General features: G+C 58.3%; 52 protein-coding genes and 1 riboswitch (2 of these 53 only partly in view). Of the genes, 12 read left to right on the forward strand and 40 right to left on the reverse strand.

The genetic code is table 11. The annotated features are described in order from the left end of the window. The 5 genes from AC13CN_RS16415 to AC13CN_RS16435 form a co-directional block, all read right to left on the reverse strand. A protein-coding gene (locus AC13CN_RS16415) for a DJ-1/PfpI family protein (protein ID WP_054645225.1) crosses the window boundary here: on the reverse strand, positions 1–389 show its 5' portion. 181 nt of this gene lie to the left of the window's left edge; 389 of the gene's 570 nt are visible here — the first part of the coding sequence; the start codon lies at positions 387–389; its stop codon lies beyond the left edge, outside the window. A gap of 185 nt (positions 390–574) precedes the next feature. Further along, complete coding sequence (locus tag AC13CN_RS16420) at positions 575–1201, reverse strand: SDR family oxidoreductase (protein WP_054645268.1); 627 nt, start codon at positions 1199–1201, stop codon at positions 575–577. A gap of 130 nt (positions 1202–1331) precedes the next feature. Continuing rightward, the gene (locus AC13CN_RS16425; protein ID WP_054641545.1) at positions 1332–3443 is read right to left on the reverse strand and encodes a methyl-accepting chemotaxis protein; all 2112 of its coding nucleotides are present in this window, start codon (positions 3441–3443) and stop codon (positions 1332–1334) included. Positions 3444–3494: 51 nt separating this feature from the next. After that, positions 3495–4652 carry an ABC transporter substrate-binding protein gene (locus tag AC13CN_RS16430; protein ID WP_062360184.1) on the reverse strand — a complete coding sequence of 386 codons (1158 nt, stop codon included), beginning with the start codon at positions 4650–4652 and terminating at the stop codon, positions 3495–3497. A gap of 101 nt (positions 4653–4753) precedes the next feature. Continuing rightward, a complete protein-coding gene (locus tag AC13CN_RS16435) occupies positions 4754–5365 on the reverse strand; it encodes a flavin reductase family protein (protein WP_089675146.1) in 612 nt (203 codons plus the stop codon). A gap of 109 nt (positions 5366–5474) precedes the next feature. On the opposite strand from AC13CN_RS16435, the gene arfB reads away from it, so the two are divergent. Then, a complete protein-coding gene (arfB, locus tag AC13CN_RS16440) occupies positions 5475–5891 on the forward strand; it encodes an alternative ribosome rescue aminoacyl-tRNA hydrolase ArfB (RefSeq protein WP_062360180.1) in 417 nt (138 codons plus the stop codon). A gap of 48 nt (positions 5892–5939) precedes the next feature. Beyond that, positions 5940–6152: a DUF1289 domain-containing protein gene (locus AC13CN_RS16445; RefSeq protein WP_054641552.1), complete on the forward strand. Its 213-nt coding sequence runs from the start codon at positions 5940–5942 to the stop codon at positions 6150–6152. A gap of 13 nt (positions 6153–6165) precedes the next feature. Here the strand turns inward: AC13CN_RS16445 and AC13CN_RS16450 are convergent, their stop codons facing one another. The 3 genes from AC13CN_RS16450 to AC13CN_RS16460 all read right to left on the reverse strand — a co-directional run bounded on the left by AC13CN_RS16450 (position 6166) and on the right by AC13CN_RS16460 (position 9041). Continuing rightward, complete coding sequence (locus tag AC13CN_RS16450) at positions 6166–7215, reverse strand: proline racemase family protein (RefSeq protein WP_062360178.1); 1050 nt, start codon at positions 7213–7215, stop codon at positions 6166–6168. 11 nt (positions 7216–7226) lie between these two features. Then, complete coding sequence (locus AC13CN_RS16455; RefSeq protein ID WP_228219322.1) at positions 7227–8399, reverse strand: alcohol dehydrogenase catalytic domain-containing protein; 1173 nt, start codon at positions 8397–8399, stop codon at positions 7227–7229. 63 nt (positions 8400–8462) lie between these two features. Then, positions 8463–9041, reverse strand: coding sequence for an NnrU family protein (locus AC13CN_RS16460; RefSeq protein WP_253556940.1), 579 nt, complete (start codon positions 9039–9041; stop codon positions 8463–8465). A 164-nt stretch (positions 9042–9205) separates the two neighbouring features. Between AC13CN_RS16460 and AC13CN_RS16465 the strand changes: the two genes are divergently transcribed. Then, on the forward strand, positions 9206–10384 hold the full coding sequence (locus AC13CN_RS16465) for an MFS transporter (RefSeq protein WP_062360165.1): 1179 nt from the start codon (positions 9206–9208) through the stop codon (positions 10382–10384). Here the strand turns inward: AC13CN_RS16465 and corA are convergent. The 4 genes from corA to AC13CN_RS16485 form a co-directional block, all read right to left on the reverse strand. Continuing rightward, complete coding sequence (corA, locus tag AC13CN_RS16470; RefSeq protein ID WP_062360163.1) at positions 10381–11349, reverse strand: magnesium/cobalt transporter CorA; 969 nt, start codon at positions 11347–11349, stop codon at positions 10381–10383. The two genes, AC13CN_RS16465 and corA, sit on opposite strands and share 4 nt — an antisense overlap. Positions 11350–11366: 17 nt before the next feature. Further along, positions 11367–12797, reverse strand: a complete 1431-nt coding sequence (locus AC13CN_RS16475; protein WP_089675143.1) for a sensor domain-containing diguanylate cyclase — start codon at positions 12795–12797, stop codon at positions 11367–11369. Positions 12798–12872: 75 nt separating this feature from the next. After that, on the reverse strand, positions 12873–14252 hold the full coding sequence (locus AC13CN_RS16480) for a sodium:solute symporter family transporter (protein WP_062360162.1): 1380 nt from the start codon (positions 14250–14252) through the stop codon (positions 12873–12875). Next, a riboswitch (TPP riboswitch) is annotated at positions 14242–14345 on the reverse strand. It overlaps the preceding gene by 11 nt. A 44-nt stretch (positions 14346–14389) precedes the next feature. After that, positions 14390–14659 (reverse strand): carboxymuconolactone decarboxylase family protein, encoded by a 270-nt coding sequence (locus tag AC13CN_RS16485; protein ID WP_054645264.1) that lies wholly within the window; start codon positions 14657–14659, stop codon positions 14390–14392. A gap of 174 nt (positions 14660–14833) precedes the next feature. Between AC13CN_RS16485 and AC13CN_RS16490 the strand changes: the two genes are divergently transcribed. Next, positions 14834–15523 (forward strand): hypothetical protein, encoded by a 690-nt coding sequence (locus AC13CN_RS16490; protein WP_062360161.1) that lies wholly within the window; start codon positions 14834–14836, stop codon positions 15521–15523. Positions 15524–15587: 64 nt separating this feature from the next. Here AC13CN_RS16490 and AC13CN_RS16495 read toward each other — a convergent pair whose 3' ends face one another. After that, positions 15588–17084, reverse strand: a complete 1497-nt coding sequence (locus AC13CN_RS16495) for a CoA-acylating methylmalonate-semialdehyde dehydrogenase (protein WP_062360159.1) — start codon at positions 17082–17084, stop codon at positions 15588–15590. Between the two features lie 274 nt (positions 17085–17358). On the opposite strand from AC13CN_RS16495, the gene AC13CN_RS16500 reads away from it, so the two are divergent. After that, the gene (locus AC13CN_RS16500) at positions 17359–18420 is read left to right on the forward strand and encodes a zinc-binding metallopeptidase family protein (RefSeq protein WP_253556941.1); all 1062 of its coding nucleotides are present in this window, start codon (positions 17359–17361) and stop codon (positions 18418–18420) included. Here AC13CN_RS16500 and AC13CN_RS16505 read toward each other — a convergent pair whose 3' ends face one another. Both AC13CN_RS16505 and AC13CN_RS16510 read right to left on the reverse strand, forming a co-directional pair. Continuing rightward, positions 18421–19419 (reverse strand): alpha-E domain-containing protein, encoded by a 999-nt coding sequence (locus AC13CN_RS16505; protein WP_253556942.1) that lies wholly within the window; start codon positions 19417–19419, stop codon positions 18421–18423. Between the two features lie 4 nt (positions 19420–19423). Further along, the gene (locus AC13CN_RS16510; protein WP_253556943.1) at positions 19424–20908 is read right to left on the reverse strand and encodes a circularly permuted type 2 ATP-grasp protein; all 1485 of its coding nucleotides are present in this window, start codon (positions 20906–20908) and stop codon (positions 19424–19426) included. Positions 20909–21337: 429 nt separating this feature from the next. On the opposite strand from AC13CN_RS16510, the gene AC13CN_RS16515 reads away from it, so the two are divergent. The 3 genes from AC13CN_RS16515 to AC13CN_RS16525 all read left to right on the forward strand — a co-directional run bounded on the left by AC13CN_RS16515 (position 21338) and on the right by AC13CN_RS16525 (position 28042). Beyond that, entirely contained in the window at positions 21338–24691 is a 3354-nt protein-coding gene (locus tag AC13CN_RS16515) for a transglutaminase family protein (protein WP_253556945.1), read from the forward strand. 73 nt (positions 24692–24764) lie between these two features. Next, on the forward strand, positions 24765–27167 hold the full coding sequence (locus AC13CN_RS16520) for a circularly permuted type 2 ATP-grasp protein (RefSeq protein ID WP_253556946.1): 2403 nt from the start codon (positions 24765–24767) through the stop codon (positions 27165–27167). Continuing rightward, positions 27164–28042, forward strand: coding sequence for a transglutaminase family protein (locus AC13CN_RS16525; RefSeq protein WP_253502818.1), 879 nt, complete (start codon positions 27164–27166; stop codon positions 28040–28042). Before AC13CN_RS16520 ends, AC13CN_RS16525 begins: the two co-directional genes overlap by 4 nt. A gap of 24 nt (positions 28043–28066) precedes the next feature. Here the strand turns inward: AC13CN_RS16525 and AC13CN_RS16530 are convergent, their stop codons facing one another. The 4 genes from AC13CN_RS16530 to AC13CN_RS16545 form a co-directional block, all read right to left on the reverse strand. After that, positions 28067–29332 carry a TRAP transporter large permease gene (locus AC13CN_RS16530; protein WP_253556947.1) on the reverse strand — a complete coding sequence of 422 codons (1266 nt, stop codon included), beginning with the start codon at positions 29330–29332 and terminating at the stop codon, positions 28067–28069. Continuing rightward, positions 29329–29865: a TRAP transporter small permease gene (locus AC13CN_RS16535; protein ID WP_054645263.1), complete on the reverse strand. Its 537-nt coding sequence runs from the start codon at positions 29863–29865 to the stop codon at positions 29329–29331. The genes AC13CN_RS16530 and AC13CN_RS16535 overlap by 4 nt, the downstream gene beginning before the upstream one ends. 43 nt (positions 29866–29908) lie before the next feature. Then, on the reverse strand, positions 29909–30895 hold the full coding sequence (locus AC13CN_RS16540; protein ID WP_253556948.1) for a TRAP transporter substrate-binding protein: 987 nt from the start codon (positions 30893–30895) through the stop codon (positions 29909–29911). A 148-nt stretch (positions 30896–31043) separates the two neighbouring features. Beyond that, positions 31044–31751 (reverse strand): DUF3581 family protein, encoded by a 708-nt coding sequence (locus tag AC13CN_RS16545; protein WP_054645262.1) that lies wholly within the window; start codon positions 31749–31751, stop codon positions 31044–31046. A 107-nt stretch (positions 31752–31858) separates the two neighbouring features. Here AC13CN_RS16545 and AC13CN_RS16550 point away from each other — a divergent pair, with 107 nt between their 5' ends. Next, entirely contained in the window at positions 31859–34807 is a 2949-nt protein-coding gene (locus AC13CN_RS16550) for a translocation/assembly module TamB domain-containing protein (RefSeq protein WP_253556949.1), read from the forward strand. On the opposite strand, the gene AC13CN_RS16555 is transcribed toward AC13CN_RS16550, so the two are convergent. The 15 genes from AC13CN_RS16555 to fabV all read right to left on the reverse strand — a co-directional run bounded on the left by AC13CN_RS16555 (position 34804) and on the right by fabV (position 50490). Further along, the gene (locus AC13CN_RS16555; protein WP_253556950.1) at positions 34804–35517 is read right to left on the reverse strand and encodes a trimeric intracellular cation channel family protein; all 714 of its coding nucleotides are present in this window, start codon (positions 35515–35517) and stop codon (positions 34804–34806) included. The genes AC13CN_RS16550 and AC13CN_RS16555 overlap by 4 nt on opposite strands. A gap of 85 nt (positions 35518–35602) precedes the next feature. Then, positions 35603–35803: a CopM family metallochaperone gene (gene copM, locus AC13CN_RS16560; protein WP_074210257.1), complete on the reverse strand. Its 201-nt coding sequence runs from the start codon at positions 35801–35803 to the stop codon at positions 35603–35605. A 169-nt stretch (positions 35804–35972) separates the two neighbouring features. Then, on the reverse strand, positions 35973–37301 hold the full coding sequence (locus AC13CN_RS16565) for a DUF2252 domain-containing protein (RefSeq protein ID WP_213262537.1): 1329 nt from the start codon (positions 37299–37301) through the stop codon (positions 35973–35975). Positions 37302–37363: 62 nt separating this feature from the next. Beyond that, on the reverse strand, positions 37364–38854 hold the full coding sequence (locus AC13CN_RS16570; protein WP_253556951.1) for a sodium:solute symporter family protein: 1491 nt from the start codon (positions 38852–38854) through the stop codon (positions 37364–37366). After that, positions 38847–39146, reverse strand: a complete 300-nt coding sequence (locus AC13CN_RS16575; protein WP_228219337.1) for a hypothetical protein — start codon at positions 39144–39146, stop codon at positions 38847–38849. The genes AC13CN_RS16570 and AC13CN_RS16575 overlap by 8 nt, the downstream gene beginning before the upstream one ends. Positions 39147–39359: 213 nt before the next feature. Further along, a complete protein-coding gene (locus tag AC13CN_RS16580; protein WP_137093503.1) occupies positions 39360–40388 on the reverse strand; it encodes a methionine synthase in 1029 nt (342 codons plus the stop codon). 25 nt (positions 40389–40413) lie between these two features. Next, positions 40414–41391, reverse strand: a complete 978-nt coding sequence (locus AC13CN_RS16585; RefSeq protein WP_054641288.1) for a DUF1852 domain-containing protein — start codon at positions 41389–41391, stop codon at positions 40414–40416. Positions 41392–41602: 211 nt separating this feature from the next. Next, entirely contained in the window at positions 41603–42952 is a 1350-nt protein-coding gene (gene astB, locus AC13CN_RS16590) for an N-succinylarginine dihydrolase (protein ID WP_172514759.1), read from the reverse strand. Continuing rightward, positions 42949–44421, reverse strand: a complete 1473-nt coding sequence (gene astD, locus AC13CN_RS16595) for a succinylglutamate-semialdehyde dehydrogenase (protein ID WP_253557695.1) — start codon at positions 44419–44421, stop codon at positions 42949–42951. The genes astB and astD overlap by 4 nt, the downstream gene beginning before the upstream one ends. A gap of 81 nt (positions 44422–44502) precedes the next feature. Further along, positions 44503–45534, reverse strand: coding sequence for an arginine N-succinyltransferase (gene astA, locus AC13CN_RS16600; protein ID WP_228219340.1), 1032 nt, complete (start codon positions 45532–45534; stop codon positions 44503–44505). Beyond that, positions 45534–46598, reverse strand: a complete 1065-nt coding sequence (locus AC13CN_RS16605; protein WP_253557649.1) for an arginine N-succinyltransferase — start codon at positions 46596–46598, stop codon at positions 45534–45536. Before AC13CN_RS16605 ends, astA begins: the two co-directional genes overlap by 1 nt. Positions 46599–46633: 35 nt before the next feature. Then, a complete protein-coding gene (locus AC13CN_RS16610) occupies positions 46634–47848 on the reverse strand; it encodes an aspartate aminotransferase family protein (RefSeq protein WP_253557651.1) in 1215 nt (404 codons plus the stop codon). A 100-nt stretch (positions 47849–47948) separates the two neighbouring features. After that, positions 47949–48923 carry a GlxA family transcriptional regulator gene (locus AC13CN_RS16615; RefSeq protein WP_253557653.1) on the reverse strand — a complete coding sequence of 325 codons (975 nt, stop codon included), beginning with the start codon at positions 48921–48923 and terminating at the stop codon, positions 47949–47951. A 195-nt stretch (positions 48924–49118) separates the two neighbouring features. Beyond that, positions 49119–49259 (reverse strand): hypothetical protein, encoded by a 141-nt coding sequence (locus tag AC13CN_RS16620; RefSeq protein WP_253557661.1) that lies wholly within the window; start codon positions 49257–49259, stop codon positions 49119–49121. A 34-nt stretch (positions 49260–49293) separates the two neighbouring features. Continuing rightward, positions 49294–50490 carry an enoyl-ACP reductase FabV gene (fabV, locus tag AC13CN_RS16625; protein WP_044629258.1) on the reverse strand — a complete coding sequence of 399 codons (1197 nt, stop codon included), beginning with the start codon at positions 50488–50490 and terminating at the stop codon, positions 49294–49296. A 160-nt stretch (positions 50491–50650) separates the two neighbouring features. Here fabV and AC13CN_RS16630 point away from each other — a divergent pair, with 160 nt between their 5' ends. Next, positions 50651–51034 carry a DUF7079 family protein gene (locus AC13CN_RS16630; protein ID WP_044629259.1) on the forward strand — a complete coding sequence of 128 codons (384 nt, stop codon included), beginning with the start codon at positions 50651–50653 and terminating at the stop codon, positions 51032–51034. 12 nt (positions 51035–51046) lie between these two features. On the opposite strand, the gene AC13CN_RS16635 is transcribed toward AC13CN_RS16630, so the two are convergent. Beyond that, on the reverse strand, positions 51047–51532 hold the full coding sequence (locus tag AC13CN_RS16635; protein ID WP_044629284.1) for a glutathione peroxidase: 486 nt from the start codon (positions 51530–51532) through the stop codon (positions 51047–51049). Between the two features lie 75 nt (positions 51533–51607). Beyond that, positions 51608–52225, reverse strand: coding sequence for a LysE family translocator (locus tag AC13CN_RS16640; protein ID WP_253557675.1), 618 nt, complete (start codon positions 52223–52225; stop codon positions 51608–51610). Positions 52226–52458: 233 nt separating this feature from the next. On the opposite strand from AC13CN_RS16640, the gene AC13CN_RS16645 reads away from it, so the two are divergent. Then, complete coding sequence (locus AC13CN_RS16645) at positions 52459–53190, forward strand: YebC/PmpR family DNA-binding transcriptional regulator (protein WP_253557677.1); 732 nt, start codon at positions 52459–52461, stop codon at positions 53188–53190. Positions 53191–53464: 274 nt separating this feature from the next. On the opposite strand, the gene AC13CN_RS16650 is transcribed toward AC13CN_RS16645, so the two are convergent. Together AC13CN_RS16650 and AC13CN_RS16655 are read right to left on the reverse strand one after the other, a co-directional pair. Then, positions 53465–54292: a mechanosensitive ion channel family protein gene (locus AC13CN_RS16650; RefSeq protein ID WP_253557680.1), complete on the reverse strand. Its 828-nt coding sequence runs from the start codon at positions 54290–54292 to the stop codon at positions 53465–53467. 8 nt (positions 54293–54300) lie between these two features. Continuing rightward, a complete protein-coding gene (locus tag AC13CN_RS16655; RefSeq protein WP_253557688.1) occupies positions 54301–55449 on the reverse strand; it encodes a hypothetical protein in 1149 nt (382 codons plus the stop codon). A gap of 137 nt (positions 55450–55586) precedes the next feature. Between AC13CN_RS16655 and AC13CN_RS16660 the strand changes: the two genes are divergently transcribed. Beyond that, positions 55587–55853, forward strand: coding sequence for a hypothetical protein (locus tag AC13CN_RS16660; protein ID WP_054641284.1), 267 nt, complete (start codon positions 55587–55589; stop codon positions 55851–55853). Between the two features lie 73 nt (positions 55854–55926). On the opposite strand, the gene AC13CN_RS16665 is transcribed toward AC13CN_RS16660, so the two are convergent. Together AC13CN_RS16665 and AC13CN_RS16670 are read right to left on the reverse strand one after the other, a co-directional pair. Next, positions 55927–56934 carry a zinc-dependent alcohol dehydrogenase family protein gene (locus AC13CN_RS16665; RefSeq protein WP_253557691.1) on the reverse strand — a complete coding sequence of 336 codons (1008 nt, stop codon included), beginning with the start codon at positions 56932–56934 and terminating at the stop codon, positions 55927–55929. Between the two features lie 45 nt (positions 56935–56979). Beyond that, a protein-coding gene (locus tag AC13CN_RS16670; RefSeq protein WP_301272734.1) for an ABC transporter ATP-binding protein crosses the window boundary here: on the reverse strand, positions 56980–57487 show its end. Its footprint extends 1385 nt past the window's final position; only the last 508 of its 1893 coding nucleotides appear in the window; its start codon lies beyond the right edge, outside the window; the stop codon is at positions 56980–56982.

Here is a 57487-nt window from a genome sequence, read left to right on the forward strand (position 1 = left end):
ACCTTGGCCGCGGCCAGTAGCTGGGCGCCATGGCAAATCGCCGCCACCGGTTTTTGGGTATCAAAAAAGTGCTTCACCATGGCGAGCACTTCTTGATTGAGGCGCAGGTACTCAGGCGCACGGCCACCAGGCACGACCAGGGCATCGTAATCGGCCGGGTTGATGCTGGCGAAATCTGCATTTAGCGCAAAACGGTGCCCGGGTTTCTCGCTATAGGTCTGGTCGCCTTCGAAATCGTGGATCGCGGTGGCAACTGTATCGCCTGAGGCTTTACCGGGGCATACCGCATCAACGTGGTGCCCCACCGCCATCAGCGCCTGAAAGGGCACCATGGTTTCGTAATCTTCGGTGAAATCACCGGTGATCATTAAAATACGTTTGCTGCTCATCTCCGTTCTCCTTGTGATTGTGTCGAGGTGGAGTACACGCAATAGACGTGTTTATTGAGACTAGCAAGCGCCGCACTTAGGCGGGTAGTACGCCCTTACTACACCGCGAGGTCATTTCACTCAGTACAAAAAAGCCCGCTGAGAACCAGCGGGCTTTTGGCTACTTAGTACTTAAATAACGAGCACTAGAGCAACGCGTCGATAGGCCGCTGGCCATCAAGCAGCGTGACTTCTTGATTGATGAGGCCAGGGGTTTGCACCACACGTAGCAATGCATAGGCCACGTTGGCCCGAGAGATTTGGTTATCCCCCGCTTCTTCGACGGTACTGGCAAACTTATGGGTCGGCGCATCATCGGTGAGGCGGCCTGGTTTTAGAATCACATAGGAGACATCGCTATGACGAAGATGAGCATCCGCCGCAAATTTGGCCGCCATATAGGGGCGCATTTTCTCTGGCGCTTCTAAAGGCTGCTCAGCGCGCATCGCACTGACCATAATGTAGCGAGATAGCCCACGCTGGCTGGCAATGTCCGCCGTACGAATGGCCCCAAATAGGTCAATCATTAGCGTTTTGTCAGGACCGGTATGGGGGCCAGAACCAGCCGTAAAGACGACCTGATCACAGCCCTCGAAGGCGTGTTCAAACTCCCCCTCTAAATCGCCCAGCACGGTTTGAATATCACGCTCCTGGAACCAAGCGGCCTGCTCTTCACTGCGAATCATGGCTCTAATAGGCGTGCCAGACTGCTTGGCTAATTCGCAAAACTGCTTGCCAATTTGACCATTGGCACCAATCACTAGCGTCGTCATATTGCCTCCTTGTCTCTTAATACTCCTTTATCAGTGCATGCTGTGCGCCTAAAGTTCAACTGCTGAATACAAAACAGCGAGCACCTTACGGTGTTCGCTGCTAACTATCAGTCAAGGGCAATGCTGTTGATCAGGTCAAACGAGCGGTATCCTGCTTCGCAGGCAGCGCTGCTTGATGCTGAGGACCATCACTCACGTGGAAGCGGCTAACCAGCGTGTGCATATCACCTGCGCGATCGTCCAAGGTCTGGCTAGCGGTAGAGGCTTCTTGTACCAAGCGCGCATTCTGATGCGTGACCTGATCCAACTGTGAGATCGCTTGGTTAATCTGCTCGATACCCGCCGACTGCTCTTTGGTCGCTCCGGCAATTTCCGTCACGTAACGAGTCACTTCGGAAAGGCTATCGATAATATCCTGCAAGTGATGGCTGGAGGCGTTCACCAACTGCTCACCTTCGCTCACTTTTTTAACGCTGTCGTCTACTAAATGACGAATTTGCGCTGCCTCCTCCGCACTGCGACCCGCTAGTTTGCGCACTTCCTGAGCAACCACGGCAAAACCACGGCCCTGCTCGCCCGCTCGCGCCGCTTCTACTGAGGCATTCAATGCCAATAGGTTGGTTTGGAAGGCGATATCGTCAATGGCTTTGATAATAGAGGTAATCTTTTCGCTCGCCTGTCGAATATCGCTCATGGCAGCAGTGGTGCGCTTGGCAACATCGCCCGCTGAACGCGCTCGCTCATCCACACTACCGCTGGCACCTTTAGCTTGGTCGGCGTAGTCAGCGGTCTGTTTTACCGTAGAGGTAATCTGCTCCAGGCTGGAGGCCGTCTCTGCTAGCGAGGCGGCTTGCTGATCGGTACGCTGAGAGAGGTTTTCATTACCTGCGGCAATTTCACGGCTGCTGGCGGCAATGGCTTCAGCGCTTTCACGAATTTGCGACACCATGCCTTCAAATGTATCCATCATGCGGTTAAACGCCTGAGCCGCTTGACCTACCTCATCGTTACGCTGCAGGGCTAAGCGCATGGATAAGTCAGCATTCTCACCAGCAGCGCCGCTGATGTTCTCCATCTGACGGCGCATTGCCACCAGCGGGCCGAGTACGCGCACCAATGTCCGCCAGCCAAAGATCGCCAGCACCCCGATGACGCCCGCCGTGACCAACAACAGCAGCGTTCGGCCAGCATTAGCCAAGGTTTGGGCTTCCTCACTGGCGCTGCTTGCCTGGGCAACGGTATAAGCTTCAATATCACCTAGCGCAGCACGCATCTGGCTCATCGCAGTGGCTACGTTGGCCAGTGCGGCCTGCACTTGGGCACCGAGGTCCAACTGCTGCTGGCGCAGCGCATAAACCGAGTCGGCGTCTTCCACCATGATGCCGTTGAGTTCGACAATCACCGCATCGAGTTCGCTAATCAGTGCACGCTGCTCGACTGTGGTGCTGGAGGCATCAGCAATCGCTGCCAGGGACTGGCGGGCCAGCGACACTTGCTGAGAAATCTCATTGCTGCGCAGATTCACCAACGCATCAATGCTATCCACTTGCATCATTTGCCGCCCTAAATCAGACAGCGTGGCAACCGCCATGCGGGCATTGCCACTCAGGCGGCCAATATCCACCCGAGCGGTGAACATGTTATCTAAAATTTGAGTGGGTAACGTGGTGGTCCCCTCTTCACGCCAAGCCTCCATTAGCTCTCGCTGGCGACGCTCCTCTCGCACTTGGGCCAGTGCTGTACGGCCAGCAATATCCTCTGCACTGCGCATCACGTTCGTAATGCCCGCTTGCATCTGAGCGATTTGCTCGGCCATTTGTGCCTGTAAGCTCAACGCGTCGCGGCGCACGTTTTCAAGGGCTTCGTCGCCTTCCAGCAGCAACTCATACTCACTATCCAGCGCGGCGAGCTGTTCGGCGGCATCGGTTTGCTCGATACGTGCAAGCCCAGTGCGTGCCTGGTCGTAGCGCGTGTCCAGCTCGCTGCGCGGAGTCACCTCTTCCAGCGCCTGGCTATTTTCGGCGGCCAGCAGGTCGGCATGACGTTGGCCGAATGCGCCCATGGTGAGCACCATGCTGCGGCTCGCATCTTGAAGCGGCAGTACGTCATCGGTCAGAAAATGCTGAACGTTGATCAGCCGCTGGTTGGTCATCCAACCGGTGCCCGCGAGCACAATGCTGCCCAGTACGGCGGCAGCAAAGAGGCTAATGAGCATAGCGCGGATACTTATGGTTTTTTTCATCAGGGGTATTCGCTGTGTCAGAGGTAAAGCTAACTAAAAATAAACAAGCAGTTACTGCGCTATACGGGACCAATCCACCGGCTCGAATCGGCCGTTTCGGATAATCGTTGGCCATACGGCATCACTTGCCTGATGGTCGTTCGGCCCTAAAGTGAGTGGCTCACCGACGCCAATATCAAGACTGCCAAGGCTTAGCAGGCCATCCACGACAGCTTCTCGATCAGGATCGCTGCCCGCGGCTTCAACGCCCTCGGCAAAAAGCTTCGCGGCCAGATACCCTTCCAGAGAGATAAAGTCGAGCGTGGCGTTCGGCGCGTATTCTGCCATCGCTTGGCGATACTCTTCTACCGCAGGTAGGTCCGCATCTAGAGGGGGGACCACTTGCGTCACAATAACGCCTTCCGCCTGTGGGCCAAGCGTATCTAACAGTGCTTGGCTACCCACAAACGAAACATTCAGAAAAAGTGCATCCGGCAAGTCTTGCCGCGCTTCACGAATAAAGTCGGCGGCTGGGCCAAATGTACCGACAATAATCACGGCCCGTGGCGTTACCGGCGCTTGTAAAATACTGGCTAAGCCCTGGTGAACATTACGAGTACCGCGTGAGAAACGGCCATGCACCAATTGCTCAGTATTCGAAATGCCTTGAGCATTCAACGCACGAATGGCGCCGTTATAGCCCGCATCACCGAAGCTATCGTTCTGGGTAAAAAAAGCGATCTCGTCAGGTTCAATACCTGCTTCCAGTAAGCCATCAATCATCGCGGCCGTTTCTTGAACGTAGCTTGCCCGGTAATTGATCACATAGCGGTCAGGCGGGGAGCGGCGCAGAATACCAGCCCCGGTAAACGCACCAAACAACAGCGTCTTTTCCTGATTATAAATAGGGATCGTGACCGCAGCAGTGGGCGTCCCGACATTTCCAATCGCGGCAAGCAGGCTGTCATTACCCACGAGTTCACGGGTGTATTTGGCAGCCTGCAGCGGCGAATATTGGTCATCAAAGGTTGTTAGGCTAAGGGTTTGGCCATTGATGCCACCTTCAGCATTCAGCTTTGCAAAGTAGGCTTCCACTCCTTGCTGCATACCCATACCTAAGGGTGCTGCACCGCCACTGGCAGGAGCTACCATGCCTACTTCAAGCTCTGCTTGGGCCAATGGCGCGGCCAATAATCCAGCAGCCAATAGCCATGTTTTGATTCGCCGCATTGATTTCTCCCACACGTGTTACTTTTTCCTATTATCGGCGGAAGAATATACGACTTAAGCTTAACTAGCCTTAAACAGAATGTAATAAAACGTGTCGTCGGTTACGCAGGCCGCTCAATAGCAAAGCGGTCGGTAATGCGCACATAGTCGCTGCCCGCCAAGCGGCCAATCGGTTGGAGTGCCTCCATATTAACGTGGCGGCCATCCCATAATTCATCGTCGATGTATATCGCCACGATTTGTACCAACACAAGGCTACCGGCCAACGGTCGATCACCAAAGCGAATCACATCCACCAGTTTGCAACCAAACGCGACGGGGGCTGCGGCAATACGGGGCACCCGGATGCCTTGCATGGTGGCCTTTTCAAGCCCTGCCAGGGTGAACTCGTCTTCCTCTCTGGGCAGGCTGGCGCTGGTGGTATTGAGCGCTTCAATCAATCCTTCGGTACCCACGTGCACAACACACTCTTCGAGGTCGTCTAAGTTGCGAAGCGTGTCCTTGGGCTGCGCGCTACCATCCAGCAGGGGTGAAAAAGCCAGGATGGGCGGGTCGATGCTGGCTACGTTAAAAAACGAGAACGGCGCTAAATTGGCGTTGCCACGCTTGTCTTGTGTTGCCACCCAGGCAATAGGCCGGGGACAGACGCTACCTGACAGCAGCCGGTAGAGGGTTCCAGCACTCAGCGGAGATTGTTCTAGCAGGGCTTCCATGGGCGCTCCTTATCACATAACGAGAGAGTTCTCCTTAATAGGCAGCCGCAGCCTAACCACTGTCAAGTATGTTAGCCTTTATAGACTCACTGGGATACCAAGGAACTGAATGCTCACTATTTCCAATAGCGTCAGCGTGGCGGACTGGGAAATTGATATTAGCCAAATTCGCGCCCAGGGCGCTGGCGGCCAAAATGTCAATAAAGTTGCCTCAGCGGTGCATTTGCGTTTCGATATTCAGCGTTCAACGCTGCCGCCGGTTTATAAAGAGCGCCTGATGGCACTCTCCGACCAGCGCATCAGCAAAGAGGGCGTGGTGATTATTAAAGCCCAGAGCTACCGCACCTTGGAGTTGAATAAAGAGGATGCCTTGAACCGCCTGCAGGCGCTGATCAAGAGCGTAGCCAAACAGCCTAAAACGCGCCGCCCTACAAAACCCACGAAGGGCTCACAGCGTCGCCGGGTAGACCATAAAACCCGCAAAGGAAAAATTAAGTCACTGCGTGGTAAAGTGCCGGTGGGCTAGGGGTTATCCCGCCCAAAATCTTCTTCCATGCCTAACACAGTGACCCAAATGCCCACGTCTCCTCGTCCGCTATCGCCCTGCATTCATGTCTGCCAAATAGAGCCTAGCACTCAGATGTGCCAGGGCTGCGGGCGCACGTTGGATGAAATCGCCTGCTGGGGAAGTATGACCGAGGCCGAGAAGGCCCCGGTGTGGGAACGCATTGAACAAGCAGGCTATGTTGAGCAGCAAAACGCGGCAAGAGATGCCACCACAGGCTGAACGGCTGTTTCGCTTAACGCTCTTCGTCGTGGCGATCGCTCAAGATATGGTGAAGCTCACCACAGGCCACCATCGGGTCATCGCAGTTGATGACAATATTAGACTCCGCCAGCACGTAGCTGCGTCCGGTAATGGTGTTTTCTACTACTTGGTAAGCGCCTTCTTGATGCGTACCGGTAAAGGTACCGATGAAGCCTGTCTCCCGCAGCGATATCGTTTCTAACTTGTCGCCCAGCTTTAACCGCCCTTCGTAATTCATCAATGCCAGCCGTGCCGACGTACCGGTGCCCGTCGTGCTGCGACAAATCACGCCAGGGTGAACATACGTCGTGGAGCGAGAGCGGATATAGCCTTCCGCCACCGACTCTTCTGGCCCCATGAAGTGCAAAAACGGCAGCGGCCCCACATCCCCCAAGGTATAGTGAGAGAAGCCGCGCTGCGCCTGAATCGCCTCGACGATTTTGTGAGCGCAAGCCGCCAGCGCCTGCTCTTCATCACGTACCAGTTTGAAGCCCAGCGACTCAGCATCGACCAGGGCGTAAAAGCCGCCGCTGTAAGCGACCGAGTAAGTGACTTCACCGATCCCCGGGACTTGGATGGTGTCGCGGTAGGTGTCGATATAGCTGGGCAAGCCTTCACAGGTAACGGATTCCACCACGCCGTTATGCACCCGCGCTTCGATTTGCACCAAACCCGCCGGGGCTTCCAGCTTGAAGCGCTGAATCCCCTCCTGCTTGGGCACGATACCGGTCTCGAGCACGGCCGTCGCCGTACACAGCGTGTTCGAGCCCGAGTAAATTGGGTAACCCATCACTTCCATGATGATGTACCCGGCAACGGCTTCTGGGTCGGTGGCGGGCACCAATAGATCCACCGACATTTCGGGAATGCCGTAGGGTTCTTCTAGTAGCAAACGGCGCAACCCATCAGCGTCGTCACGCAGATACTCCATCTGCTGGCGAACCGTGGCACCGGGCAACGTATCAATACCGCCAGTGACGATGCGGCTCACATCGCCCCCGGCATGTGTGTCCAACAATTGAATCGTATGAAGGTTTTTCACTCACCCGGCTCCTAGGCAGTGGTAATGGCAAACGGTGCACCGTGGGTGTCCCACTGAGCATCGGGGACAATAACGATTTTCCCCAGGTAGTTGCTGCCCCGGTTCACAAAGTAGCGCTCGGCCTGATGTAATTCCGAGAGTTTGAACGCGCCGTGCAGCACCGGCTTCAACTCACCGCTACGAATCCAGGCGACTAGTTGCTCTGCCTCCTCGCGAGTGCCGTGGGAAACACCGAAAATCTGCACCTGATACAGGTAGACTCGGGTCCACATAATCTCGCTAAGGTTGCCGCCGCTAGCACCGGCAATGGAAAGCCGAGGATACGTAGCGCGGCTATGCATATCGCCAATCATGGTGTCGATAAACAGGTCGGTCATCTCGCCGCCAACGAGATCCATCACGGCATCTATGGCTTGCCCCTTGGTTTCTGCCAACACACGCTCGACAAACGTCGGTAAGTCACCACGATCAATCACCGCTTCTGCGCCGAGCGAAATAAGCGCATCGGCTTTATCAAGCTGACTGACGGCGTAGGGAATCGCGCCGACGATACGACAGAGCTGAATCAATGCCGTGCCGACCCCTCCGCTGGCACCACTGACGAGAACGCGCTCTCCCGCCTGAACGTTGGCGGCAGTCATCATGTGGTAGGCCGTTTGATAAGAGCACATGCCCATGGCGGCCAGCTCCGCATCGTGCAGCTCAGGGTTAGCCACATGGTGGAACTGGTCGGCAGGCACCGCCACGTACTCGGCGTAGCCGCCATCGGCACCGTGGCCGTAGTAGTCCGGCGTCAGGTTGATGTCGCGACGCTCATCGGCGTAAAGATTGAAATCCAGCAGGCCGCGCTCGCCAATGCGCTGGGCGTCGACGCCCTCCCCCACGGCGACGATCCGCCCAGCCACGTCGGCCCCCTGTATGCGGGGGAACGTCAGCGTCGGGGAGCCGCCCATGGCAAACGAGGTGACGTCCTCTTTCCCTTTGGTGGGGTATAGCCCTTCGCGTGCTTTGCGGTCGGTGTTGTTTTTCGCTGTGGCCGTGACCTGCACCAGCACCTGCCCCGGGCCTGGCTGTGGCGTAGGTACATCTTGGCGGTACTGCAGCACGTCCACATCACCGTGGCCGGTTAAGAGCATCGCTGACATCGTGGCAGGTATCGCCGCGTTGTTATCCGTATGGGCCATGGGGGGCTCCTTATTCAGTGCATATGCCGCGACAATAACAAACGCCGGGCGAGGTTCAAGGGACTAGCCGAAGACCGGCACACCGATGATCACCGGGTGTAGATAGAAGGCAAACAGGGCATACGCCACTACGCCAATCGCCACCGTGGCCAGCGTAGCCGCCAGCGAAGTTGATTGCGGTGCAGCGGGCTGCTGACGGCTACGCTGTTTAGCGGCTTTAAACGCCAAAATAGCCCAGACAAGAAACGCTGCAAAAAAGAGGATATCGCTCAGTCGGCCATTCACTAGCAGGTGGGCAAACGCCCAGATTTTGACGGCCAGCATCATCGGGTGGCCTAGCTTGGCTTTGATCGCGTTACCCGGCACATACGCTGCCACCAACATAATAAACGCGGGCAGCATCAGCAGCGCCACTGCATGGCGTAAGCCCATCGGCGGAAACCATAGATTGATAGGGTCGAGGCGCGTTTGGCCATAGCCATAAATCGCGATGGCAAGCCCAATGACGGCCACCACGGAGTAAGCGATTTTCCAGGTGCCCTCGCCCCGCGCGGCAATCTGTTGCTGCCGCCAGGATTCCGCAAAAATACGTACCGAGTGCCCGCCTAAAAAGATCAGCAGGCCTAAGATCATGAGGGTCATGGTGGTCACTCTCCGGTGAGTTGCAAGTCGTTGGTCGAGTGGGAGCATGCCACACTCCTTGGCAAACCACATGGCGCGGCGTCAACTTTTCGCCAATAGTGATGGAGAGCAAAACCCGTCAAGCTAGACGACTGACTGTACCTCTGCCCTCGCCAAGGATCGGTATGCTTCACTTCCCCTCGACGTACCATCGCCGTCTCACCTGGACCTATTTTGGGCTGTTCATTGCCATTGGCATGACCGGCGGGCTGCTAGGCCCTGCCCTGCCCCATTTAGCCGCAGCGAGCGGCTCTTCCATGAGCCAGATTGCAGTACTGTTCACCGCCCGAGCGGTGGGCAATATGAGCGGCGCTATTGTAACGGGGCTGCTGATGGACCGCTTTAACGGCCATCGCGTGTTGTTAATGATGGGGGGACTGGCGGTGGCAGGACTCGCCTTGGCGCCGCTTAGCCCGCTCCTGGTGCTGTTAACGCTGCTGTTTATGCTGTTGGGCTTTGCGGAAGTATCGCTAAACGCGGGGGGAAATACGCTACTGCTATGGCTACACCGCGATGCGGCAGGCCCAAACGTGAGCGCGCTACACTTCTGCTTTAGCTTCGGCAACATGCTTACGCCGCTGATTATGATTGCCGCACTCTCACTTACCGGGCAATTTCATCTCACGTTTTGGATTGTTGCATTAAGCGTGGCTGCCATGCTGTGGCCACTTTCGCGCTTTGCCAGCCCGACTATGCCAACGGTAGACCCTGACCCAGCCACTTTGGCAGCGCTCAAACATCGTGACCCACTGCTGCTGGGGCTATTTATGCTGCTGTTTTCCATTTATGTGGGCATTGAAATTACGTTTGCTGGCTGGGTGACGGCGTATGGCGCGCTGTCAGGGCTGACTACCGAGCAGGCGGCACTGCTGGCCACTCTATTCTGGCTAGCGCTATCTGCTGGCCGTTTGCTGGCCATTCCTCTGCTGCGTGTTTGTTCACCCTGGCAGGTGTTAGCCAGTTGTTTGGCGCTGGGCTTGGGTGCCTCGGCCGGCCTGCATTTTAACTGGCTGCCTCTAAGCCTCGGAGCACTGCTGTTTGGGCTTTCGGCCTCTGCTTTTTTCCCGACACTCTTTGCGCTATGCAATCAGGCCATTGTGATGCGGGGCCGCACCACCGGCGCTATTTTTACCGCAGCGGGTAGCGGTGCGTTGATTATTCCGTCTTTAACAGGCCCGCTGCTGGATATCGCTGGGGCCCGGGCTTTTCCTATGTTACTGGCCGCTCTGTGGCTCTTGATTGCGCTGGGGCTTTGCATGCTGGCATTTCGTTTACACCAACTCACCACCCGGCAAGGGCTTTAGAACCAGTCTTTGCGTTTAAACAGCCAGATTAAAATACCGCCAATACCCAACATGGCCCCCCATACAAAGAAGTAGCCGTATTGATAGCTAAGCTCAGGCATATATTCGAAGTTCATTCCGTAAATACCGGCAATGAACGTCAGCGGAACAAAAATAGCGGTAATCACCGTCAAGACACGCATCGTGATATTTAGCTGGTGAGAAGAAATAGAGATATAGCCATCCACCAAGTCACCGCAAATATCGTAGTACATTTGTGTCAGCGTATAGAGGCGCTCAAAGCGCTCCTCTACATCGGTAATCGCGTGCAGGGTTTCACTCTCACCTCTAGGTAAGTGGGCGTAGTCATACGCCGTTAGCTCTTGAGTAATACCTTTGTGATAGCTAAAGATGCGCCGCATTTTCACCAGCCGCGAGCGGTAAGTCGTAATTTTACGCATCAGAACATCGTTGCCGTTTTCGAGCAGCTCATCCTCAAGATCACTAAGTTCCATCTCAAACTCCAGCAGGCTATCAATATAAAATCCTGCTGAGGTATACATCACTTTTAATGCCACATGCTCTGGGGAAAGCGCCAGCAACGCCTTACCCTGCTCATTTAACAGCCGCTCAATACTCAAGGCTTCTCCGGGGTGAAGCGTTATCAAAAAACGTTCGCCGATAAAGAAACAGACCTGCTGGGGCACAAAATTAAGCTGGGCATCGAATGATGAAATGCCGCGATAAATAATCAGCGTATGGTTCTCAAACTCTTCAATTTTCGGCGGGTGTCGCTCTTTATGGGCATCTTGAATGGCCAAGGGATGGCAGTCAAAACGCTCTAGCACATCACGCTCCTGCGCTTCGCTTTCGCCTTTCATATCAACCCACAAATGGGCAGTGGGCATTGTTTTCCAGTCGTCGATTAGGCGTACATCCCCCTCACGCACATCGCCTTCTGGGGTGGTTAATATGCAACGAATCATTTTCTTCCCTGGGTTCGTTAAGTCTTGGGCGTTATATCTGCCGGGCGCGCTAGCTCTATACGCGCTTTACCCGCCCGCTTAGCCATATACATTGCCACGTCAGCTCGCTTTAACAACTCCTGAGCCGTTTCAGACGCCCCTGGCAAAAATAGCGCTACACCGATGCTGGTACTAACCCGTAAGGTAGAGCTACCAACATGAAGCGGCTCTTCAATGAGGCGAATCAGTTTCTGGGCCAATGGCTCTAGCGCCTCGGCGGTGACTCCTTCTAGCAGCACGACAAACTCGTCTCCTGCCCAACGGGCAACAAAGTCCGTCTCGCGAACGGCATACTGCAAGCGCTTGGCAACGTCGCGCAGCAGTTCATCACCCATGGCGTGGCCATGCTGGTCGTTAACACGCTTGAACCCGTCTAAATCAAGAAACAGCACCGCCAGCGGGTTTAGGGTACGGCGCACCCGCGCCATCGCTTCGGATAAGCGCTCGTCAAGCGCACGGCGATTAGGCAACCGAGTCAGTACATCTTCACGGGCCTGTTGATCCCGAAGCCGCTCTAGCTGCTGGCGCTCAGTGATATCGTGAATAAACAGGCTACGGCGCATCCGACCATTAATCTCATAGCTTTTCAAGCGTACTTCGACCGGCAAGCGGACGCCATCACGGCGCGTCGCCTCACAAGAAATAGGCGCAGATTCATCTTGATTGGGTAGCCCTTGGGGAAACATAAGCGCCGTTAGTGGGCGCATTAAAGCTTCTTTGCGACTCCAGCCAAATATACTCTCTGCAGCACGGTTCCAGTCCAGCACCCGCTCTTGGGCGTCAATGCTCAGATAGGCATCGTAGGCAGACTCAATCACCAAATTGAGCTCGCGAGTACGCCGCTCGATTTGCTGTTCAAGGCTTTGATGAAGCTCAGTGAGCGCTTTTTGGGTGGCAATACTATTTTTTTGCTCTTTAATGAGCCGTTCGCGCAGGTGAATCTCACCGGTCACAATGTCGGCTAAATCTTGCAACGCGGCCTGCTCCTGAGCGCTCAACTGCCGCGGTTTGCTATCCATCGCACACAGCGAACCCAGCACCAATCCCTGTGAGTTTTTAAGCGGAATGCCTGCGTAAAAACGTATTCCATCAGGTCGAGTCACGAAAGGGTTGGTGGCAAAACGCTCATCTTGCAGCGCATCTTTCACCACCAACGGAGAAGCTTCCAGCACGGTGTAGGCACAAAACGCCACATCCCGCGGCGTTTCGGAGATATTGATACCAACTTGCGACTTAAACCACTGCCGATCGGAATCAATCAGAGTGATAGTTGACTGTGGCACACCGAGTAGCACCGTTACCAAGCGCGTAATGCGATCAAAAACAGGCTCGTTCGGCGTATCCAACAGTGCTAGCTCGTTAAGCGCAGCCAAACGGGCATTTTCGTTAGGAGGTAACAGGTGGCTCATGGCGATCGCACCTACAGTAGTAGTCAGATCCCTGCCAGCATAACGCGAAACGAAATTTCCTGCTTAACGCCTTGATTAACGGGCAAGGACGCGGCGCTTGTTGGCTCCAGCAATGATCATACTCACCGCAGTTGAGAGCAGCAGCGCCCCAACAAACGGGCCAAGGGTTGGTACGCTGCCGGGGAAGGTGGCTGCTATCACTCCCGCACTAACACTGCCTTGGCTCAACCAACCCGGCAGCACAGCGCCCACTAGCCCAGCAAGCCCGCCGCCTATCGCAGCCATAGGCGTCATGCGTTGCCATAAGCCAAGCAGTACCGGTACCACGATGGCGGCACACAGCAGATCGGCAATCAGGAACAGGCGAAGCACCGAGAGCCCCTGCAGAGCAATCACAATCACCGGCACCATGATCGCGACAGTAAGCCAGCGGGCCTTGGTTAAAGCATCTGGGCGGTCGCCGCTGGCCCATAGCGAGGCAATCCCGTTTTGTAACGTGTCGACGCTAGACGTGACCAGGGTAACGGCAAGTACCAGTGACGGCAGCGTGATCCATATCGGCGCATCGCTTAACAGCGCAAAAAACGGCATGGGAGGCTCACCTAAGCTGACACCGCTCATGGCGGCCATCATGCCCACGCCACCAATTACCATCACCACGAGAATCGTCATACCACCGCCTAGCCAAGCGCCACGCCCAAGGCTTTGGTCATCTTGTGCCGCCCACACTCGCTGCCAATAGCCCTGGTGGAATAAATTGGCAGCCGTCACAGCAATCACCAGCGTCAATGCCACGCTGAGCGAGCTACCGATTGGCAATGAGGGTAAAGCGGCGTCGCTGGGCATGCTCGGTAGCCGCCAAAGCGTTACGCTCGCCACCGCCAGTAGTAGGGCCAACAGCAGCCATGCCTGCCAACGGTCGGTCGCAAGGCTGGCGCGAAGGCCGCCCATCACGGTGTACACCAGCGTCGTTAGAGCAACGCCAATGATCACCACGGCAGGCGGCACATCAGAGAGCAGCGCGGTAATAGCCCCAATGGCAGTTAACTCAGCGGCTAAAAAGCAGCCCATATAAGCAACAGATACCATCGCCACAAAGCGACGAACGTTTTTGCCATAGCACGCCTCAGCAAACTCCGCGATGCTGCGCCCTTCAGGCAGCGCTTGGCGTATTTTTGGCCCATAAAGGCCCAATACAATAAACGGAAGCGCCGAGCCAAAGGCATAGCCCAGCAGCGCCACGGGGCCAACAAAGGCACCAATTTCAGGTGGAGCAAACAGAATCCAGGCACCCATTCCAGAGGCTAAAAAAGACAGCCCCAGAGTGGACGCAGTTTGCGAGTTGCGGGCGGTGACATAATCATCCAGCGAGCCGCCGCCAAAGCGTGCCCGAAGACCCAGAAATGCAAAGCAGCACAGGGCTGCGCCTAACACAGCAGACGTTAGGTATGGCATGTCGCGCTTCCTCCGCCGGTACGAACCGGATCAGGTTCCAGGGTCTGCGTTACGCGCATTCTCAGCCCGTTTTGGGCTCCCCTGGCGACAGTGAATGAAGGCGTCATCCTCAATCAAAGCAGCGCCGTAGTAAAGTCTTAAGGCGTTTCGCGAACCAATTCGTCAGGCTTTTTCGGCACGCGCCCCATGAGATAGAACTCGGAATTAGGCGGCGTGCCCGCTAGGGTCACCAGGCGATTCGACATACCAAAAAAAGCGCGAAACTCCTCAGGGCGATGCGCCAGCATCAGAAACACATTAGGCACGAACCCCGCTTTTTCCTGCACAGCTAACATCGCATCACGAATATCGTTTGGCACATCATCCAGCGTTTCGGGAAGTTTAAAACGGCTAATAGCAGCAGACATATTGACACCTTCTTGTTATGTTCATGATATAAATAGCGCGATTAAATTAACTGGTAACAAATAGCTAACTAAAGCACCTTTCATTTCGCGTTCGCGCTCACCATACTCTTATTAAGTCCATGTCATAAAAGCCGTACGTTATCAGCAAAGCGGCGTACTAACAGGGAAACCACCATGACATACTCTGAAGCTAAAGAGCACACGCCAGGGCGTTTGCATGAGCTTTTTGCCGACCCTTACCGTGCGTTCGAAAACGATACGGATGAGCGTCAGCTACATATCCGCGTTATGCTTCATACGCTGCTAGCACGCCCGATGCAGCGCGGGCAAGTCACTCTACGTGTCATTCATGGCTGGGAGAACGGAGGCTTTGAGCCATCTGACCTGCAGCACGCCGATTATGCGCTACATAGCTTAGATGACTACCACACTGCCGTGGAGCGCTTCACCACCGCCACCCGGCAAAATGAGCCGCTGCCTGCCGATAACACGTCCATTTTAGCTGCCCCTCTTGCCGATGCCATCACAGATGCCGAGGCAGAAGGCCAAACGCTGACAGACGATATTGTCGAAACGCCTGCACGTTGGCCTGCGTTTAATGGTGGGTTAGCCCTCTATACGCTATTTAAGATGTATCACCGCCTGGTTTACGGCGAAGATGACAGTTATCGTTGCTCTCAGTGCAATACCCCACATGGCCCCCGTGAAATCCATGAATTCCACATGGAAGAGGGTGAGTTTGCACTGCTGGCCCCCATAAGCGAGCAGCACGACGCTCCTTACCTGCTAGTGCTCCATGAAAGCCAGCTTGCCCCCATTGAGCAACTGCTCAACGACAGCCTGCCACTATTTGATCGTTTTTAACGCGCTTGCGCCTCCTCCGCTAGCGTGGAAGAGGCGCATCGCCCAACGTATAACAACGAATCTTTTACAACGAAATGGTGCTGTTAATCCCACTAGAGACGTTTTCAGGCTCGAACCAACGGGCCGTGACGGTCTTAGTTTGCGTCCAGAAAGCAATCGCCTGTTTGCCGTTGGGGCCTAAGTCACCCAGCTTGGATGCCCGAGATCCGGTAAAGCTGAAGTAAGCAACGGGAACAGGGATCGGCACATTGATACCAATTTGGCCAACGTCGATATCCGTTTCAAACCGGCGAGCCACCCAGCCAGAGTTGGTAAAAATCGACGTGCCGTTGCCATTGGGGTTGGCATTAATAAAATTGATGGCGTCATCCAGCGTTTCTACGCTAACCACACACAGCACAGGGCCGAAAATCTCTTCCCGATAAATGGTCATATCCGCCGTTACATCGGCAAATAGCGTCGGTCCTACAAAGTTGCCATCCGGGTAGCCGTCCACCGTATAGCCACGGCCATCTACCAGAAGTGTGGCGCCCTCCTTTTCACCGGCGCTGATTAAGCGCTCAACCCGCTCTTTCGCCTGGGGCGATACCAAAGGCCCCAGGTCTGCATCGCGCTGGGAGCCTGGCCCTACTTTCATGCCACGGGCACCGGCTTCGATATCTTTTATCCACTCCCGGGCTTCCCCCACCAGCACCACTACCGAGTTCGCCATGCAGCGCTGCCCGGCCGCGCCAAAGGCAGACCCTAACAGGCTGTCAATCGCTTGGCTGCGGTTAGCGTCAGGCATAACGACGCAGTGGTTTTTGGCCCCCATCATCGCCTGCATCCGTTTGCCTGCCGCCGCGGCACGGTTGTATAGCAGCGAGCCGACATGAGTCGAGCCGATAAACGACAGCGCCTTGATATCCTGGTGGTCAGCAATTTGATTCGCTACATCCGGACCACCGTGCACCACGTTTAATACGCCAGCGGGAATGCCCGCTTCATGGGCCAGCTCGACTAGCCGCATGGTAGAGCTCGGGTCCTGCTCGGAGGGTTTCAATACAAAGGTGTTACCCGTGGCAATGGCCAGCGGGAACATAAAGCAGGGCAGCATAATCGGGAAGTTAAATGCCGTAATACCCGCGCCCACGCCTAACGGCTGGTGCATGGTGTAAACATCCACCTCGTTCGCTGCGTTTTCGGCTAATTCGCCTAGCTGCAGCGAGGTAATGGAGCAAGCATGTTCCACCACCTCAAGACCGCGGCCTACTTCACCTTCGGCATCGGGCAGTGTTTTGCCATGCTCTTCGGTAATTAACGCGGCAAGCTCTGCCGTATTCTCGCGAATAAGGGCCTGAAGCTTGAGCATAATGCGCATGCGTTTACCCAGCGGCACCTTGCGCCACTCTTTAAACGCCGTTTTGGCACTGGCAACGGCCCGCTCGACCTCTTCTGAGGTGCAGAATGGAACGCGAGCCACTACCTCTTGGGTGGCAGGGTTAACAACGTCGCGCCACTCCTGGCTTTGCGACATCACTGGCTGACCATCGATATACATGGGTATTTCACGAACGGACATAACACTGATCCTCGTGGTTGTGTTTGTTATGGATTCTAATAGGGAGCCTGCAGGGTATATCAGCAAGTTAACGTAAACGTCAATTAGCCACTCGATAAAGACAAAAACGTTTAGCCAAATGCAATACGCCTTTCCCTCTCGGCAGCGCCCTCGCTATGCTGTTTCTAAGGCATACCCGCAAAGTAGAGAGCATAGCTTTCCTATAGATGCACCAAGGGCTTCAGACAAGAAGACGGTTTCATCCAACTACGCGGCTTAACACCAGGAGGCATCCATGCAGACATTTAGCTGCCGCTGCGGCAACCCACTGTTTTTTGAAAACACTCACTGCCTGGCCTGCGAGTCTGATGTTGGCTGGTGCCCTACTTGTAGCAATATTGTCGCGCTGGAACCGCTAGACAACGGCGGCTACCGTTGTACCCATGAAGGCTGCGGCACAGCGCTCATGCAATGTCACAACTACTCGGCGGAAAACGTGTGTAACCGTATGGTGGTCATGGCTGAAGGCCATGCAGACTCACTCTGCGACTGCTGCCGCTACAACGATGTGATTCCTGACCTGAGTACTCCCGGTAACCGCGAGCGCTGGGCGGCGCTGGAAGCGGCCAAACGGCGGCTCTTCCATACCTTGGATCTGCTTAAGCTGCCCCACGGTACCGAAGGGGAAAATATCCGTGTGCCGCTGAGCTTCTCGTTTATGGCCGATGCGCTACCCGACCAAGGGCTATGGCGCTCTACAGCAAGCCAAGAAAAGGTGTATACGGGCCATGCTAATGGGCATATCACTATCAATGTCAAAGAAGCCGATGACGTTGAGCGGGAGCGGCTACGCGTGGATATGAATGAATCTCACCGTACGCTGATCGGTCACTTTCGCCATGAGATTGGCCACTACTACTGGGATCTTCTCGTAAAAGGCCAAGATGAGAGCACCAGTTGCCGTGTCTTTGGCGATCACAACAACCCCACTTATAGTGATGCGCTGGAACAGTACTACCAGCAAGGAGCACCCACTGACTGGTCGACACGCTTTATTTCCGCCTACGCCTCCATGCACCCTTGGGAAGACTTCGCTGAAACATTCGCGTTTTACCTGGATATGGTAGCCGTGCTGGATACTGCACTACACATGGGGCTTTCTCGCGCCGAGTATGACGGCACGCTGGACAGCATGCTGCGGGCGTTTCATCAGGTGGGTATGGCGGTGAATGAGCTAAACCGGGATATGGGTCTGCTGGATTTAGCACCGAGGGTCATTGCCCCCACCGTCAGAGAGAAACTGGCGTACCTGCATAAACTCATTCAGAACGCGAACGCCAGCTCTCAAGCCGCTTAATTAGTCGTTATCGTGGTCTCCTGCGTGGTTTTGGTTTTGCCGTTGGGCCACCCGTGGAACGCTGTCGCCGCTTACAAAGTAGGTGGCGCTGAGCGTATCGTGAATAGCGGCAATGCCAATCTGTAGATCATCGACAAAGGCGTGCAGCTTGCTGGGGGAGTGCGCCAGCGCTTGGATATCGGCATCTACCACATCTGCCCGCACCAGCGACACCGTGGCCGCTACACGGTCCTGACGCGGCAGTAGCTGGAGCTCCTGGCCTAAGGTTTCCAGACTGCAGGCAATGGAGCGTGGCAGGTGCGGATCTTGCAGTAAAAAGCGCAGCACATCTGGCCCGCGTACTCGTAAACGCACCTGCTGACGATACATCTGATAAGCCGTTAACGATTTCAGCACGCTCATCCACTGCAGGTTTTCAAACGGCAATAGCTCTTCAGGGTTTTGCGGCAGCAGGCTGGCTGAGCGCACATCAACGATACGTGTGGTCATGTCTGCCCGCTCCAACTGGCGGCCTAACTTGATAAAGGTGCGCGCTGGACCGTGGCTGAGCGTGCCCTCAATCAAACCAGTCAACGTTTGGCAACCGCGAATCACGTTTTTCAAAAATGCATCTCGGCGCCGCGGGCTGACGCCGCTTTCCGCGTGGTCGGCCACGTTAAGGTAAAGCTGGTTGACCTCTTCCCAGATTTCTCTGGGTACCACATCGCGGGTGGTACGCAGGTTTTCCCGGGCACTCGCCAGCGCTGAAAGAATCGAGCTACCGTTCTGGGCATCGGCACACAAAAAGTGCACCACGTTGCGCTCATCAAAGCTGCTATGGCGTTCATTAAAGGTTTCAAGCGTGCCGGTCATTTCAATCAGCGGTGCCCAGCCCAGCGGTAAATGGCGCGGTAAATCCAGCATCAGGTGACTATTGACGCTCAACAGCCGCGCGGTATCTTCGGCCCGTTCAATGTAACGCGCCATCCAGTACAGGTTTTCAGCTACGCGTGACAGCATGGCGCTAGACTCCTTCCTGCTCGGCGGCATCAGCCGCGTTCTCATCGACCTCGACGATCCAGGTATCCTTGCTGCCGCCCCCCTGGGACGAGTTGACCACCAGCGACCCCTCCACTAGCGCCACGCGGGTCAAACCACCCGTGGTCACATGGGTTTCGGGGCCGGAGAGAATGAACGGGCGCAGGTCCACATGACGCGGTTGCGGCAAGCCGTTAGCCAGGGTGGGCGTGGTGGAGAGCGCCAGCGTAGGCTGGGCCATGTAGTTGCGCGGGTTCTCCTTGATCAGGCGGGCAAACTCGTCACGGGTTTCCCTGGTGGAGCGAGGCCCGATCAGCATGCCATACCCGCCGGACTCATTGGCGGGCTTCACCACCAGCTCATCGAGGTGATCCAGTACGTACTTGCGGTCTTCATCGAACATGCACAGGTAGCTGGGTACGTTGGGCAGCAGCGGCTCCTGGTCCAGATAGTAGCGGATCAGCTCTGGCACGAAGGCGTATACCACCTTGTCGTCTGCCACGCCTGCCCCTGGCGCATTGGCCAGCGCCACCTTGCCCGCCCGCCAGGCGCGCATCAGCCCAGGCACGCCCAGCATCGAATGCGGATTGAAGGCTTCAGGGTCCAGAAACTCGTCATCCACACGACGATAAATGACATCCACTCGCCGCAGCCCCTCCACCGTTCGCATGTAGACCACGTCATCGTCGTCCACCAGCATGTCGCTACCCTGCACCAGCTCGACCCCCATCTGCTGGGCAAGATAGGCGTGTTCGAAATAGGCCGAGTTGTAAATACCAGGGGTCAATACCACGACCTGAGGGTCATCGCCGGGACGGGGAGACATGGCCGCCAGCATGTCATACAGCTGCGCCACGTAGTCGTCTACTGGCAGGATTTTGCCCGACGCAAACAGCTCAGGTAGCACCCGTTTGGTGACGTTGCGGTTTTCCAGCATGTAGGAGACCCCGGAAGGAATCCGCAGATTATCCTCCAGCACGTAGAGTGTGCCATCGCCGCCGCGTACCAAATCAGAGCCACAAATATGCGCCCAGATACCATGAGGCGGGTTAATGCCCACACACTGCGGGCGAAAATTAGCCGACTGAGCAAGCACTTCCGCAGGCAGCACTTTGTCCTTGACCACTTTCTGATCGTGATAAAGATCGTCGATAAAGAGATTGAGTGCTTGGACGCGCTGTTTTAAACCGGCTTCCGTCTTGCGCCACTCATGGGCCGGTATGATCCGGGGCACAATATCGAATGGCCAGGCGCGGTCGATCATTGCCCCTTCGGAATACACGGTAAACGTAATCCCCATGGTACGAATGGCGATTTCCGCAGCGGTTTTTCTTTCCGCTAACTCTTCGGCGCTAAACCGAGCCAGCATATTACAAAGCTCATCGGCAGAAGCTCTGGGTTTACCTGGCGCTTCTAGCAACTCATCGTAAAAATCACGGCACGCATAGTTGTTCCAATTGACTTGGCTCATGGGCGCTCTCCTGGCGCTGGGGTGGAAGCGGCAACTTCCTTGAACAATAGTGTAGGCCTGCCGCGTGCAATCGACGTATTTATTGAGCTATATAACCACGCAATACTCGTACCACCTTTCCCGATATTTCAACGCTATGGCATCTACGTTTGATAAAACGCGGCCTCTTTGTAATGCCGCGATACCTTCCCACCCCCTCACTGAACCAAACTTGTGCCTTGACCAAAAAACTCTCGAAAAAAAGCACCAATTTGGTGCAAAATTTAATTAAAAGCGGTGCGATCACAATTTTCCACACTTCTTAAACGCCCCTGTGCATATTGCAGCTGCAAAAAAGTTCAACTCCAACGATACTCTTGGGTAAATGTCTTGTTGCGTCGCAGTTCATCCGTAGCTGCGAGAATCTACGCTTTTATTTGAGGGTGGCTCATGACCATTCGCGTTGCCTTGCATCACCGCACAACCTATCGATTTGACCGCCCCGTCAAACTGTCACCCCATGTCGTCCGCCTGCGCCCTGCCCCCCACTGCCGCACGCATATCGATGCCTACTCGCTGAATATTTCAGGGGATGACCACTTTCTGAATTGGCAGCAAGACCCCTTTGGCAACTTTAATGCGCGTATCGTGTTTCCAGAGCCACGCAAGGAACTCACCATTGCCGTCGAGCTGGTGGCCCCCATGACGGTCATCAACCCTTTCGACTTTTTTCTCGACGATGCCGCGCAAAAAATTCCGTTCCATTATTCCGATGAGCTTCTCAAGGAGCTAGGCCCCTATCTGGAAGTCACCGAAGCAGGGCCGCGCCTAAAAGCATGGCTTAAGGAAGTACCTCGAGAGCCCACCACCAGCGTCGATTTTCTGGTGGCGCTCAACCAGCGTCTGCAGCAGGACATCAGCTACCTGGTGCGTATGGAGCCCGGCGTACAAAGCTGTGAAGAAACCCTAACTCTGGCCAGTGGTTCCTGCCGCGACAGCGCCTGGTTACTGGTACAGATCCTGCGCCATTTGGGGCTGGCGGCTCGCTTTGTATCCGGCTATCTGATTCAGCTGGCCCCGGACGTCAAAGCGCTGGATGGCCCCAGCGGTACCGAGGTGGACTTTACCGACCTGCATGCCTGGACCGAAGTATTTCTGCCGGGCGCAGGCTGGGTGGGCCTGGACCCCACCTCCGGCCTGTTCGCTGGTGAAGGTCATATTCCGCTGGCCGCCACCCCCACCACTGGCAGCGCCGCGGCCATTACCGGTTTCTCCGACAAGTGCGAAGTGGAATTCGATGTTGAGATGCGCGTGGAGCGCATTCATGAAGACCCGCGCGTCACCCGCCCCTACAGCGACCAGCAGTGGCAGGCGATTCTGACGCTGGGCGACCAGGTGGATGAAGTCCTCCAGCAGCAGGATGTTCGCCTGACCATGGGGGGCGAGCCGACCTTCGTCTCCATCGACGACATGGAGAGCCCCCAGTGGAACACCGAAGCGCTGGGCGAGCACAAGCGTGAGCGCGCCGAGGCGCTGCTGACCCGACTGCAGGAAGCCTACGCGGCAGGCAGCGTCATTCAGCAGCAACAGGGCAAGTGGTACCCCGGCGAGCCGCTGCCCCGCTGGGCGCTGGCCTGTTACTGGCGCAAGGATGGTGTGCCCCTGTGGCGCGACCCCAAGTGGCTGGCCAGCACCGAAGGCGCGCCCCTCGCCAAGGTGGACGACGCCATGGTAGAGCGCTTCATTCATGCCTTGGGCGAGCGTCTGGGCGTAGCGCAGCGCCACTGGATTCCCGCCTACGAAGATGCCTACTACTACCTCTGGAAAGAGCAGACCCTGCCGGTCAGCGTCGACCCGCGTAACGCCGACCTGAAAGACGATGCCGAACGCCGTCGCCTGGCACGCCTGCTGGAGCAGGACCTGGGCGCCGTGGTGGGCTATGCGCTCCCGCTGCGCCACTCGATTGCCCAGTCTCATCGCTGGGAGAGCGGCCACTGGCCGCTCAAGCGCGACCATCTCTTCCTTGTGCCGGGCGACTCACCCATGGGCCTGCGTCTGCCGCTGTCGGCACTGCCCTGGGCCGACCCGGAAGACCAGCCGCAGCCCCAGTCGCTGTTTGCACCGCGACCTGCGCTGGGCGACATTCACGGGGAAGTGGCGCGCCGCAATGCCGAACAGCATCACTTCACCAGCGCCGAGCGCCATGGCCAGAGCCTGCATCCCAGCCATAGCCACCCGGAAGGCGAAGCCGTTCAGCAGCAGCCAAGCGCCGCCGACGACCGCGAACACAAGGTGATCCATACCAGCCTGTGCGTCGAGCCTCGCGAGGGCCGCCTGCATATCTTCCTGCCGCCGCTGACTCACCTGGAGCACTACCTCGACCTGTTGAGCAGCATCGAGGAAACCGCCCAGGCGCTGGCTTGCCCGGTCATGATCGAAGGCTACGCGCCGCCCCGTGACCCACGCTTGTCCAGCTTCCAGATCACCCCGGACCCCGGTGTCATCGAGGTCAACATCATGCCGGCCGACAGCTGGCCAGCGCTGGTCGCCCAGACCGAACGGCTCTACGACGAAGCCCGCCAGGCGCGGCTGGGCACCGAAAAATTCATGGTCGATGGCCGCCATACCGGCACCGGCGGCGGCAACCATGTCACGCTGGGCGGCATGACACCGGAGGATTCACCTTTTCTGCGTCGGCCGGACCTGCTGGCCAGCCTGGTGACCTACTGGCAGCACCACCCGAGCCTGTCGTATCTGTTTTCCGGGCTGTTCATTGGCCCGACCAGCCAGGCCCCGCGAGTGGATGAAGCCCGCCACGAGGCGCTCTACGAGCTGGAAATCGCCCTGCAACAGATGCCCGAAGGCGAGGTCGTTCAGCCCTGGCTGGTGGACCGACTGCTGCGTCACCTGCTCACCGACCTGACCGGCAACACCCACCGCGCCGAGTTCTGTATCGACAAGCTCTACTCACCGGACAGCGACAGCGGCCGTTTAGGGCTACTGGAGCTGCGCGGCTTTGAAATGCCCCCCCACGCCCGCATGGGCCTGATGCAGACGCTGCTCATCCGCGCTCTGGTGGCGCGCTGCTGGAAGACGCCCTACCGTGCGCGCCCGGTACGCTGGGGCAGTGCCTTGCAGGACCGCTGGATGCTGCCGCACTACCTGTGGGAAGACCTGAACGATGTGCTGCACGACCTGCGCCACCATGGGTTCGATTTCGAGCTGGAGTGGTTTGCGCCGTTTCGAGAGTTCCGCTTCCCGGTGCATGGCCGCTTACACACCCCGATGCTCTCCATCGAGCTGCGCCAGGCCATCGAGCCCTGGCACGTGCTGGGCGAAGAGGCCACGGCAGGGGGCACCGCCCGCTATGTGGACTCCTCGGTGGAACGCCTGGAAGTGAAGGTCAACGGCATGAGCGGCGACCGCTACGTGGTGACCTGCAATGGCCGCCAGGTGCCGCTCACTCCCACCGGGCGCAACGGCGAAGCCGTCGCAGGTGTGCGCTACCGCGCCTGGCAACCGCCATCGGCCCTGCACCCCCAGATTCCCGTGCATGCCCCGCTGGTATTCGATGTGATCGACACCTGGAACCAGCGTTCGGTGGCGGGCTGCACCTACCATGTCGTGCATCCCACGGGGCGCAGCTTCGAGACGTTCCCGGTCAATGCCTTCGAAGCCGAAGCCAGACGCCTGGGCCGCTTCAGCGACAGCGGCCACGGTCATGGCTACCAGGCGCCCATGCCAGAAACACCCAGCCAGGAACTGCCGTGTACCCTTGACCTACGCTGGAGCCCGCGCCGATGAGGAGTGTAATGCTTTCCTATCGGTGCTAGCTGCAGGATAATCCGTCCCTTACTCGCTCAGGACTCTCAGGATCATGACCGCCCCTGTCTCTCCCTCACTGCTTGAGCTCGGCGCTGCCGGGCTCATCGAGGACTACTTGAATCAGCTAGGCAAGGGACAGCCCGGCACGTTTGATGCGATGCTCGACCGTCATGGCCAACTGCGCCCGGGCTGGCAGAGCCTGCTCAGCGCTCTGGAAAGCCTGGGCGCCGAGGGTCGCTATCAGCAGCATGAAGAGCTTCAGCGGCTGCTGGCCGAGAACGGTGTCATCTTCAATATGCACGATGACACCCAAGGGCGCGCCTGGCGGCTGGACCCGCTTCCCTGGGTCATCGACCAGGCGCAGTGGCAAGCGCTGGAAATCGGCCTGACCCAACGCACGCGGCTGTTCAATGCGCTGTATGACGACCTGTACGGACCTCGCACGCTATTCGATGCGGGCCTGCTGCCCACCCAGGCGCTGCTGGCCTCGCCCCACTTCCTGCTGCCCTGCCATGGCTCTCAGCCCAGCGACCGCCCTGCGATCAGCTTTCACGGCATCGATGTCATCCAGGATTCAGAGGGGCAGTGGCGCGTCATAGGCGACCGCTTGCAGGCTCCTTCCGGCACCGGCTTCACGCTGGAAAACCGCATCCTCATGGCCCGCGCGCTGCCTGAAATGTACCGCAACGCGCCGCTGAAGCGTCTGGCGGGTTTCCTGGACAAATACCACCGCACGCTGACCGCACTGGCCTACCAGCACCGCGACAACCCGACCGTGGTGCTGTTGACCCCAGGGCCGGGCAGCCCGCGCTATTTCGAGCATGCCTACCTGGCCAACTACCTGAACATCGACCTGGCAGAAGGCCAGGACATGGTCGTGCGCGACAGCAAGCTCTGGTTACGTACCCTGGGCGGCCTGCAACCGGTGGACGTGGTGCTGCGCCACTGCGACGATGCCTACTGCGACCCGTTGGAACTGCGCGGTGATTCGCACCTGGGCGTACCAGGGCTTTTGCAAGCCGCCCGCGCCAGCGGCGTGGCGATGTCGAATGCGCTGGGCGTAGGCGCTCTGGAGCTGCCGGAACTGGCCGACTACTTGCCAGCACTGTGCCAGCACCTGCTGGGGGAGGCGCTGTTGTTGCCCAGCGCCGATGCCCGGACACAGCCCGCCACGGCCCCCATGTTCGACCCGCACATGCAGCGGCTGTCGCCCACCACCCTGAACCTGCGCTGTTTCGTTTCCAGAGCCCCGGGCAGCGTGGCGACCCAAAGCCAACAGCCCAGCGACTATCACGTCATGCCGGGAGGGCTTGCCTGGGTGGGCCCCCCCGGCTCACCGTCGCTCAGCAGTCCCATCGTCAAGGACGTCTGGGTGACCGCCAATACGCCACAGCCCCACGTCAGCCAACTGCGTCAGGCACGCGGCCCCGTGGTGGCTACCCGCGATGGCACCGACCTGCCCAGCCGAGTGGCGGAAAGCCTGTTCTGGCTGGGTCGCTACGGCGAGCGGCTGGATGCCCGTGCCCGCTTGCTGCGTGAAGCCTTGATGCGCCTGATGGAGTACGACCAGGACGAAATTGCCGACCAGTTACTGGACGAACTGCTGCTGGCGCTGGAAATCACCACCTTGAACGCCGACGGCGCCAACCCCCCGCTGGTGGGTTTTGCCCAAAAACGCACGGCGCTGCTGGCCCAGTTCGACGAGCGAGACCCCCAGGCCCTCAAGCCCGTGTTTGCTCATTTGCTGCGCAACGCTCGGAGCGTACGCGACCACCTGGGCGACGACTCCTGGCGGGTGGTGCATCAGCTACGCCAGCGGGTGGATACGTTCAGCCCCAGCCTGGGCGCCAGCGCCGCGCGGCGCGCCTGTGAAGGGTTATCGGCGCAAATTGCCGCTTTTTTTGGGCTATGCAACGAAACCATGCCCCATCACTACGGCTGGCGGTTTATGGATATCGGGCGCTTCCTGGATCGAGTAATAGGGCTGCTTTCGCTGCTCAAGCTCACATTGAAAGCCCCCCACTCGCCGGGGCTGGCGTTGTGGGAAGTAGTGCTCGCCACCACAGATAACTTTACCGCTTACCGGCGGCGCTACCGCAGCGAGCTGCACCCAGAAGCGATTTTGGATCTACTGCTATTCGATGAGACCAACCCACGCTCGGTGGGCTATATGCTCAAGCGCCTTGAGCGGCAAATGGACAGGCTGCCCGGCAGCTCATCGCCCTACCGCAATGCCGAACGCCGCTTGCTCATTCAAGCCAATGCCGCGCTGCACCTCGCCGACATTGAACGCTTGAGCCATTTAGCCGACACCCCCGATGCCCAAGCAGCGCTGGAGCAGCTACTGGATGAACTGATTACCCCGCTAAACGCGCTTTCGAATGCCATTAGCCACAGCCACTTTAGTCACGTGGAGCGGCCGCGCCAACTTGTCAGCATGGAGCCCGACGAATGAACTACACCCTGCGACACACTACGCGCTACCACTACAGCGCCCCGGTGACGCTATGTCATAGCGAGGCCAGGGTGCTGCCACGCAGGACACAGCACCAGCAGTGCGGCGCATCAACGCTCACCATTAGTCCGATGCCCCAGGTGCAGGCAGAGCGCCGAGATGTTTTCGGCAATCGGGTGCTCTATTTTGCCATGGAAGAGGTGCACCAGACCCTGGATGTGACCGTGGTCACCCCCCTCAATACCCATCCGCTGGGGCCGCTACCTAGCAGCTCCCCCGCTTGGGAAAGTGTCGCGGAACAGCTGCGTCACGATAGCCGCTTCGATATGCAGCTCTACCGGCTCGACTCACCATTTATTCGTCGCAACGACGAGTTGGCTGAGTTCGCCCACAGCTGTTTCACGCCCGGCCGCCCGCTGGTTGATGCCGCGCTGGCGCTTAATCAACTGATTTACGACACCTTTGAGTACGACCCTAGCTTTACCACGCTGGCCACACCGCTCAGCGAAGTGCTGGCCAATCGCCGTGGTGTCTGCCAAGACTTTGCCCACCTTGCAATTGGCTCCCTGCGCTCGGTGGGATTAGCGGCGCGCTATGTGAGCGGCTACCTAGAAACTCAGCCACCGCCCGGACAGCCACGGTTGATAGGGGCGGATGCGTCCCACGCATGGCTCGCCACTTGGATTCCAGAGTGGGGCTGGCTAGCGCTAGACCCGACCAACGGCACAGTGGCCGGTGAACAGCACCCGGTGCTGGCCTGGGGCCGAGATTACGCCGACGTAGCACCGCTCAAAGGCGTAATGAATGGAGGCGGCGAACACCAGCTAGAAGTGGAAGTAGATGTCATGCCGCTGACAGACAACAGCGCGGCCTAGGCCACGCTGTTGCCCGCTAGGCTTCTAACGCCGAACCAACCCATCGGTTAGCCAGGGCAACCACGCCAGCAGCACCAGCGTGACGAGGGTCGCCAATAAAAAGGGCAGCAGCGCTCGGAAGATTTTTAGCGGCGGCGCACCGGTCATGGAGGAAGCGATAAACAGCCCCGCGCCCACTGGCGGGGTGAGTAACCCCATCACTAGCGTCAGGCAGACCACCACGCCAAACTGGTAGGGGCTAATCGCAAACTGGCTTTGAGCGATGGGCATTAAAATAGGCACCACCAGAATCAGCGCGGCAATGCCGTCAATTACCATGCCAACCAGCAGCAGGGCCCCAATCACCAGCAGCAGAAACAGAAACGGGCTGCTGGTCAGTGCGGCAATCCACTCAGCGGCCATTTGCGGCAGCTGCTCGTAGATCACTACCCAGCCAAACACTCCTGCCGCCGCAATCAGCATAATTACCAGCCCGGCATTGATCGCCGTGCGGGTAAGTACCTGGGGGAGCTGCGTCAAACGCAGGTCGCCGTACACAAAGCGGCCCATCAATAGCGCCGCCAGCGAGGCCAGCGCCGCCGACTCTGTGGGCGTCGCAATACCCAGCAAAATACCGCCAATGATAATCACTGGAATCAGCAGCGCAGGCATGCCCCATAGCGCATCGTGCAGCGCCTGTTGCCGGCTTGGCCACTCCCCTTTCGGGTATTGCTGCACCAGCCCCACCAGGGCGATAACCACGAAAAAGCTCGCGCCCAGCAACAGCCCCGGCAGTAGCCCAGCGATAAACATCTCCGCAATGGGCACCTGAGCCATTACCCCAAACAGTACAAACAGCATAGAGGGCGGAATAATCGGCGACAGCAGCCCGCCAGCGGCGGTAATCGCCGCACTGTAAGGCGTGTCGTACCCCTCCTCCTCCATCGCAGGCACCATGGCGCGGGACATAATGGCGATTTGCGAGGCCGCCGAGCCAATAATCGCCGCCATCATCATATTGGCGACTAGGTTGATATAAGCCAATCCACCGCGAAAGCCACCCACCAGAATGCGGGCCAGAGCAATCAAGCGCTTGGTCAGCCCGCCTTCGTTCATCAGCTCCCCGGCCAGCATAAATAGCGGAATCGCCAGCAGGCCGTAGCTTTCAATAGCGCTAAACAGCTGCTGCGGGTAGGAATCAAACAGCACCGTATTGCCAGAGGCCTGGATATACCACATCGCCGTAAGCGCCAGCACTAGCGCAATAGGCACCGCTCCCAGTAGCAGCAGCAAGAACACCGCGACCGTCATACCCGCCCCCTTAATGCCATTAGCGATTGCGTCAGGTTCGCCACGCCGTGCAGGCTCAGCGAGAGCGCAAACCAAGGCACAATCAGCCACGCCCAGAACTTTTTAATGCCCAGGGTGGAGGTGTTTTCCGCATAGATAAAATTAAACGTTTGCCCCTGAAACGCCTGGGTATCGAAGCCGGTTTGGACCAGCGTCAGCGGCTGGTACCAGCCCCAGCAAAGCCAGACCAGCAGCAGGGCAAACAGCAACACCATGGCATCCACCGCCACGCCGACCAGCTTTCTACCCGTTGGCGGCAGCAGGTCGCTCACCAGTGTCACCGCGATGCCCTGGCGGCGTTTCAACACCGCCCCAGCAATCAAGAACGTCATCCAGATCATGGCGTAAATCGCCAATTCACTGACCCAGTACAGCGGGCTGCCCAGCGCGCGGAAGGCAATATTTGTGAGGATTAAACACGTCACCGCCGCTGCCAAGGCAGCGGCGGTGATCTCTTCACAACGGGCAAGCCCTTTGGAAAGGCGTTGCAACATGATGATTAAAGGCCTTTATCAACGGCTTGTTTGACGTTAAGGATTACTCGTCGCGCAGGCGGTCAGCCTCGGCGCGCAGGGTTTCCAACATAGGGGCTTTCGGTGCCCAAATACTTTCCCACTCGGCAATCGCCTCGGAGAAGAACTCGGCATCGGCTTCGACGATATTGATGTCCAACCCGCGAATTTCCTCTTCCTGAGCGGCGTCCATCTCCTCAAACCCCGTCAATACGTTCTCCAGGTGTTCGGACATGGCGGTATCAATCAGCTCACGGTCTTCTTCAGAGAGCTCGCGCCATACCCGACCAGACACCACCCCTACCATCGGGAACATCATATGGTTGGAGATCAGCAGATTGTTCGCCTGCTCGTAGAATTTCAAAATCAGAATCGAGTCGAAATCCATATCAATGGCATCAACCTGCCCATTAGCGAGGGCATCATACACTTCCAACAAAGGCATGGGTGCAGGGGCAGCGCCGGTGGCGGTGTAGAAGTCGCGGATCGGCTCGAAGGGCGTAATACGCAGCCGCTGGCCCTGCAAATCTTCAGCGCTTTCAATGGGGCTACGGCTCAATACTTGGCGCATACCCACCATGCCATAACCTATCCCAACAAAGCCCACGCCTTCCGGCATCAAGTCGAGTAGTTCACCGGCCGCATCGGAACGCAACAGGCGCGCCGCGTGGTTGACGTCGTCCACCAGATACGGGGCGTAGAGCGCGCCAAAATCAGGAATGCGATTGGAGATTTCGGCAATGGTTAGAAAGGCCATGTCCAGCGCGCCGGTTTGCAGCTGCTGCACCATTTGCGCTTCGTTACCTAACTGCTGGGCAGGAAAAACGCTTACGCTATGCTCGCCGCCTGAGCGCTCGTTGAGTGTTTGCGCGAACGCTTCGGCTTCGGTGGACCACAGATGCTGGGCGGGTGTAATCAGCCCTAAACGGAAGTCACGCGCCTGGGCGCTCATGGAAGAAACGGCCAAGGCGGCTGCGGCGCAGGCAAGCGTCAGCGTTTTCATTCGGTTCATGCAAAGCCTCGTTGTCCAGCCAGAGCGCCGTGCGGCGCTTTGGGTGTTTTTTTAATTAGTCGGCTTTGAGAATACCTGAGCGGTTGCGTTAATGGCACCCGCCATTGCGCTAACGCAGCGTCGCAATGACGGGTAGACATCCACTGCCCTAGGCGGCTTCGTAGGCGGCTTTCAAGCGGTAAAATTCGTCGACAATGGCCGCCATTTCGGTAGCATCGTAGTCGCATAGCCCGCTGACGACGAGCTTCTTAGAGCCTACACCCACCGCTTCACCGGCTGACTCAATGGAAAACTCCAGCAGCGCATCAGCGCGTTTACCCTGGACATCCAAGGAGGATTGATTCAGCGCCAGATTAGGTGAGAAGCCGTCTAAACGCTCCAGGCAAAAGCCCATGCTATCGTAGATCACCAGCGGGCGTTTAGGGTTAAACATCACCCCATGCTGCTCCATCAGCGGCTTGAGATAGTGGGGAAAATTCTTACCCGAGAAGGCGACGTAGCAGCGGGCAAAGCCTTCGACCACCGCCTCATCACGGGTCATCTCGCCGCTGCGGACAACCTGTAAATAGCATTTACCGCTGTCGTCACAGACGTGGATATCCCCGTTCTCGGTTTCACTGAACTTGATGGGTGTATCGGCCCCCACCATATTGGTGAAGCGAAATTCCATTTGTCGCGACAGCCCGAACTTCACCAGCACCAGCGTAAATAGCAGGTCGCCGGGCACGCAGAAACGCCGCGCATCCGGGTTGTGAATCGGGTTGTAGTCGCCGGCCACGCTTTTAGCGAAGCGGCTGGCCTGCTCCGCGGAGATCACCACATACTCTCCGCGCTGCGCGTAAAAATCCTTGAACATGGCTTTGCTGCCTGCCTAGCGTTGAAATCGAAAACCCATAACTGCCCCACGTCGCGCATAATGCCATAAAACACGCGCCAACAGGAGTCATCTGCTAGGAAGCCCGTATGTCCCGTGACACGCCCACTGCACCACGTCGTTTTCGCCCACTGTTCGTCCTGCTGTTTGGCGCGCTAGCGCTTGTGCTAATTTGGCTGATAGGCAGCTACTGGCTACTCAACAGCCAGTGGCTACCGCAACGAATCTCCACCATCGAAGGGGTCGAGGTACGCTGGACGAACGCCCAGAGCCTTCACCCAGGGCGTTGGGAGGTCGACAACCTCTACCTAGCCCGAGAAGACGAAGCGCTACCGATTACCGTCGAGGCCAGCCAAGCCACCCTGTCGCTATCGCTGCTTGCCCTGCTGCGCGGAGAGCTACATATCCAAGCACTGGAAGCGAACGGCATTCGCCGCTTTACCGTCGGGGACATTGCCCTGGAGGCAGAGGGCCAGCTGAAGGTCGAGGATACCCAGTTCAGCCAAGAGATCCTCAGCGTGCCTTATGTAGGTTTGGACATTACCCAAGGCCGCCTCGTCCGCTTGAGCGATCAAGCCACGCTGGTGCAGGATATTCAGCTACGCAGTACGGCGTCGCTGGACTCACTTTCTACCCAGCAAAGTAGCGATGCGTTAACCGAGGCGCTGCTCGACGCCCTCACCGCCCAGCTTGCCATCACGGCTCAAGCGGATGCTTGGGACGTGTTCATGCCCTACCTAGAGGCGCTGCCCTGGTTGAGCCTGGCAGGCAACGGCGTATTGGAAGGTGAGCTAGCGCTTGCCGAGGGCCAACTACAGCCGGGCAGCGAACTCACATTAGCAACCCCAAGGCTTGCGCTCTCTATCGATGAGCAGCGCTTGAAAGGTACCGACAACACGCGCCGCTGGCTGGTAGCGGATGACACACCGCCGCCGCATACCGCCACGGGCCAGGGGCGCGTCAGGCTCGCTGTGGTAGAGGGGCAACTGCGCTTCGCTACTCAGTTGGAGGACGTCACGCTAGCCGACACGCACCCCTACGCCACAAACACACGGCTCTCCCTCGCTACCCACATCCCTAATCAGCGCCTGGACCAACTCGACTTGCCCACTGGCGCCTCACTTGAGCTATCGGGCGAGGTAACGCGCCTGGACATGCTTGACCGCTATCTCGCAACAGTCTTCGATGGCCAAGGGGTTCGGCTATCCGGCCAGGGGAGCATCACCGCCAGCGCGACGCTGCGGGATGCGCGCCCTTATGAAGCATCGCTAACCGTTCAAGCGCCCACGCTAGGCGCAGAGCTGCTTGAACTCACCGCGCAAGGCAGCGGTACGCTCGACACGACGCTCTCCCCCGATGAGCAAGTAGCGGCAACGCTGGCCTTCACAGACGCCACGCTGCGCCATCAGGAGCGAACCTTGCTAGCGGATGCAGCGCTAACGCTAGCCGCACAAAGCCCCCTCGACCCCGAACAGGCACAACAAAGCGCCACGGCGCAACTAATTTGGGAAGAAGCAACGCTGCCCAATATCCAAGCGCTACAACCCTACCTTGCGGCGGTGTTGCCCCGCCCTTCTCCGCTAACGTTAAACAGCGGCTCAGCCACCAGCCACGGGCAGCTCCGCTTCACGACCGAGCAACTGAGCGGCGAGCTTTATTTGGCTGGCAACGCGCTGACCACCGGCTGGCAACGTAGTGAGCAGAGCGGCACGTTGGTGAGCGATATACAGCTGGCGCTGGCCATCAACCAAGCGGCGCTGGATGGCACAGCGCTGGACATCAGCGGCTCGCGGCTAAGCTGGCAGGTGGCCGACCCGCAACATCCCGGCGAAGCGCTGGAGAGCACGCTGGTGCTGCGCGACGGTCGCTTTCAGCGCCAAAACGCCACCCCAAGCGGGCAGTTCACGCTGGAGGGCAGCGTGCAGCGGCTAGGGTTTCTCAACACGTTTTTACCGGACGCTCACGGCGTATCGCTTTCCGGCAACGGTCAGCTTTTTTTACAGGGCGCGTTTATAGACGACACGCTGCAAGCCCCTACTCGGCTGCGGGTCAATGCTAACCAGCTGGAAGTGACGTTTCTCGACTACTTGGCCACCGGGCGCGGCGAGCTGACCGCCCAGTTAGATAGCCCCGAGCAAGCACAGCTTTCGCTAGGCATTCCACAGTTCGCCTTACGGCGACAAGATGATGACCGCCCGCATCTGGAAGGCCGCCACTTTGCGCTCACCACCCAAACCGACCGCTTTAGTGATGTACTCGACGCCCCCGCTCCCGAACACTTCACCACCCGCGTTGCGCTGCCAATCACCGAGGTGCCGGACATTGCCCGCTACAATCGCTACCTGCCAGAAGATGCGGGGGTTGAGCTACTCTCCGGCAGTGCCAGCCTAACCAGCGAATGGCTGCTAGAGGGGCTGCGCGCCCAAGGTGATATCACACTGCGCGCTTTCGAAACCGAAATGGCGCTACTGGAGCAGCGCCTGAGAGGAGACGTGACGCTGCACTTACAGCTCACCGAGGGCGATATCGAGACGCGCCGCTTTGTCGCCAATGACTCCTACCTGCGCCTGGAAAACGTCTTTCGCCGAAGCGACGACGGCACTCAGGACGCAGGCTGGTGGGTGCAGCTCACCATGGAAGAAGCGCAACTCAACTGGGGTGACCCGATACAACTCACCAGCCAGCTACGGTTAGGCATGCGCGATACTGGGCTGCTGGCACGGCTATTTCTCGCCCGTGCTCGGGTGAGCGACTGGCTGGGCAGGCTTTTAAACGTGCATAACATCAACGGGCACGCCCTACTCACAGTGAGCGGCGAGCAAATACGCCTGCATGACCTCACGCTCACAGGCGGCCCGCTGCTTCTGCTTTCCGATGTGACCCTAGCCGACGGCCAAGCCAACGGCGCGCTTTACGCGCGGCTGGGTGCCGTGGGCCTCGGCGTGGAGCTGAACGACAGCGAACCGGCCCTGCGCGTGCTCCAACCCAAGCGCTGGTTTGACCGCTGGCGAGAAGCCCAGCGTTTTTCAAGGCCTTAGCGGCGCGTGCGCTCTCTACGAATCATACGTACCCGCTCTTTAGCCTTTTGCGGTGTAGACAGCGGCGCGTTGGCGTCTTGGTATTTAGGCGGCACCGTGACCCAGGCAAACACCGGCAGGGCCAAGTGCCAATGAATCGCCGCTAAGCGCAGGCCCAGCGTCACGCTCAATGAGGCGGCAATGGCGAATGTCAGCGGCGCATCGAGCGCCTGCAGCGCGACATACACAATCCCGCCCGCCATGGCGGCGGTGGCATAGATCTCTTCGCGCAGCACCATGGGCACCCGCTGAGCCAACACGTCACGAATCATGCCTCCCGCCACACCGGTCATCATGCCCATGAGTACCGCCACCACCCCCGACGTGCCCAGCAGCAACGCCTTGTGGGTACCGATCACGGTAAACAGTGCCAGGCCGAAGGCATCCGCCACCGGCAAAAAGCCCCGAGACAGCCGGTGAATGTAGTGAAACCCCACCAGCGACACGCCCACCGTGGCCAAGATCACCCACAGGTAGGTCGGGTCGGTCACCCAGAACACCGGCCTAACGCCCAGCACCAAATCACGCAGCGTACCGCCCCCAATGCCCGTCACCGCCGCCAGCACCAGCATACCGAACGGGTCCATCCGCGAGCGGCAGGCCAAAATCACGCCCGACAGGGCAAACACAATCACCCCCGCCATATCCAACCAATAAATCATACCCGACACGCGGCTCTCCCTCATCACCTGCTGTTTAGGCGAGCAGAATATCACTCATTCGGGAAGGGTGTATGTGATCAGAGAGCCGGTCGCCTTAATAGCCGTGACGTTTCAACCACCCTTTTAGGAAAGCAATTTCACTCTCTTGGGCGGCGATAATGTCCTCGGCCAGTTGACGAATCTCGTCATCTTCGCCGTGCGCCAGCACGATTTCCGCCATGGCGATGGCACCTTCGTGATGGGGAATCATGCCTTGCGCGAAATCCACATCAGGGTCGCCAGTGTAGGTCGGCATGGCAGCACTCTTATCGGAGAGATAGGTAATTAAAGTTTAAAACCTACAGGCTGCCCACAGGTCAAAAAGCCGCTCCGGTCAGGAAAGCGGCTTAAGAAGTGGCATTGTCGGTGGTGCCAGTAGCAGCTAACGCGTCACGCTGTAAACCACTGGCACGGTACTGCTTAACCTATGATGCCGTGTCAGTGGCTAGAAAATGCTCCATAAACACTTGGTAGTCTTGAGCAACACAGTCCGCGTAGGCCTTAGCAAGCGTTGAGACCACGCCGATAAACTGCTCTTCACGCCCCTCTAACCGCTGGCATACCGCGTCGGCAAACGGTGCGGCTTTGCCTCGGTTAAGTGCCTGCGCACCGCGCAGGTGTTCACGGGCCAGAATTTCGCCCCACTGGCGCGCCAGCTTGCGGTAGGCTTTACCGCCAGAGAGCTTGTGGGTGGGGTAATCTTTTTTGAACGGTGAACGCTCGCGAACCGAAAACACCTTGCCGTTCATGGTCAACCAGCCAAGGTAGGCATCCGGGTGCTCCGCAATAGCATGGAACGCCGCGGCATGGCGAATGCCTTCATTGGGAAACAGCTTGCGCCACGCCTGCTGCTGCGCTTTGTCCATCAGGCGGTAGGCCTCTGGCGTGACCTGCTCTTTGATGTCCAGAATCACATCGTCGTGTTCGTGGTCCGCCCCGCCTTCGATCAGCACGTAGTACCGCTCGACGCCCAGCGACCCAGTGCCTGCATCCAAGCGCCGGGCGGTGTCTTTGACGAAGAAGTGCTGCGGGTCGCTCTCCTTGATGGGGTGCTGCAGCGTTTGCTGGTACTCCTGCTCAATGATGCGCCGTAGCTGGCTTGCCACATCCGCAGGCAGATTGGCGAGCTTACCGGGGCGCTCGGCAAACTGACGCCCTTTATCTGGGTCTAGCGTCGTCCACTTCTCCAGCATGCGGGCACGGCTCTGCTTATCGGCCACCTTGCCCATAAACGACTTAAGTGGATCCTTGGCGTTGTCCAGCGTGATCGCGTGGATCGCCACGTCATCCTCACGATGAACGCTAAGGGTGTCCATATACCCTTCCAGCAGTTTTTTGAGCGCTTTATCCACCGCTTTAGGGCTTAGCTCAGCGTTCTCACGGGCATCCAACACGAGGCTAATCGCCAGCCGCCACACGTCGTACTGGTAATCCCCAATCAACGCATCGTCGAAGTCATCCATGCCGTAGCGCACTTGGTCATCGTGGTGGCCGTATGCGCCAAAGTTGTAGGCATGGGCATCGCCCTGAAGCCAGGTTTGCGTATTCGGCCAACCGCCGAACAGCGCAAAGCGCCAGTCGTGCCATACGTCTTGCCAATAAAGGTGATTTGAGCCTCGAAAGAATCGATAGGGAGAGGCCGCCATTTTGGCGTATTTCGCCTGCCGATGCGCCGTGCTCAGCGGTGCATTCGCCTGTTGAATGGCCTCAATGACCTGCTGAGGGCGGTTATGTCCTGTCAATGCGTGGCTCATACAGTCCCTTTATGCGTGCATTTAATCGCTAAGGTTAAGCGTAGACGATGCACGTTAACAGATTAAGACACCCGCTTGCCCAAACGCGTCAGGCCACGGGGTGCTGAAATGCAAAAGAAGCGCTCGACCACCTCTTCACGCGTCGCAGGGGTCACTAGCGACACCAGCACAAACAGCGGCAAATTGACCATCAGCCCCCAAAACCCTGCATGAATGCCGAGCGGATGCCGCCATAAGGTGGTGAACGCCACGGTAACCACAAAACCGCCTAAAATACCCGCCATGACGCCCAGCCTTGAGGCGCGAGGCCACAAGAACATGCCGATAAAGGCGGGCAAAACCTGCGAGGCAAAGCCAAGCCCCACCAGCAAAATCATCACCAGGCTCCCCGGTTCAGCAATCGCCAGCGGCGCAATCACCAGAAACATAATGGGCAGAATCAAAAGCCGCGCCAGCTTGGCGGTGGTGCCCTCCGAGAGCTTGAGCAACGGCTGCAGCACGTCTTTACTCACGGAAAGGGAAACCGAATGAATAAACGGCTCGCTGGAGGACATAGAGGCCGCCAAGGTGCCCGCGCCCAGCAGCCCAACTAACACCACGGGCAAGTGCTGCATGGCGTACTCCAGCACCACGGTATCTGCCCGCGCCAGCTCCGGCAGCGAGAAAATACCGATAAAGCCCACCACCACCATGGGTAGAATCACCACGTAGTAGGTGGGTAGCCACGTCGCGCTGCGGCGGATGGTGCGCGCTGAAGAGGCGCTCATCCACTGCGTCCAAACGGGGGGCATAAACGAGAACATCGAGACGATGATCGACGTGGTCCAGAAGCTAAAACTCATATCGCCCCCCGCGCCGGGGAGGGTCAGAAACTCGGGGTTCTCGGCGGTGATGCGTTCAAATACGCCCGCAAAACTCAGCCCGCCGGTGGCACTGTGTATGGCCCATAGGCCTACCGCCCAGGCCACCACCAGCATCAGCACGCCCTGGAACGCGTTGGTACGGCCAATCGCCCGCTGCCCGCTGGCGTAGAGATAAACGGCAATGCAGGCCAGCACCAACAGCACGCCTAGCCAAACAGGAATCTGCCCGCCGCTCATCACGAATAGAATATAAGCAGAGCCAATCGTTTGTAGCACCGCGTAGGCCACGGAGCCCACCGCCATCACCAGCGCGGAGAGCGCCCCTAGCGCAGGGCTTTGGTAGCGGTCGGCAATGGCGCTTGCCTGCGTTACATGGCCAAACTGCTCGCCGAACTGCCACACCTTCGGCCCGAAGTACCAGGCCACCAGCGCTAAATAGGCCAAATAAACCGCCACATAAAATACCGCCACGCCCTTGGAGTAGGCCCAGCCCGGTGCGCCCATGAAGGTGTAAGCACTCACACTACCCGCCGCGATCAGCAGGTAAAGCGTCACTGGCCCCATGCTGCGCCCCGCCACGCCCCACTCTTCAAGATTATTCATGGAGCGGCCAGCCTGTGCGCGAAGGCCGATCAGCATCGCGGTGGCCACGTATAAAAGCGTAATGACCAGCGGCCAGGCACTACTCATGGTCGTCTCGCTCTACAATTCGGTTGCCCACTAGCATGACTGCCACGCAGGCAAACATGATCACGTAGCTCCACACCACCAGCAGCGGCAGTCCCATCACCAGCGTGGCCCGGTTCACCCAACCAATCACTGGCCAAATACCGGCCAATACTAGCGCCACAAAGGCAATGAAAAGCCCCCAGCCCGCCCAGGACGTGGGCAGCACAAAAATACGTCGCATGTCATATCCATCATGATGAAAGGAAGTCAACACCACCACGGCTGTCATGGCGGTGTCGCGGCGCGTTGCCATACTGGCAGCCACCCTAGCCGTTAAGTCGTTCATGATGAAGATTTTAATGCTTTCCGGCGTCTATTTCCCTCGGGTGAACGGCGTGCCGACGTCGATCGAAAGCTTTCGGGGGGGCGCTGGAACGAGGATACCCAGGCGGAATCTCTAGTCCGCCTGTATCACTCTCTGTGTCCCAATGCATGGGGGTCATCACCCGCCTAATGGCCAAGCCGACTACCGAGAAATCTCCTGCCGTACGATTGCCGCGCCAGCGCTCAGCGCCTTCAGCTTACCCTGGGCGACTTCACGAGGCAGGGGCGTCATACCGCAGTTGGTGCAGGGGTAAAGCTTGTCGGCATCGACGAACTGCAGCGCCTTGCGCAGCGTGTCGGCGACCTCTTCCGGCGTCTCGATGGCGTGGGTGGCCACGTCGATGGCCCCAACCATCACCTTCTTGCCGCGAATCAGCTCGATCAGCTCCATCGGCACGTGGGAGTTCTGGCACTCCAGCGAAACGATGTCGATGTTCGACGCCTGCAGCTTGGGGAAGATCTCTTCGTACTGGCGCCACTCGGACCCCAGCGTCTTCTTCCAATCGGTATTGGCCTTGATGCCGTAGCCGTAGCAGATATGTACGCCGGTCTCGCACTCGACCCCTTCGATGGCTTTTTCCAGGGCGGCGATGCCCCAGTCGTTCACCTCATCGAAGAAAACGTTGAAGGCGGGCTCATCGAACTGAATGATGTTCACGCCAGCCGCCGCCAGATCGCGGGCTTCCTGGTTGAGGATCTTGGCGAACTCCCAGGCCAGCTTTTCGCGGCTCTTGTAGTGGCCATCATAGAGCGTATCGACCATGGTCATGGGCCCGGGCAGCGCCCACTTAATCGGCTGGTCGGTCTGCTGGCGCAGGAACTTGGCATCCTCGACGAAGACCGGTTTTTCCCGCGAGACGGGGCCCACCACCGAGGGAACGCTGGCGTCATAGCGGTCGCGGATCTTGACGATCTCGCGCTGCTCGAAATCAACGCCGTTCAAGTGCTCGATGAAGGTGGTGACGAAGTGCTGGCGAGTCTGTTCACCGTCGCTGACGATGTCGATACCCGCCAAGCGCTGATCGTGCAGCGATATCCGCAGTGCATCCTGCTTGCCTTGGGCCAGCTCCTCGCCCTGCAGCTTCCAGTCCGACCAGAGTTTTTCTGGCTCGGCCAGCCAAGCGGGCTTGGGCAGGCTTCCGGCCGTCGATGTGGGCAGCAATGTCTTCATAACAATATCCTTGGTAAACAGTGAATCAAAGGGCGACATCGGCCGACCAGCGCTCGAGCACGTGACGGAAAGGTTCGATGAAGTAGCGCTCGGCAAACTTGCCCTGCTCGACGGCCAGCTGGCTACGCTCTTCGCGGTCGTACTCGATACGGGTCAACGAGTAGTCCTGATGGGTCAGATGCGGTTGATAGACCTTACCTGCCGCCGAGTTAGCGTTGTAAATTTCCGGTCGATAGATCTTCTGGAACGTCTCCATGGTGCTGATGGCGCTGATCAGTTCGAGATCGCTGTAATCGGCCAGCAGATCGCCGGAAAAGTAGAACGCCAGCGGTGCCACGCTATGGGGCGGCATGAAGTAACGCACCTGCAGGCCCATCTTGGCGAAATAGAAATCCGTGAGTGACGATGTGTCGTTCACGTATTCGACGCCCAGCACCGGGTGGCGATTTTCCGTCTGACGATACACCTTGTTGCTGGAAACGCTGAGACAGATCACCGGCGCCTTGCTGGCAACGGATCGATACGCCTCGGAGTCGACGAAACGCTTGAACAGCTTGCCGTGAAGATCGCCAAACCCCTCCGGAATACCAAATTCCGACCGCTCCTTGTTGTGCTCCGAGAGCCACACGCTGAAGTCGTAGTCGCGGACGTAGGAGGAGAAGTTGTTCCCCGTCATGCCCTCGATGCGTTTGTCGAGATGCCGATCGATGATGGTCGTCTTCAACATCTCGATCGCCGGGAAGGTAGCGCCTTCAGCCGCCACGCTTAGCTCGCCGGTAATGATCTCCAGCTCGACGGCGTAGCGATCTGCCTTGGGGTTATCCCAATGGGCCAGGGTATTGAAGCGATTGTCGATCATGGTCAGCGCGTTACGCAGGTTTTCCTGGCAGCGCTCGCCTCTCGCCAGATTGGCGAAGTTGGTCGTGGTACGCGTGCTCTCGGCAGGACGGTAGTTTTCGTCGAACCGGACGCTCTTGATATCGAAGGTAAAGTCGTAGCTCATCGCGAACAAACACCCTGTTGGTCGAGATTGGCGACGGCGCCCCAATGCAGCTCAGCGCTCGATGCCATGTGTGACGTTTCGATAGACGGGCGTTAGCGCCACGTCATCGAAGAGGATGTGTTCTTTATGCCAGACCCACCATATGAATGAAAAGCGACATTAATTCAACTCATCATGAGAAAACCTCATGATGAGTTGTTTGGCAGGGCGCTTACCCCTGTTGAAACGGATACACCGAGCCAATGTTCAGCAGCTGCGTCAGCTCATCCAGCGCGGTGAGCACCTCCGTCGCGAGCTGCGGGTCGGCCAAGTCGTCGGTAGCGAGGCGGTCGCGGTAGTGGCGGTTCACCCAGGCGGTGAGGTCGCTATAAAGTGCCTCGTTGAGCAGTACACGGCCAGTCAGCGCAGCGCGCTCGGCTTCCGACAACACCACCCGCAGGCGCAGGCAGGCGGGACCGCCGCCGTTGCGCATACTTTGCTTAACGTCTTTAACGATCACTTCGCCAATAGGGTTATTGCCCGCCAGGATGAAGTTCTGAATCGTGTTCCAAACGGCTTCACGCTCTTGGCACTCGCTGGGCACCACCAGGGTCATTGTGCCGTCTGGGTTGGAGAGCAGTTGGGAGTTGAACAGGTACGACGCCACCGCGTCTTCCATGCTCACCGCTGCCACCGGCACCCGAACGGGAATCAGCGGCGTGCTCATCTTGGCGCGCAGCTCGTCCAGCGTGCGCTCTTCATCGAGAAATGCCATTTCGTGGTAGAGCAGCACCGGGCCGTTGCCCACAGCAATCACATCGTTGTGGAACACCCCAGCATCGATGGCCTCCGGGTGCTGCTGGGCAAAGACGGTCTGGGCGTCGCTCAACCCGTGCTGGCGGGCCACCGCCTGGCTGGCTTCCAGCGTTTGCCGGGCGGGGTAGCGCTTGGGTTCGTTCCGCCCGCCGCTAAACGCCTGTCGGCCATACACGAACAGGTGCACGCCGGGCTCGCCATACTCGCCGCACAGGCGGGTGTGGTTGGCCGCCCCTTCATCGGAAAATGCGGGCGTGGCAGGCAGCACCGGGTGATGGGCAAAGTGCTGCTCATCGCGAAAAATCGCTTGCAGCACGCGGCCGGTAGTCTTCGGCTCTAGGTAGCGGTGAAAGCTGGACTGCAGGTTGGCGGGGGTAAAGTGCACCCGACCATCCGGCGCATCGACGCTGGGGGTAATTGTGCCTGCGTTAGCCGTCCACATGCTGGAGGCTGAACATACCGCCCGCAGCAGCTGCGGCGCTTGCTTCGCGGCTTGAGCGAGGATCTCGCTGTTGCTGCCGCTAAAGCCTAACGCTCGCAGTGCGCCCAAATCCGGGCGCTGCTGAGGAGGCAGCACGCCTTGGGCATAGCCCGCATCCATCAGCGACTTCATTTTGGCCAGCCCCTGCAGCGCCCCCTCTTTGGGGTTGGAGACCAAGCCACCGTGGCTCATGGAGGCCACGTTGCCGTGGGCAAGCCCCGAATAGTTGTGGGTAAGCCCTACCAAGCCATCGAAGTTGACTTCGCGAATGCTGTTCAGGCTCATAGATTGACTCCCAGCGGCAGGGTTTCGGGCATTTCCAGGCTTTCCGCCTCCATGGAGGCGACCGGGTAAGCGCAGTAGTCTGCGGCGTAGTAAGCACTGGGGCGGTGGTTGCCGCTGTCGCCTACGCCGCCGAAGGGCGCATCGCCAGAGGCTCCGGTGGTCTGGCGGTTCCAGTTCACAATGCCTGCGCGAATACGCAGCAGGAAGTCGTCCCAATCCGCCTGCTCGCCACCAATCAACCCGGCAGAAAGGCCATAGCGGGTGTCGTTGGCAAGGGCCAGCGCCTCATCCCAATCCGCATAGCGATGGATTTTCAGCAGCGGGCCGAAGTGCTCCTCGTCGGGCACGTCTAGGCCCGTCACGTCGATCAGCGCGGGGCTGAGCAGGCTGGTGTTCTCTTTGAGGCGCTGCATACGGTTAATAACCGTACCGCCCATGGCTTCCAGTTCATCCTGGGCGTTGAGGAGGCCATCGGCTGCAGCAACGCTTACCAAGCCGCCATAGAACGGCGCAGGCTCCTCGTCGAACTGCCCCGCCACGTGCAGCTTAGCGATGGCATCCGAAAGCGCGTCGATGAGGCGGTCGCCCACCTCCCCCTGGGGCACCATCAAGCGGCGGGCGCAGGTGCAGCGCTGCCCCCCAGAGAGAAACGCCGACTGGAGAATCGTCAGCACGGCAGCGCGCTCATCCTCCACATCTTTCACCACCAGCGGATTGTTGCCGCCTAATTCCAGCGCGAGGATTTTATCCAGCTGCCCGGCAAACTGCTGCTGCAGCATGCCACCCACTTTGGCACTGCCGGTAAACAGCAGGCCATCGATACCCGGGTGGGCAGAGAGCGCCTGTCCCACGGCCACCCCGCCCTGCACCAGGTTGATCACCCCAGCAGGCAGCCCGGCTTCTATCCAGCACTGCAGGGTGAGATCCGCGGTGAGCGGGGTTTGGTCGCTGGGCTTGAACACCACGGTGTTACCCGCCAATAGGGCGGGCACCATATGGCCATTGGGCAGGTGGCCAGGGAAGTTATAGGGGCCAAACACCGCCATGACGCCGTGGGGGCGGTGGCGCAGTACCGCTTTGGCACTGCCGACGGCTTTTTCACGCTCCCCGGTGCGCTCGTGGTACGCCTTGATGGAGAGCGCGACCTTACCCATCATCGCGCCTGCCTCGGTGCGTGCTTCCCACAATGGCTTGCCGGTTTCCGAGGCGATGGCAATGGCCAAGTCCTCGCGGCGTGCGGTCAATACGTCGACAAAGCGCTCCACCAGCGCCTGACGCTCAGAAAAGGGCGTGCGCGCCCAGGTAGGAAACGCCGCACGGGCTGCCTCCACCGCCGTGCTTACCTGGCGGCTAGAGACAGCCGCCCCTTGCCATAGCAGCGTTCCCGCAACGGGGTCGTGCTTGGTAAAGGGCTCGGCGTCGCCGACGACCCAGGCGCCGTTGATCAGTTGCTGCTGCTGGGCGTGCATGTTCTGGGTGTGCATCGTGCTCTCCTTCACTGAGTTTTTGTCGTCTTGGCGCAGGTCGAGGGGGCGCTTAGATTGCCAATATTAGGTTTCCAGCAGGCGAACGGCGTCGCCGGTGGAAACGCCTAGCCGCTCGGCCTCGTCGGGGGTGAGCACAACCGTGCTGCTATCTGCCGGGCCGCGGCCTATCCAGCTCGCGGTAAAGTTCAGCATCTGGGTAGATGCCGCTAGCCAGCGGCTAACGCTCTCTTGTGGCGCGTTAGAGGAGACTTCCACCTGATAAAGCTGCGAGTTGCGAATCGCCCGCACGTCATCGATGTAGGCCTCCACCGTGGGGCCACCATCGAAAATGTCGATGTAGCCTTCCCAGCGCAGCCCCTCTTTTTTAAGCATCTCCAGCGCTGGCCGGGTGTGCCGGTGCACCTGCCCGATACACGCCCGCGCCTCTTCCGACATGAAGGTGGTGTAGATCGGGAACTTGGGCATCAGCTCGCCGATAAAGCTCTTCTGGCCCAGGCCGGTCAAGCGGTCGGCTTCGTTGAAATCCATGGGGAAGAAGTGTTTCCCCAGGCTCTCCCAGAAGGGACTAACGTTGTTCTCGTCGAACACGCCGCGCATCTCGGCCAGCACTTTCTGCGGAAAGCGGTCGCGGAACTGGGCAATGAATAGCCAGCGCGCTTTGGAAAGCAGCGCCCCGTTACGCAGGTGTTTGTTGGCCTCGCCGCGATACTCGGGGCGCAGAAACAGCGAGCACACCTCGGCGTCGCCGGTATGGTCGGAGCTTAAAAACAGTGTATCGATGGTGCGATGCAGATCGAGCTGTACCGACGAGTGCGCCAGGGTGCCAAGCCGATAGTTGTAGAACGGCACCTCACGACCCACCTGACCTTCGATGGCGCAACAACCTGCTAGCTCGCCGTTGGTTTCATCTTCTAGCACGAAGAAGTAGAGACGGTCGTCTACCGGTGTGCGCTCTTCGAAGGCGCGGGCGGCGGACTCGATTTTACCGGCCAAAAACTCGCGGTTATCCGGCAGCGAGGTAAAGCCAACACCGGCCTGCTGCGCAAGCGCCTGGAGCCCATCCAGATCATCACGGGCAATGGGTCGAATGCGCATTACATCTCTCCTTCATCGAGCGCGTCCACGGCGCTGGGCAGGGTTAACGGTGCCGCCAGCACCGCCCGCCCCTCTTCTACACCCAAACGCTCCGCGTGCTGCGGCGAGAGCATCAGCTGCCCCGTGGGCGAGAGCGCGTAGCGCGCGACGATGCAGCGGAAATCGCTCAGCGTTTGGTTGGCGATCATCGCCGGTTCGGCATCCGGCAACGCGTGTTCTGGGCGGATTCGCACAGGGTGCCAGGCAGCGCGGCGGAAGGTTTCCAGGCGCTCGCGCTCGGCTTTGACGATGGGGCCTGCATCGAAAATATCCACGTGTCGGGAGCGCACGAAGCCCTCGGCCAGCATTTCGGCCAGCGCTTCTTCGTGGGCCGGATGCTCGCGGCCAATCGCAGCGCGGGCCTGGGGCGTGAGTAGCGGCAAGTAGAGCGGAAACTGCGGCATCACTTCCGCAATAAAGCTTTTCGAACGCACGCCTGCCATGTGATTCATCTCTTGGAAGCTGCGGGCAAAAAAGTGGCGGCCCACGCTCTCCCAAAAGGGAGATTCATTCTGGCTATCCAAAAAGCCGGGAAAGGCCACCGCCAGAATCCGTGAGAAGCGCTCCGGGTACTGGGCGATAAACATCAGCCGCGCCCGGCGCAGCAGGCTCTCCGCGCTGGTGCCTTTGTAGCGCGGGTTAAGCGACAGCGCGCAAAGCAGCGTGGCATCCGAGGCTTCATGAGAGAGCGCCAGCGTTTGCACTTCACGGCGAACGTTAAGCTGCTGAGAGGCGTGAATCAGCGTCTCTTGGCGGTAGGTGTAGTAGGCCTCGGCAGCCCCCGCCTGGGCGCGGATGGTGGCCGTGCCCAGCACCTCGTTGTGGCTATCGTCCGCCAACACGAACATATAGTGCTCGTTACCGGGGTACTCGATCTCGCTGGCGAATGCTTCCTGGGAGCGCACGATGCGCTCCTCAAGACGGTCGCGGTTGGCGGGCAGGTTGGTAAGCCGAGGCACCGCATGTTCTGCCAGTTGCTCTAAGGCGGGAAGGTCAGCCAGCGTGACCGGTCGGATTACCAACATGTTTAACGCCCCCTCTTGTGTGACTTGCGCCTGACTCATGCGCTAGCGACAAGTCGCTCGATGGCACGCTCGAGACGTGCCATGCCCTCGGCGATGTCTTCCTCGGGAATCACCAGCGAGGGCGCCATACGCAGCACGTTGGGGCCTGCAATCAGCGCCATCACGCCCTCTTCAATCGCCAACGGCAGAATATCTTTGGCACGGCCTTCGAAAGCGTCCGACATCTGGGCACCCATCAGCATGCCCATACCACGGATCTCTTTGAAAACGCCGTGTTTGCGGTTGATGGTTTCCAGGTGCTCGCGGAACAGGTCGTGGCGATGTTTGACACCTTGCAGCACCTCCGGCGTATCGATGAACTCGACCGCCGCCAGCGCCACCGCTGAGGCCAATGCGTTACCGCCGTAGGTAGAGCCGTGGGTGCCGATGGCTAGCGATGTGGCGATGGCATCGGTGGTCAGCATGGCACCAATCGGGAAGCCGCCGCCCAGCGACTTAGCGCTGGTGAGAATATCCGGGGTAATGCCGAAGTTTTTATAGGCATACAGCTCTCCGCTGCGTCCAACGCCGGTTTGCACTTCATCGAAAATCAGCAGCGCGTTGTGCTCGTCACACAGATCGCGCAGGCCCTGCAGGAACTCTTGGGTCGCGGGGACGATCCCGCCTTCGCCCTGCATCGGCTCAACCATGATGGCGCAGGTGTCGTCGCCCACGAGCTTACGCACGCTCTCCAGGTCGTTGAAGTTGGCGTGCAGAATGCCGCCCGGTACCGGGCCAAAGCCTTGGGAGTACTTGGGCTGGCCGCCTACGCTCACGGTGAAGAACGTGCGGCCATGGAACGACTGGTAGAACGAAATGATTTTGTCTTTATGCTCGCCGTAGTGGTCGACCGCCCAGCGGCGTGCCAGCTTCAGCGCGGCTTCGTTGGCTTCACCGCCGGAGGAGCATAAAAAGACCTTATCGGCGAAGGTGCGCTCGGTAAGGGTTTTGGCCAGTTTGAGCGCCGGTTCGTTGGTGAATACGTTGGAGAGATGCCAAAGCTTTTCGCCCTGCTCTTTCAGCGCATTGACCAGCACCGGATGGCAGTGACCCAGGGAGTTCACCGCAATACCGCCAGCGAAATCGATGTACTCGCGGCCTTCTTGGTCCCACAAGCGGCTGCCTTCACCACGTACCGGAATAATCTGCTGCGGCGCGTAGTTAGGCGTCATGTAGTGGTCGAAGTCTTGACGGTTCGGGGTGTGGCTCATGGGACAGTACCTCCAGTGGAGTAAGCGATGGATTCAGTATACGGGGGGCGTAGGACGCCCTGCTTTCAGTATTGGGACGGTAAATTATGAAAAGCTGCGCTCAACCCAGCCGCTCTTCCCGCGGGGTAATACCAAAGTGGTTGCGATAGGCGGTAGAAAAATGCGCGCCGGAAGAGAACCCCGTCATCAGGGCGATATCCCCTACCGGGCGGTCGCTCTCCCTTAGCTGCTTGCGGGCATCCTGCAGGCGCAAATCCAAATAGTAGCGGCTGGGCACCGCCTGCAGGTACTTCTTGAACAGGCGCTCCAACTGACGTCGAGAAATGCCTAGATGCTCGGCAAGCTCCAGCGTCGAAAGTGGCTCTTCGATATTGGCTTCCATAAGAGTCACCGCATCTACCAAGCTCTGTGGCGCGTGGCCCAAACGGTTGCGCAGCGGCACGTGCTGGCGTTCATCGGCCAAACGAATACGGTCGCAGACGAACTGCTCAGAGACCTGCTCGGCCAAGCGTGGGCCGTGATGCTTGCCAATTAGCGTGAGCATCATATCCATAGCGGCGGTGCCGCCCGCGCAGGTCAGGCGGTCGCGATCAATTTCAAACAGCTGTTGGGAGAGCGCCACCTGGGGATAGGCTTGGGCAAACGCATCGAAGCGCTGCCAAGGCAAGGTAGCGCGGTAGCCTTCCAGCAAACCACAGCGAGCGAGCACCTCGGTGCCTCCGGCCAAACCGCCGATAGCAACGCCACGGCCATGATGGCTACGCAGCCACTCATTGAGCTTCGCGGGCAATACGTAGGGTAGCGGCGTAGGCGCACACACCAGCAGTAAATCCAGCGGGCCAAGGGGCGCTCCTAACGCATGCTGCGCGATGAGCGAAAGCTGCGCGCCGCTGCGCACGGGCTCTTCATCTAGGCTGAGGGTAACGGTGTGGTAAAGCATCTGGCCGCTCAGCTGATTGGCCATTTGCAGCGGCTCAATAGCGCTGGCGTGAGCCAGCAGCGAAAACCCAGGCAGCAACACAAACGCCACCCGCCTGCGTTGGCTTGGGGGTGGCGTTAACGTACTGGAATGCATGTGAATTCGCTGTGCTGCCTATTGCGCTGCATGAAAACCGCCGCTGGTGGACTGGATAAGGCGTTCTATTTAAACGCTATCTTACTCAATTGCGCGATTGAAGGCAGCGCCATGTCCACGCAAACAAAAACAGGACGCATAAATGCAAATTGCCGAGCCTAGGCCCGGCAATTTGCACAATAGCAAACGCTCACTTTAGCCGCCGCTATTGCCTAATCCCAACATGACAATGCCAGCGACGATGATGCCCATAATCACGATGACTAACGGCAGCATCTTATGGAGACCATAGGCAAGTTTTCTCGCTTCGGGCTGCTGCTGGGGTCGATGATTCATAGCGCGTCGGCGTGCGCTGCCCGTCGCGCTGCGTTTATAACGTTACGACATCGAACTCGACCTCGGGGTTCACATCGGCATCGTAGTCCACGTCGTCACGCTCGAAGCCGAACAGCTTCAGGAACTCGTGCTTGTAACCAGCATAGTCGGTGATCTGGAACAGGTTCTCGGTGGTCACCTGAGGCCACAGATCCTTACACGCCTGCTGCACGTCGTCACGCAGCTCCCAGTCGTCCAGACGCAGGCGGCCAGCCTCGTCGGTGGTGAACTCACCTCCATAGAGGCGCTCGCCGAACAGGCGGTTGAGCTGCTCGATGGTGCCTTCGTGCAGGCCCTTCTCCTTCATCACCTTGTAGACCATGGCGATGTACAGCGGCATCACCGGAATCGCCGCGCTGGCTTGGGTAACGACGGATTTCAGCACCGCCACGTTGGCACCGCCGCCGCTCTCTTGCAGTTTGGCATCGATGGCCGCCGCTGCGCGGTCCAGGTCTTCCTTGGCTTTCCCCAGGGCACCATGCCAGTAGATCGGCCAGGTGATTTCGGTACCGATATAGCTGAACGCCACGCTGCGGGCACCTTTGGCCAGCACGCCTGCATCGGCCAGAGCGCTCATCCACAGCTCCCAGTCTTCGCCGCCCATCACGGTGATGGTGTCGTCGATCTCTTGCTGGGTGGCCGGTTCCACTTCGGCTTCAATAATGGTGTCTTTGTTAGTATCAATGGCCGTGGCGCGGTAGGTCTCACCAATCGGCTTTAGGCTAGAGCGTTTGACTTCACCGGTATCGGGCAGCTTACGCACGGGGGATGCCAGTGAGTAAACCACGAGATCAATCTCACCCATGTCTTGCTTGATCAGCTCAATGGCTTTTTCCCGCGCTTCGTGGGAGAACGCATCTCCATTAATGGATTTGCTGTACAGACCTTCCTGCTTGGCAAACTTATCGAACGCGGCGCTGTTGTACCAGCCAGCGGTGCCCGGCTTCTTCTCGGTGCCCGGCTTTTCAAAAAACACCCCCAGAGTGTCGGCGCCGTAACCAAAGGCGGCGGTAATACGCGCCGCTAGGCCGTAACCGCTAGAGGCACCGATCACCAGCACTTTCTTCGGGCCTTGGCTTTTGTCCAAACCACGGGCGCGGGTCGCTTCGATCTGCTCGAGAACGTTCTGCTCGCAGCCTTTCGGGTGGGTGGTGGTGCAGATAAAGCCACGCACTTTCGGTTTAATGATCACATTCGACCCCTTCATCAGATGAGTATTGCGTTCGGCACGGCAGTGCCGAGTTATCAATGAGGGTATTCTAGCGGTCTCGGCGCGCCCTGTCCGCTCTTGAGCTTATCCGCCATTCGCGGCAGGATAGCGGCCTGCCCACCACTTGCCGACGGAAGCTTTAATGAATGCACAGCAGCTAGTCGATGAGCGGGGCGATTTGTGGCTAGCACTCGCCCCTCTCTGGCTTGACCGCGAACCCAGCGAGCGCGACTACGCCCATATGATTGAGGTGATTGAGCAGCACAAGATGTCGCTCAAAGAGCTTGAGTGGATGCTGCGCTTAGAGCTAGCGCCGGTGATGTCACGCCACCAGCTGTCAGTCGCCAGTGAGTGGCGCAAGTTCGATGACTACAAACTGATGAAGCAGCTGGTGAACCACAATCTGAAATTGAAAGGCTGGCGGCGCAAAAGCTGGGCACTCTTTTCGGGATTGACGACCATGATGGTTCGCCATCGCTGGACCGAGCTAATGCAACGCTTGATGGTCGCGCGCGGGGAGGTTTAGCGGCTGGCTGATTCACTCTTTATCCAGTGCGGCTTCAAGGGCTAAGCGCAGCGTTAACCCATGATCCTTGGGGCCAAAGCGGGCGATGACCTTGCCATCTCGGCCTACCAGAAACTTGGTGAAATTCCACTTTACAGCTTTGGTGCCCAAAATCCCTGGCGCCTCCCGCTTGAGCTGTACAAATAGCGGGTGAGCATCGGAGCCGTTGACTTTCACCTTTTCCAGCAGCGGAAAGCTCACCCCGAACTGCTGCTCGCCAAAGGCGCAGAACGCCTCGGCACTCTCGGGCGACTGGCGACCAAACTGGTTACAGGGGAAGCCCAACACGGTAAATCCACGATCCCGGTAACGCTGGTACAGCCCCTCGAGCTCTTTCAACTGCGGCGTAAAACCGCACTGGCTGGCCACATTGACCACCAATAATACCTGCCCACGCAAAGCGCGCAGATTGAAGGGCTTACCTTGATGGGTATAACAATCCTGCTCGTAAATCGTCATCGCCAGGCCTCTAAATGCCTTTACCAGCATGCGCCTTACCTTGCCATGGCAACGGTAGTGACACCAGCGTGGAAATTAAATGATGGGCCCCGCCACCACACGCAGCGCCAGCGCGATCAGCAATACGCCAGTCATCCGATTGATCCAGTGCGCGTGGCGCTGCAGCCACGGCAGCACCCGAGAGTGAGAGAGCCCTACGGCCACCAGCACGTACCAGCCACCATCAATAATAATAGCCGTGGCCACGATGATCGCCTTGGCAAGCAAGGACATCTCCGGCGTCACGAACTGGCTCAATAGCGCGACGAAAAAGATGATCAGCTTGGGGTTGCCCAGGGCCACCAGTACGGCTTCCTTGGCGGCTTGCTGCGGTGTGGTGACCACGGCACTCGGCGAGAGCGCACCGCTACGGCCAGCGCGCAGCGCCTTGATACCCAGCCACGCCAAATACGCTGCGCCGCACCATGTAATCAACTGAAACAATTCGGGAAAACGCACCATTACAGCGCCCAAGCCCAGCACGGTGAGCAACGCATAAAACCCTACGCCGAAGGCATGAAAAATAGCCGCCGTGATGCCTGGCACGCGACCACCCCCCAACGTGTGGCGTAGCACCAATGCTAAGCTTGGCCCAGGCGACATGGCCCCCATCGCACAAATGGCAGCCAGCGAAAGCCAGAGTGTCAGCGGCATTTTCTCCTCCAGGGATAGCCTCGTTATGAGCTGGCCAGTATACGACAGCGCTTGCCTAAGCTAAGGCCAATTCTTGTGTTGTTGCCTGTAGCATGTCTTTTAACCGTAGGGGAAACCACCCAGGCGCTTAAATAACACTGTTAGCATGGTACGCTGTTGGGTAAAATTTTCCCCTTTTTGAAAACGATGACGCCTGCCATGCAGGCGGTTCATGGCTAATAAAGGACTTCAATATGGGTAGGGCGTTTCAAAACCGTAAGGAATCCATGGCCAAAACGGCCGCTGCGAAAACCAAAGTTTACAGCAAGTATGGACGTGAAATTTACGTCTGTGCCAAAGCGGGCGGTACGGATCCTAACGGTAACCTCGCACTGCGCGGTTTGATAGAGCGTGCCAAGAAAGACCAGGTGCCGTCCCACGTCATTGATAAAGCCCTGGATAAAGCCAGCGGCGCAGGCGGCGAAGACTTCTCTCCGGCACGCTACGAGGGCTTTGGCCCCGGCAACGCCATGGTGATTGTCGACTGCTTGACCGACAACCCCAACCGCACCTTTGGCGATGTACGCGGCTGCTTCACCAAAACCAAGAGCAAGATCGGCACGCCGGGCAGCGTCAGCCACATGTTCGACCACTGCGCGATCTTCTCTTTCGCTGGTAGCGATGAAGAAACCGTACTGGAAGCGCTGATGGAAGCCGACGTGGACGTGACCGATATCGAACAGGAAGAGGGGCGCATCACCGTCTTTGCGCCGCATACCGACTACGCCAAAGCCAAGCAGGCACTGTTGGATGCCTTCGGTGAAATCGACTTTGAAGTCGACGAGATCCAGTTCCTGCCGCAAACCACCACGCCCATCGAAGGCGACGACGTGGCGATGTTTGAAAAGTTTCTGGGTATGCTCAACGAGCTGGACGACGTACAGAACGTCTTCCATAACGCGGAGCTACCGGAAGAGAGCGCTTGAGCCGTTAGGCACTTAACGCATCCTTCGGTACAAAGATCCACCCTTCGGCCGCTGACATCTCTGCTGGCGGCCAAGCCACGCTCTCTTTTGCATGCTCCAAGCTCCGTTGGTTGATGGAGCAGGGCGTGCAATGTTTCAGGCATGTACACGCGCTGACGCAGCGCCGCAAACCCAGCCGACCGTTTAGTCATCCAGCACCACAGGCTGGCAGAGTTGTTATCGCAGTTCCAGCCGCCCACGTCCCATCCAATATAGAGTGTGGTTGGTGTTGTCATCAGCTAGCTGCACCTCGTGCATCTAGGGCGGCATCTGGTGGTAGCAGCGCTGGTTGAATGCCAGCAGCGCTTAGCACTGCTTTGCCGCGCACCGTTAAGTCAGTGATAAACAGAAACTGCTGGCGGGGGTCGACGGGGTAAGCACGGATACGGTAATGGGTGCCCCAGGGCTTCTCCTCCGCCACCACAATAATCGGCTCTCCAAATTTTAAATAAGCACTGGTCAGCGCCACATCGCGCAGTGCTTTGCGCACCCAGCCGGCTTCATGCTCTGGATGAAGGTAAAAACTCGCCACGCACTGCAGGCTAGTGCCACCATTATTGGCGTTATAGATCGCGGTGTCCCAGAGCTTCAAATGCGGCACGGCGACCAGATCGTCATCAGGAGTTTGTACTTCTACCGTACGCATGCCCACGTGCTTTACTTCGCCGTACGTGCCTTCGATATTCACCCAGTCGCCAGGCCGGTACGGTAGCTCGACGGCAGACACTACCCCAGCGATCAGGCTGCTGACATAGTCTTTCAGCGCAAAGCCAATGGCTAAGCCAATCGCCCCCAGCAGCGTCACCATATTGCGCAACGACGGCTCGATAATGATGGGGACGGCAGTGGCGAGCGCGGCGATCAAAATTAGCAGGCGGGTGAGCGGCACCAGGGCAAAGACCCGAAAGCGCACTTGGCCGTGTAGCCGATTCGCCACCCAGTTGAGTCCTCGCTGGCTGACAATAATCAGTAGAATCGTGCTGACCAAGATAAGGCCGAGCGTTATCAACGCTTGGCTATCCATTTCGTTAAACAGCTTGGCGTACTGCCCTTGGTCTTCCATTAGTGCTCCTAGAGCGGGTCAACGAGATAGTTACGCGACTCAAGCAGCTGCCGCACGCTGGCATAGCTAAGCGGCGCCACCTGCCAGCGCCCTTGCTGGCTGCTAAGAATGCCGCGCCGCGCCAGGGCAAAGCGTGCATTTAACGATTCGTTATCCGAAAAAGGCAGCACATGTTTTAACGCATGATCTTCCAGCCCGCCGTGAATCAGCAGCGTATGCAGCAGTAAAGTAGCTAGATCGCCGGTATCCGTGGGTAGTTCGGCTTCAGCCAGCGCGTCCAGTAGCCACAGTTCTTGAGAAGTGTCGCTATCATCCGAATCTTCTGCTGGCTCACGCAGCCGCTCCCGCCAGTAGTGCCAGGCAATTCCCAGGTGCCCTCGGCAGTGTGCCGCTAGGCGCTGCAACTCTTTATAGGCCTCTTTTTGATCACTGTCGCTGGTGAGAATCGATTTGCCCGTACGTGTACTGTACACCGTCGGGCACTCCCCCGCTGCTTGGGAAAAATAGTGGGCCAACTGTTCACCTTCGAGCCCTTGGAGGGTCAATACCGGCACGCCTTCTAGCCCCACCGCGTGCTGTAAGTAAGCGTAGGTCCAGCTATCGCATCCCATCACTCTCTGCCCCAGGCGCCCACTCAAGGCACGCTCAAGCAACTCACGAATGCCTTGCAAGCCATTGGTATGGCGTAAAAAGTGGTACTCCAAGGCAGGAATTGCCCAGCGCTTTAGCTGGGTAGCGTCTTCTACCCAGGCTAGGCTGCCGTCCACTAGCTCTTTCAGCGTGGGTACGGTGAGGCAAGGAATATCCTGTTGCGCAGCCCATTGGCCGACCACGGTGCTGTGCCCGCCGTAAGGCGGTGAAATAAACAGCACAACCGGCGCATCTTCGTAGTCTTTCAGCGCCTGTTTCAAGCGTTCGGTGGCGGGCATCCAGTCAATGGGGGGCGCAACATGCGCCAGCTTCACTTTAGGCAACGCGCGCAGTTCACTCTCCTGCTTCGCATGGCGCTCGGAAGCTTCCTTGCCTATCATCCAGGTGGTGGCCGCTCGCCAGCTACGCCGCCACTGGCTCGCCTGGGTGCGCTCAGGGGTTTGAAAGGTGTCTAATGCCACCACGTTCCATGGCGATAAAGCCGCGTTCGTTGAGCCTTGCGCCATATCCCGCCTCGATTCAGTAAACTAGATTAAGGTTAGCATGCCTTATGCCATACCCCCGGGGCTAGCCGAACTTATCGTCTAAAATAAAGTCGTTATTGCCAAGTAACTCACTTTTGAGCGATGCGCAGGAGGCAACGATGAGCGTGGTGAATGTCACGATGGCTGAACTACACGAGAAGCTTGCGAAGTGCATTGCAGGCGAGCGGGTGCTCATTGAGCAGGAGGGCAACCGGTTCAGCGGAAGAATTCAGCATGTCGGGGTGATGGGAGTGAAGGTCATTCCCGAAACCGTGATTAAAAACAGTACCGGCGACCCTGGCGATATGGATGGCGTCACTGTGCCTTACGACGACATCTGGGAGCTTGAGGTAAAAGGCGTGGTATTTAGCCGATTAGGAGAGTAGGGCAACATGGTTGATACGCACTACACGCCCGCCTTCTATGCAGACGTGTAGTACGATTGTTAGCGCTTGATTATCAGAAGGTCAGGCAAATTTTACCAAAGTGCTTGCCCGATTCTTGATGACGAAACGCCTCGGCAATCTCGCTAAGCGGGAATTCACGATCGATGATCGGCTTCAAATTCGCCGCTTCGATCGCGTCGATCATCTCGATCTGGTGGCGACGGCTACCGACGATCAAACCCTGCAGCTTGGCCTGTTTCGCCATGAGCTTGGCAGTGGGAATGTCTCCCTCGCGGCCAGTCAGTACGCCAATCAGCGAAATGTGTCCACCAATCTTCACGGCATCGATGGATTGCGGCAGCGTACCGGGGCCGCCTACCTCGATGACGTGATCCACGCCTTTGCCGTCGGTCAACGCTTTGACCGCTTTTCCCCACTCGGGTGTCTCGCGGTAGTTGATGGTGTGCTCCGCGCCGAGGCTACGCAGGCGCTCCAGCTTCTCATTGGAAGAGGAGGTCGCGATCACTCGAGCCCCCATCAGCTTGGCGAACTGCAGTGCAAAGATCGACACCCCGCCGGTACCCAGTACCAGCACGGTATCGCCCGCTTTCAAGCCGCCGTCCACCACCAGCGCGCGCCAAGCGGTCAATCCCGCGGTGGTCAACGTGGCGGATTCTGCATGGCTGTAGCCTTGCGGCTGGCGAGTGAACCATGTGGCCGGTCGAATTACCTGCTCGCGGGCATAGCCATCGACGCCATCGCCAGGGGTGGTGGTGAAGTCGCCTACGCGCGCAGGGCCTTCCAGCCAGTATGGGAAGAAAGTCGAGACGACCGCATCGCCCACGGCAAACTCTTCCACACCCTCGCCAACGGCTTCCACCACGCCCGCACCGTCGGACATCGGGATGCGCTTATCATCGGTGGGAATCATCCCCGCCACGACCGCGTAGTCGTGAAAGTTCAGTGAGCTGGCGTGCAGGCGCACTTTAATCTCGCCGGGGCCTGGCTCCCCTGGGGCTGCCACGTCGACAACGTTCAATTTATCTAAACCGCCGGGTTGTTGAAGCTGGATAGCTTGCATCAGTACCTCCTGTTAAAGCGCCCTTACTAGGCGACCGGTCTAGTCTCAAATGGGGGCGTTGTTATCAGGATCAAGGTCGTTGCCCAAAAAGCCGCCCGACTGACGCTGCCATAGGCCTGCGTAGATGCCGTTTCGGGCCAGCAACTCCTGATGAGTGCCGCTCTCCACCATGCGCCCTTCATCCACCACAATCAAACGGTCTAGCATGGCAATGGTAGAGAGCCGATGGGCGATGGCAATCACCGTTTTGCCCTCCATCAACGCATCCAACTGCTCTTGAATCGCCGCTTCAACCTCGGAATCCAGCGCCGAGGTGGCTTCATCCAACACCAGAATCGGGGCGTCCTTGAGCAGCACCCGGGCGATGGCAATGCGCTGGCGCTGGCCGCCGGAGAGCTTCACGCCCCGCTCACCCACATGAGCATCCAAACCTCGCCGCCTTTTGGGGTCGACTAGGTCGTTGATGAAGGTATCGGCATGGGCACGGCATACCGCCTGCCAGACATCCTCATCGCTGGCGTGCGGACTGCCATAGCGGATGTTATCTCGCAGC

The organism is Vreelandella sp. L-25, assembly GCF_056857535.1.

Bases quoted from the DNA above. Each gene is read 5' to 3' on its own strand.
- AC13CN_RS16545 (WP_054645262.1), bottom strand. From the start codon at position 31,751: ATGTTCAAGGATTTTTACGCGCAGCGCGGAGAGTATGTGGTGATCTCC.
- AC13CN_RS16655 (WP_253557688.1), bottom strand. From the start codon at position 55,449: ATGGCGCAAGGCTCAACGAACGCGGCTTTATCGCCATGGAACGTGGTG.
- AC13CN_RS16580 (WP_137093503.1), bottom strand. From the start codon at position 40,388: ATGAAGACATTGCTGCCCACATCGACGGCCGGAAGCCTGCCCAAGCCC.
- AC13CN_RS16530 (WP_253556947.1), bottom strand. From the start codon at position 29,332: ATGACGGTCGCGGTGTTCTTGCTGCTGCTACTGGGAGCGGTGCCTATT.
- astD (WP_253557695.1), bottom strand. From the start codon at position 44,421: ATGCACGCCCAGCAGCAGCAACTGATCAACGGCGCCTGGGTCGTCGGC.
- AC13CN_RS16475 (WP_089675143.1), bottom strand. From the start codon at position 12,797: ATGAGCCACCTGTTACCTCCTAACGAAAATGCCCGTTTGGCTGCGCTT.
- AC13CN_RS16510 (WP_253556943.1), bottom strand. From the start codon at position 20,908: ATGAGCCAAGTCAATTGGAACAACTATGCGTGCCGTGATTTTTACGAT.
- arfB (WP_062360180.1), top strand. From the start codon at position 5,475: ATGCTCACTATTTCCAATAGCGTCAGCGTGGCGGACTGGGAAATTGAT.
- AC13CN_RS16565 (WP_213262537.1), bottom strand. From the start codon at position 37,301: ATGAGCCACGCATTGACAGGACATAACCGCCCTCAGCAGGTCATTGAG.
- AC13CN_RS16520 (WP_253556946.1), top strand. From the start codon at position 24,765: ATGACCGCCCCTGTCTCTCCCTCACTGCTTGAGCTCGGCGCTGCCGGG.
- AC13CN_RS16465 (WP_062360165.1), top strand. From the start codon at position 9,206: ATGCTTCACTTCCCCTCGACGTACCATCGCCGTCTCACCTGGACCTAT.
- AC13CN_RS16585 (WP_054641288.1), bottom strand. From the start codon at position 41,391: ATGAGCTACGACTTTACCTTCGATATCAAGAGCGTCCGGTTCGACGAA.
- corA (WP_062360163.1), bottom strand. From the start codon at position 11,349: ATGATTCGTTGCATATTAACCACCCCAGAAGGCGATGTGCGTGAGGGG.
- AC13CN_RS16605 (WP_253557649.1), bottom strand. From the start codon at position 46,598: ATGTTGGTAATCCGACCGGTCACGCTGGCTGACCTTCCCGCCTTAGAG.
- AC13CN_RS16540 (WP_253556948.1), bottom strand. From the start codon at position 30,895: ATGAACCGAATGAAAACGCTGACGCTTGCCTGCGCCGCAGCCGCCTTG.
- AC13CN_RS16420 (WP_054645268.1), bottom strand. From the start codon at position 1,201: ATGACGACGCTAGTGATTGGTGCCAATGGTCAAATTGGCAAGCAGTTT.
- AC13CN_RS16615 (WP_253557653.1), bottom strand. From the start codon at position 48,923: ATGCATTCCAGTACGTTAACGCCACCCCCAAGCCAACGCAGGCGGGTG.
- AC13CN_RS16505 (WP_253556942.1), bottom strand. From the start codon at position 19,419: ATGCTGTCACGCGTAGCTGAAAACCTGTACTGGATGGCGCGTTACATT.
- AC13CN_RS16660 (WP_054641284.1), top strand. From the start codon at position 55,587: ATGAGCGTGGTGAATGTCACGATGGCTGAACTACACGAGAAGCTTGCG.
- AC13CN_RS16460 (WP_253556940.1), bottom strand. From the start codon at position 9,041: ATGACCCTCATGATCTTAGGCCTGCTGATCTTTTTAGGCGGGCACTCG.
- AC13CN_RS16620 (WP_253557661.1), bottom strand. From the start codon at position 49,259: ATGAATCATCGACCCCAGCAGCAGCCCGAAGCGAGAAAACTTGCCTAT.
- AC13CN_RS16445 (WP_054641552.1), top strand. From the start codon at position 5,940: ATGCCCACGTCTCCTCGTCCGCTATCGCCCTGCATTCATGTCTGCCAA.
- AC13CN_RS16535 (WP_054645263.1), bottom strand. From the start codon at position 29,865: ATGTTGCAACGCCTTTCCAAAGGGCTTGCCCGTTGTGAAGAGATCACC.
- copM (WP_074210257.1), bottom strand. From the start codon at position 35,803: ATGCCGACCTACACTGGCGACCCTGATGTGGATTTCGCGCAAGGCATG.
- AC13CN_RS16500 (WP_253556941.1), top strand. From the start codon at position 17,359: ATGCAGACATTTAGCTGCCGCTGCGGCAACCCACTGTTTTTTGAAAAC.
- AC13CN_RS16635 (WP_044629284.1), bottom strand. From the start codon at position 51,532: ATGACGATTTACGAGCAGGATTGTTATACCCATCAAGGTAAGCCCTTC.
- AC13CN_RS16435 (WP_089675146.1), bottom strand. From the start codon at position 5,365: ATGGAAGCCCTGCTAGAACAATCTCCGCTGAGTGCTGGAACCCTCTAC.
- AC13CN_RS16485 (WP_054645264.1), bottom strand. From the start codon at position 14,659: ATGTCTGCTGCTATTAGCCGTTTTAAACTTCCCGAAACGCTGGATGAT.
- astA (WP_228219340.1), bottom strand. From the start codon at position 45,534: ATGCGCATTCGACCCATTGCCCGTGATGATCTGGATGGGCTCCAGGCG.
- AC13CN_RS16490 (WP_062360161.1), top strand. From the start codon at position 14,834: ATGACATACTCTGAAGCTAAAGAGCACACGCCAGGGCGTTTGCATGAG.
- astB (WP_172514759.1), bottom strand. From the start codon at position 42,952: ATGAGCCTGAACAGCATTCGCGAAGTCAACTTCGATGGCTTGGTAGGG.
- AC13CN_RS16665 (WP_253557691.1), bottom strand. From the start codon at position 56,934: ATGCAAGCTATCCAGCTTCAACAACCCGGCGGTTTAGATAAATTGAAC.
- AC13CN_RS16515 (WP_253556945.1), top strand. From the start codon at position 21,338: ATGACCATTCGCGTTGCCTTGCATCACCGCACAACCTATCGATTTGAC.
- AC13CN_RS16630 (WP_044629259.1), top strand. From the start codon at position 50,651: ATGAATGCACAGCAGCTAGTCGATGAGCGGGGCGATTTGTGGCTAGCA.
- AC13CN_RS16650 (WP_253557680.1), bottom strand. From the start codon at position 54,292: ATGGAAGACCAAGGGCAGTACGCCAAGCTGTTTAACGAAATGGATAGC.
- AC13CN_RS16645 (WP_253557677.1), top strand. From the start codon at position 52,459: ATGGGTAGGGCGTTTCAAAACCGTAAGGAATCCATGGCCAAAACGGCC.
- AC13CN_RS16480 (WP_062360162.1), bottom strand. From the start codon at position 14,252: ATGCCATACCTAACGTCTGCTGTGTTAGGCGCAGCCCTGTGCTGCTTT.
- AC13CN_RS16495 (WP_062360159.1), bottom strand. From the start codon at position 17,084: ATGTCCGTTCGTGAAATACCCATGTATATCGATGGTCAGCCAGTGATG.
- AC13CN_RS16550 (WP_253556949.1), top strand. From the start codon at position 31,859: ATGTCCCGTGACACGCCCACTGCACCACGTCGTTTTCGCCCACTGTTC.
- AC13CN_RS16640 (WP_253557675.1), bottom strand. From the start codon at position 52,225: ATGCCGCTGACACTCTGGCTTTCGCTGGCTGCCATTTGTGCGATGGGG.
- AC13CN_RS16425 (WP_054641545.1), bottom strand. From the start codon at position 3,443: ATGAAAAAAACCATAAGTATCCGCGCTATGCTCATTAGCCTCTTTGCT.
- AC13CN_RS16525 (WP_253502818.1), top strand. From the start codon at position 27,164: ATGAACTACACCCTGCGACACACTACGCGCTACCACTACAGCGCCCCG.
- AC13CN_RS16570 (WP_253556951.1), bottom strand. From the start codon at position 38,854: ATGAGTAGTGCCTGGCCGCTGGTCATTACGCTTTTATACGTGGCCACC.
- AC13CN_RS16455 (WP_228219322.1), bottom strand. From the start codon at position 8,399: ATGGCCCATACGGATAACAACGCGGCGATACCTGCCACGATGTCAGCG.
- AC13CN_RS16610 (WP_253557651.1), bottom strand. From the start codon at position 47,848: ATGAGCCACACCCCGAACCGTCAAGACTTCGACCACTACATGACGCCT.
- AC13CN_RS16430 (WP_062360184.1), bottom strand. From the start codon at position 4,652: ATGCGGCGAATCAAAACATGGCTATTGGCTGCTGGATTATTGGCCGCG.
- AC13CN_RS16575 (WP_228219337.1), bottom strand. From the start codon at position 39,146: ATGGCAACGCGCCGCGACACCGCCATGACAGCCGTGGTGGTGTTGACT.